The sequence below is a fragment of the Bradyrhizobium sp. genome (assembly GCF_022844465.1).
Lineage (GTDB): Bacteria > Pseudomonadota > Alphaproteobacteria > Rhizobiales > Xanthobacteraceae > Bradyrhizobium.
In genome coordinates this window covers 1-54,047 of sequence record NZ_JALHLP010000016.1, presented here as the reverse complement: position 1 = coordinate 54,047, position 54,047 = coordinate 1, and the positions used below count along the sequence as shown (strand labels likewise).

Annotated in this window: 63 protein-coding genes, 2 tRNA genes, 1 pseudogene and 1 riboswitch (1 of these 67 running past the window's edge); of the genes and pseudogenes, 40 read left to right on the top strand and 26 right to left on the bottom strand. The window is 63.4% G+C overall.

Annotated features, from left to right (window positions below; translation table 11 throughout):
- Together Q0D31_RS19770 and Q0D31_RS19765 are read right to left on the bottom strand one after the other, a co-directional pair.
- Positions 1-334, bottom strand: the 5' portion of a protein-coding gene (locus Q0D31_RS19770) for a hypothetical protein (protein ID WP_291854811.1). Its footprint begins 44 nt before the window's first position; only the first 334 of its 378 coding nucleotides appear in the window; it begins with the start codon at positions 332-334; its stop codon lies off the left edge, out of view.
- Positions 331-1,668 (bottom strand): MT-A70 family methyltransferase, encoded by a 1,338-nt coding sequence (locus Q0D31_RS19765; protein WP_291854808.1) that lies wholly within the window; start codon positions 1,666-1,668, stop codon positions 331-333. The genes Q0D31_RS19770 and Q0D31_RS19765 overlap by 4 nt, the downstream gene beginning before the upstream one ends.
- Here Q0D31_RS19765 and Q0D31_RS19760 point away from each other — a divergent pair.
- Complete coding sequence (locus Q0D31_RS19760; RefSeq protein ID WP_291854805.1) at positions 1,654-1,845, top strand: hypothetical protein; 192 nt, start codon at positions 1,654-1,656, stop codon at positions 1,843-1,845. The genes Q0D31_RS19765 and Q0D31_RS19760 overlap by 15 nt on opposite strands.
- A gap of 80 nt (positions 1,846-1,925) precedes the next feature.
- On the opposite strand, the gene Q0D31_RS19755 is transcribed toward Q0D31_RS19760, so the two are convergent.
- Genes Q0D31_RS19755 through Q0D31_RS19745 form a run of 3 tightly spaced genes read right to left on the bottom strand, consistent with a single transcriptional unit; the run spans position 1,926 to position 3,206 of the window.
- A complete protein-coding gene (locus tag Q0D31_RS19755; RefSeq protein ID WP_291854802.1) occupies positions 1,926-2,486 on the bottom strand; it encodes a hypothetical protein in 561 nt (186 codons plus the stop codon).
- A complete protein-coding gene (locus tag Q0D31_RS19750; RefSeq protein WP_291854799.1) occupies positions 2,486-3,004 on the bottom strand; it encodes a hypothetical protein in 519 nt (172 codons plus the stop codon). Before Q0D31_RS19750 ends, Q0D31_RS19755 begins: the two co-directional genes overlap by 1 nt.
- Positions 3,005-3,017: 13 nt before the next feature.
- Positions 3,018-3,206, bottom strand: a complete 189-nt coding sequence (locus Q0D31_RS19745) for a hypothetical protein (protein WP_291854796.1) — start codon at positions 3,204-3,206, stop codon at positions 3,018-3,020.
- A 209-nt stretch (positions 3,207-3,415) separates the two neighbouring features.
- Between Q0D31_RS19745 and Q0D31_RS19740 the strand changes: the two genes are divergently transcribed.
- Positions 3,416-3,649, top strand: a complete 234-nt coding sequence (locus tag Q0D31_RS19740; RefSeq protein ID WP_291854793.1) for a hypothetical protein — start codon at positions 3,416-3,418, stop codon at positions 3,647-3,649.
- Here the strand turns inward: Q0D31_RS19740 and Q0D31_RS19735 are convergent.
- Positions 3,643-3,882, bottom strand: coding sequence for a hypothetical protein (locus Q0D31_RS19735; RefSeq protein ID WP_291854790.1), 240 nt, complete (start codon positions 3,880-3,882; stop codon positions 3,643-3,645). The two genes, Q0D31_RS19740 and Q0D31_RS19735, sit on opposite strands and share 7 nt — an antisense overlap.
- Between Q0D31_RS19735 and Q0D31_RS19730 the strand changes: the two genes are divergently transcribed.
- From Q0D31_RS19730 to Q0D31_RS19680, 11 genes and pseudogenes are all read left to right on the top strand, one after another.
- Complete coding sequence (locus Q0D31_RS19730; RefSeq protein WP_291854787.1) at positions 3,881-4,348, top strand: helix-turn-helix transcriptional regulator; 468 nt, start codon at positions 3,881-3,883, stop codon at positions 4,346-4,348. The genes Q0D31_RS19735 and Q0D31_RS19730 overlap by 2 nt on opposite strands.
- A gap of 6 nt (positions 4,349-4,354) precedes the next feature.
- Positions 4,355-4,954, top strand: coding sequence for a hypothetical protein (locus tag Q0D31_RS19725; protein ID WP_291854783.1), 600 nt, complete (start codon positions 4,355-4,357; stop codon positions 4,952-4,954).
- A gap of 111 nt (positions 4,955-5,065) precedes the next feature.
- Entirely contained in the window at positions 5,066-5,242 is a 177-nt protein-coding gene (locus Q0D31_RS19720) for a hypothetical protein (RefSeq protein ID WP_291854780.1), read from the top strand.
- Complete coding sequence (locus Q0D31_RS19715; protein ID WP_291854777.1) at positions 5,242-5,760, top strand: hypothetical protein; 519 nt, start codon at positions 5,242-5,244, stop codon at positions 5,758-5,760. Before Q0D31_RS19720 ends, Q0D31_RS19715 begins: the two co-directional genes overlap by 1 nt.
- On the top strand, positions 5,757-6,065 hold the full coding sequence (locus Q0D31_RS19710; protein ID WP_291854774.1) for a hypothetical protein: 309 nt from the start codon (positions 5,757-5,759) through the stop codon (positions 6,063-6,065). The genes Q0D31_RS19715 and Q0D31_RS19710 overlap by 4 nt, the downstream gene beginning before the upstream one ends.
- Positions 6,062-6,247: a hypothetical protein gene (locus tag Q0D31_RS19705; RefSeq protein ID WP_291854772.1), complete on the top strand. Its 186-nt coding sequence runs from the start codon at positions 6,062-6,064 to the stop codon at positions 6,245-6,247. Before Q0D31_RS19710 ends, Q0D31_RS19705 begins: the two co-directional genes overlap by 4 nt.
- 4 nt (positions 6,248-6,251) lie before the next feature.
- A complete protein-coding gene (locus Q0D31_RS19700) occupies positions 6,252-6,536 on the top strand; it encodes a hypothetical protein (RefSeq protein ID WP_291854769.1) in 285 nt (94 codons plus the stop codon).
- 8 nt (positions 6,537-6,544) lie between these two features.
- Positions 6,545-6,952, top strand: a pseudogene (locus Q0D31_RS19695) (DNA cytosine methyltransferase); the annotation flags it as partial.
- 88 nt (positions 6,953-7,040) lie between these two features.
- Positions 7,041-7,526 carry a hypothetical protein gene (locus Q0D31_RS19690; protein ID WP_291854938.1) on the top strand — a complete coding sequence of 162 codons (486 nt, stop codon included), beginning with the start codon at positions 7,041-7,043 and terminating at the stop codon, positions 7,524-7,526.
- A gap of 46 nt (positions 7,527-7,572) precedes the next feature.
- Positions 7,573-7,752 (top strand): hypothetical protein, encoded by a 180-nt coding sequence (locus Q0D31_RS19685; RefSeq protein WP_291854766.1) that lies wholly within the window; start codon positions 7,573-7,575, stop codon positions 7,750-7,752.
- An 8-nt stretch (positions 7,753-7,760) separates the two neighbouring features.
- Entirely contained in the window at positions 7,761-8,855 is a 1,095-nt protein-coding gene (locus tag Q0D31_RS19680) for a tyrosine-type recombinase/integrase (RefSeq protein WP_291854762.1), read from the top strand.
- Between the two features lie 22 nt (positions 8,856-8,877).
- On the opposite strand, the gene Q0D31_RS19675 is transcribed toward Q0D31_RS19680, so the two are convergent.
- Positions 8,878-8,963: transfer RNA gene (locus Q0D31_RS19675), tRNA-Tyr, on the bottom strand.
- A gap of 232 nt (positions 8,964-9,195) precedes the next feature.
- Here Q0D31_RS19675 and rlmB point away from each other — a divergent pair.
- Positions 9,196-10,089, top strand: coding sequence for a 23S rRNA (guanosine(2251)-2'-O)-methyltransferase RlmB (gene rlmB / locus Q0D31_RS19670; RefSeq protein ID WP_291854758.1), 894 nt, complete (start codon positions 9,196-9,198; stop codon positions 10,087-10,089).
- Between the two features lie 8 nt (positions 10,090-10,097).
- Here rlmB and Q0D31_RS19665 read toward each other — a convergent pair whose 3' ends face one another.
- The 3 genes from Q0D31_RS19665 to Q0D31_RS19655 form a co-directional block, all read right to left on the bottom strand.
- On the bottom strand, positions 10,098-10,328 hold the full coding sequence (locus tag Q0D31_RS19665) for a hypothetical protein (protein WP_291854753.1): 231 nt from the start codon (positions 10,326-10,328) through the stop codon (positions 10,098-10,100).
- Positions 10,329-10,357: 29 nt separating this feature from the next.
- On the bottom strand, positions 10,358-10,858 hold the full coding sequence (locus Q0D31_RS19660; RefSeq protein ID WP_291854750.1) for a hypothetical protein: 501 nt from the start codon (positions 10,856-10,858) through the stop codon (positions 10,358-10,360).
- 99 nt (positions 10,859-10,957) lie between these two features.
- Positions 10,958-11,596, bottom strand: a complete 639-nt coding sequence (locus Q0D31_RS19655; RefSeq protein WP_291854747.1) for a hypothetical protein — start codon at positions 11,594-11,596, stop codon at positions 10,958-10,960.
- Between the two features lie 457 nt (positions 11,597-12,053).
- Between Q0D31_RS19655 and Q0D31_RS19650 the strand changes: the two genes are divergently transcribed.
- Positions 12,054-15,575, top strand: coding sequence for a PAS domain-containing hybrid sensor histidine kinase/response regulator (locus tag Q0D31_RS19650; protein ID WP_291854741.1), 3,522 nt, complete (start codon positions 12,054-12,056; stop codon positions 15,573-15,575).
- Between the two features lie 59 nt (positions 15,576-15,634).
- Here Q0D31_RS19650 and Q0D31_RS19645 read toward each other — a convergent pair whose 3' ends face one another.
- Positions 15,635-16,309 carry a response regulator transcription factor gene (locus Q0D31_RS19645; RefSeq protein ID WP_291854738.1) on the bottom strand — a complete coding sequence of 225 codons (675 nt, stop codon included), beginning with the start codon at positions 16,307-16,309 and terminating at the stop codon, positions 15,635-15,637.
- A gap of 374 nt (positions 16,310-16,683) precedes the next feature.
- On the opposite strand from Q0D31_RS19645, the gene Q0D31_RS19640 reads away from it, so the two are divergent.
- The 7 genes from Q0D31_RS19640 (at position 16,684) to Q0D31_RS19610 (ending at position 22,449) form a co-directional block, all read left to right on the top strand.
- Positions 16,684-16,965: a DUF4212 domain-containing protein gene (locus Q0D31_RS19640; RefSeq protein ID WP_291854734.1), complete on the top strand. Its 282-nt coding sequence runs from the start codon at positions 16,684-16,686 to the stop codon at positions 16,963-16,965.
- Positions 16,966-16,977: 12 nt separating this feature from the next.
- A complete protein-coding gene (locus tag Q0D31_RS19635; RefSeq protein ID WP_291854730.1) occupies positions 16,978-19,194 on the top strand; it encodes a sodium:solute symporter family protein in 2,217 nt (738 codons plus the stop codon).
- Positions 19,195-19,384: 190 nt separating this feature from the next.
- Positions 19,385-19,624, top strand: coding sequence for a hypothetical protein (locus Q0D31_RS19630; RefSeq protein WP_291854727.1), 240 nt, complete (start codon positions 19,385-19,387; stop codon positions 19,622-19,624).
- An 8-nt stretch (positions 19,625-19,632) separates the two neighbouring features.
- On the top strand, positions 19,633-19,989 hold the full coding sequence (locus Q0D31_RS19625; RefSeq protein ID WP_291854724.1) for a hypothetical protein: 357 nt from the start codon (positions 19,633-19,635) through the stop codon (positions 19,987-19,989).
- A gap of 118 nt (positions 19,990-20,107) precedes the next feature.
- Positions 20,108-20,476, top strand: a complete 369-nt coding sequence (locus Q0D31_RS19620; protein ID WP_291854721.1) for a hypothetical protein — start codon at positions 20,108-20,110, stop codon at positions 20,474-20,476.
- Positions 20,477-20,606: 130 nt separating this feature from the next.
- On the top strand, positions 20,607-21,932 hold the full coding sequence (soxC, locus tag Q0D31_RS19615; RefSeq protein ID WP_291854718.1) for a sulfite dehydrogenase: 1,326 nt from the start codon (positions 20,607-20,609) through the stop codon (positions 21,930-21,932).
- Entirely contained in the window at positions 21,919-22,449 is a 531-nt protein-coding gene (locus Q0D31_RS19610) for a cytochrome c (protein WP_291854713.1), read from the top strand. The genes soxC and Q0D31_RS19610 overlap by 14 nt, the downstream gene beginning before the upstream one ends.
- Before the next feature lie 223 nt (positions 22,450-22,672).
- Here the strand turns inward: Q0D31_RS19610 and Q0D31_RS19605 are convergent, their stop codons facing one another.
- The 3 genes from Q0D31_RS19605 to Q0D31_RS19595 all read right to left on the bottom strand — a co-directional run bounded on the left by Q0D31_RS19605 (position 22,673) and on the right by Q0D31_RS19595 (position 24,577).
- Complete coding sequence (locus Q0D31_RS19605) at positions 22,673-23,437, bottom strand: HD domain-containing protein (RefSeq protein ID WP_291854711.1); 765 nt, start codon at positions 23,435-23,437, stop codon at positions 22,673-22,675.
- Between the two features lie 109 nt (positions 23,438-23,546).
- Positions 23,547-24,263 carry an aspartate/glutamate racemase family protein gene (locus tag Q0D31_RS19600; protein ID WP_291854708.1) on the bottom strand — a complete coding sequence of 239 codons (717 nt, stop codon included), beginning with the start codon at positions 24,261-24,263 and terminating at the stop codon, positions 23,547-23,549.
- A 17-nt stretch (positions 24,264-24,280) separates the two neighbouring features.
- Entirely contained in the window at positions 24,281-24,577 is a 297-nt protein-coding gene (locus Q0D31_RS19595) for a hypothetical protein (RefSeq protein ID WP_291854703.1), read from the bottom strand.
- A gap of 158 nt (positions 24,578-24,735) precedes the next feature.
- Between Q0D31_RS19595 and Q0D31_RS19590 the strand changes: the two genes are divergently transcribed.
- The 4 genes from Q0D31_RS19590 (at position 24,736) to Q0D31_RS19575 (ending at position 26,140) form a co-directional block, all read left to right on the top strand.
- Entirely contained in the window at positions 24,736-24,933 is a 198-nt protein-coding gene (locus Q0D31_RS19590) for a hypothetical protein (protein WP_291854700.1), read from the top strand.
- 53 nt (positions 24,934-24,986) lie between these two features.
- Positions 24,987-25,223 carry a hypothetical protein gene (locus tag Q0D31_RS19585; protein WP_291854697.1) on the top strand — a complete coding sequence of 79 codons (237 nt, stop codon included), beginning with the start codon at positions 24,987-24,989 and terminating at the stop codon, positions 25,221-25,223.
- Positions 25,224-25,614: 391 nt separating this feature from the next.
- Positions 25,615-25,839 carry a hypothetical protein gene (locus Q0D31_RS19580; protein WP_291854694.1) on the top strand — a complete coding sequence of 75 codons (225 nt, stop codon included), beginning with the start codon at positions 25,615-25,617 and terminating at the stop codon, positions 25,837-25,839.
- 226 nt (positions 25,840-26,065) lie between these two features.
- Positions 26,066-26,140 (top strand) — tRNA-Thr (locus Q0D31_RS19575).
- 87 nt (positions 26,141-26,227) lie between these two features.
- Here Q0D31_RS19575 and Q0D31_RS19570 read toward each other — a convergent pair.
- Complete coding sequence (locus Q0D31_RS19570; RefSeq protein WP_291854691.1) at positions 26,228-29,002, bottom strand: EAL domain-containing protein; 2,775 nt, start codon at positions 29,000-29,002, stop codon at positions 26,228-26,230.
- A gap of 80 nt (positions 29,003-29,082) precedes the next feature.
- Entirely contained in the window at positions 29,083-30,102 is a 1,020-nt protein-coding gene (locus Q0D31_RS19565; RefSeq protein ID WP_291854689.1) for a FecR family protein, read from the bottom strand.
- A gap of 303 nt (positions 30,103-30,405) precedes the next feature.
- On the opposite strand from Q0D31_RS19565, the gene Q0D31_RS19560 reads away from it, so the two are divergent.
- Together Q0D31_RS19560 and Q0D31_RS19555 are read left to right on the top strand one after the other, a co-directional pair.
- Positions 30,406-32,082, top strand: coding sequence for a ShlB/FhaC/HecB family hemolysin secretion/activation protein (locus Q0D31_RS19560; protein ID WP_366518533.1), 1,677 nt, complete (start codon positions 30,406-30,408; stop codon positions 32,080-32,082).
- Positions 32,083-32,381: 299 nt separating this feature from the next.
- Positions 32,382-32,618 (top strand): hypothetical protein, encoded by a 237-nt coding sequence (locus Q0D31_RS19555; protein WP_291854681.1) that lies wholly within the window; start codon positions 32,382-32,384, stop codon positions 32,616-32,618.
- Between the two features lie 38 nt (positions 32,619-32,656).
- Here the strand turns inward: Q0D31_RS19555 and Q0D31_RS19550 are convergent, their stop codons facing one another.
- From Q0D31_RS19550 to Q0D31_RS19540, 3 genes are read right to left on the bottom strand one after another with little or no spacing between them, the layout of a single operon-like run.
- Positions 32,657-33,304, bottom strand: coding sequence for a hypothetical protein (locus Q0D31_RS19550; RefSeq protein ID WP_291854677.1), 648 nt, complete (start codon positions 33,302-33,304; stop codon positions 32,657-32,659).
- A gap of 4 nt (positions 33,305-33,308) precedes the next feature.
- Positions 33,309-34,301 carry a tripartite tricarboxylate transporter substrate-binding protein gene (locus Q0D31_RS19545; protein ID WP_291854674.1) on the bottom strand — a complete coding sequence of 331 codons (993 nt, stop codon included), beginning with the start codon at positions 34,299-34,301 and terminating at the stop codon, positions 33,309-33,311.
- A gap of 38 nt (positions 34,302-34,339) precedes the next feature.
- A complete protein-coding gene (locus Q0D31_RS19540) occupies positions 34,340-35,044 on the bottom strand; it encodes an isochorismatase family protein (RefSeq protein WP_291854671.1) in 705 nt (234 codons plus the stop codon).
- 161 nt (positions 35,045-35,205) lie between these two features.
- On the opposite strand from Q0D31_RS19540, the gene Q0D31_RS19535 reads away from it, so the two are divergent.
- The 3 genes from Q0D31_RS19535 to Q0D31_RS19525 all read left to right on the top strand — a co-directional run bounded on the left by Q0D31_RS19535 (position 35,206) and on the right by Q0D31_RS19525 (position 38,460).
- Entirely contained in the window at positions 35,206-36,186 is a 981-nt protein-coding gene (locus tag Q0D31_RS19535) for a tripartite tricarboxylate transporter substrate binding protein (RefSeq protein WP_291854667.1), read from the top strand.
- A 93-nt stretch (positions 36,187-36,279) separates the two neighbouring features.
- Entirely contained in the window at positions 36,280-37,380 is a 1,101-nt protein-coding gene (locus Q0D31_RS19530; protein ID WP_291854665.1) for an ornithine cyclodeaminase family protein, read from the top strand.
- A gap of 12 nt (positions 37,381-37,392) precedes the next feature.
- Positions 37,393-38,460 (top strand): tripartite tricarboxylate transporter substrate-binding protein, encoded by a 1,068-nt coding sequence (locus Q0D31_RS19525; RefSeq protein WP_291854662.1) that lies wholly within the window; start codon positions 37,393-37,395, stop codon positions 38,458-38,460.
- Positions 38,461-38,494: 34 nt separating this feature from the next.
- On the opposite strand, the gene Q0D31_RS19520 is transcribed toward Q0D31_RS19525, so the two are convergent.
- Positions 38,495-40,576: a TonB-dependent receptor gene (locus Q0D31_RS19520; RefSeq protein WP_291854658.1), complete on the bottom strand. Its 2,082-nt coding sequence runs from the start codon at positions 40,574-40,576 to the stop codon at positions 38,495-38,497.
- 324 nt (positions 40,577-40,900) lie between these two features.
- Positions 40,901-41,112, bottom strand: a riboswitch (cobalamin riboswitch).
- A 150-nt stretch (positions 41,113-41,262) separates the two neighbouring features.
- Here Q0D31_RS19520 and Q0D31_RS19515 point away from each other — a divergent pair.
- Complete coding sequence (locus Q0D31_RS19515; RefSeq protein WP_291854655.1) at positions 41,263-42,222, top strand: ABC transporter substrate-binding protein; 960 nt, start codon at positions 41,263-41,265, stop codon at positions 42,220-42,222.
- Between the two features lie 9 nt (positions 42,223-42,231).
- On the opposite strand, the gene cutA is transcribed toward Q0D31_RS19515, so the two are convergent.
- Positions 42,232-42,567 carry a divalent-cation tolerance protein CutA gene (cutA, locus tag Q0D31_RS19510; RefSeq protein ID WP_291854650.1) on the bottom strand — a complete coding sequence of 112 codons (336 nt, stop codon included), beginning with the start codon at positions 42,565-42,567 and terminating at the stop codon, positions 42,232-42,234.
- Positions 42,568-42,623: 56 nt separating this feature from the next.
- Between cutA and Q0D31_RS19505 the strand changes: the two genes are divergently transcribed.
- Positions 42,624-43,439, top strand: coding sequence for an NAD kinase (locus tag Q0D31_RS19505; protein ID WP_291854646.1), 816 nt, complete (start codon positions 42,624-42,626; stop codon positions 43,437-43,439).
- 67 nt (positions 43,440-43,506) lie between these two features.
- On the opposite strand, the gene Q0D31_RS19500 is transcribed toward Q0D31_RS19505, so the two are convergent.
- Positions 43,507-45,045 (bottom strand): MBL fold metallo-hydrolase, encoded by a 1,539-nt coding sequence (locus tag Q0D31_RS19500; protein WP_291854643.1) that lies wholly within the window; start codon positions 45,043-45,045, stop codon positions 43,507-43,509.
- A gap of 252 nt (positions 45,046-45,297) precedes the next feature.
- Here Q0D31_RS19500 and Q0D31_RS19495 point away from each other — a divergent pair, with 252 nt between their 5' ends.
- On the top strand, positions 45,298-45,837 hold the full coding sequence (locus Q0D31_RS19495) for a response regulator (RefSeq protein WP_291854640.1): 540 nt from the start codon (positions 45,298-45,300) through the stop codon (positions 45,835-45,837).
- A gap of 24 nt (positions 45,838-45,861) precedes the next feature.
- On the top strand, positions 45,862-46,434 hold the full coding sequence (locus Q0D31_RS19490; RefSeq protein WP_291854637.1) for an Hpt domain-containing protein: 573 nt from the start codon (positions 45,862-45,864) through the stop codon (positions 46,432-46,434).
- 41 nt (positions 46,435-46,475) lie between these two features.
- Here Q0D31_RS19490 and Q0D31_RS19485 read toward each other — a convergent pair whose 3' ends face one another.
- Both Q0D31_RS19485 and Q0D31_RS19480 read right to left on the bottom strand, forming a co-directional pair.
- Positions 46,476-47,804 (bottom strand): DUF2336 domain-containing protein, encoded by a 1,329-nt coding sequence (locus tag Q0D31_RS19485; RefSeq protein WP_291854634.1) that lies wholly within the window; start codon positions 47,802-47,804, stop codon positions 46,476-46,478.
- A gap of 137 nt (positions 47,805-47,941) precedes the next feature.
- Positions 47,942-48,976, bottom strand: coding sequence for a transglycosylase SLT domain-containing protein (locus Q0D31_RS19480; RefSeq protein ID WP_291854631.1), 1,035 nt, complete (start codon positions 48,974-48,976; stop codon positions 47,942-47,944).
- Positions 48,977-49,095: 119 nt separating this feature from the next.
- On the opposite strand from Q0D31_RS19480, the gene Q0D31_RS19475 reads away from it, so the two are divergent.
- Positions 49,096-49,590, top strand: coding sequence for a MaoC family dehydratase (locus Q0D31_RS19475; RefSeq protein ID WP_291854628.1), 495 nt, complete (start codon positions 49,096-49,098; stop codon positions 49,588-49,590).
- 11 nt (positions 49,591-49,601) lie between these two features.
- Positions 49,602-50,474: a CoA ester lyase gene (locus Q0D31_RS19470; RefSeq protein WP_291854625.1), complete on the top strand. Its 873-nt coding sequence runs from the start codon at positions 49,602-49,604 to the stop codon at positions 50,472-50,474.
- A 5-nt stretch (positions 50,475-50,479) separates the two neighbouring features.
- On the opposite strand, the gene hisI is transcribed toward Q0D31_RS19470, so the two are convergent.
- Together hisI and folE are read right to left on the bottom strand one after the other, a co-directional pair.
- On the bottom strand, positions 50,480-50,935 hold the full coding sequence (hisI, locus tag Q0D31_RS19465; RefSeq protein WP_291854622.1) for a phosphoribosyl-AMP cyclohydrolase: 456 nt from the start codon (positions 50,933-50,935) through the stop codon (positions 50,480-50,482).
- 20 nt (positions 50,936-50,955) lie between these two features.
- Positions 50,956-51,606 (bottom strand): GTP cyclohydrolase I FolE, encoded by a 651-nt coding sequence (gene folE / locus Q0D31_RS19460; protein WP_291854617.1) that lies wholly within the window; start codon positions 51,604-51,606, stop codon positions 50,956-50,958.
- Between the two features lie 312 nt (positions 51,607-51,918).
- On the opposite strand from folE, the gene Q0D31_RS19455 reads away from it, so the two are divergent.
- The 3 genes from Q0D31_RS19455 (at position 51,919) to Q0D31_RS19445 (ending at position 53,878) form a co-directional block, all read left to right on the top strand.
- Complete coding sequence (locus tag Q0D31_RS19455) at positions 51,919-52,362, top strand: iron-sulfur cluster assembly scaffold protein (RefSeq protein WP_291854614.1); 444 nt, start codon at positions 51,919-51,921, stop codon at positions 52,360-52,362.
- Positions 52,363-52,440: 78 nt separating this feature from the next.
- On the top strand, positions 52,441-53,202 hold the full coding sequence (locus Q0D31_RS19450) for a rhomboid family intramembrane serine protease (RefSeq protein WP_291854611.1): 762 nt from the start codon (positions 52,441-52,443) through the stop codon (positions 53,200-53,202).
- 244 nt (positions 53,203-53,446) lie between these two features.
- Positions 53,447-53,878, top strand: a complete 432-nt coding sequence (locus tag Q0D31_RS19445; RefSeq protein WP_291854608.1) for a CBS domain-containing protein — start codon at positions 53,447-53,449, stop codon at positions 53,876-53,878.
- Positions 53,879-54,047: the final 169 nt, after the last annotated feature.

Below are 54,047 nucleotides of genomic sequence, written 5' to 3'. Positions count from 1 at the left end.
CGGCATCGGCGATCCGATCGCGGCTGATGATGTCGAGCAGCGCACCGGCGACGAATTCCGGTGACGCCCCGCGGGCGCGGCCGGCGGCGCGCAGATAGTTGAGTGTGTCCGTGCCGAGCGCGACCGCGATCTCGGCCCATCCAACGGTCGGGCCCTTGCCGCGGTACGGCACGCGCGCGCCATCGCGCCGCGCCTTGCGGATCGCTTTGTGGACCGCCGCGGTGGTCAGCCCCGGCACCGCCAGCTCGGCGAGAATCGCTTTGTTGCCCAAGCCATCGCGCGCCAGCGCGACGATCGCGGCGCGGACTTCCGGCGTGACAAGGGTCCCGGTCATGCCGTCACCCGCCGCCGCAGGAATTCTGGAATTGTGAGGTCGTCGGCGGTGACCAATGGCACGCGCCAATCGCCGTCGCGCCGGCAACAAGCACCAACGAGCGGCGTGAGCGAGAACGGCACAGCCGGCGTATCGGATTGCGCCGGTTCGGCTTCATTGCCCCAGGCATCCCAGCCCGGCCGCGCCGGGCCGCGCCGGTTCAATTCGATCTTGGGCAGTGTCGGAAACGCGCGTTCGATCAGCTGTGCGAACGCTTCCGGCTTGGCCGAGTGCCGGCCCTGCCACGGCGCGGCGATCACCGAGCCACACAGCGCCGTCGCCGGCGCCGGAACATTGCCGCGCGTGCCGACCATCAGCAATTCGTGCTCGCCGGTAAACCAGAAGCCCGACCCGCGCCCGTGGCCGTTACGGGTCTTGTGCCAGATGACATGGGTTTTGTAGGCGAAGCCCCAATGGCTGATGACTTCGAGCGCCGCGGGGGTCATCGGCGCCGTCGCCCACAGGAACAGCACACAATCGGCGGCGGCGATGGTCGCGACCGGCCGCGCACAGATGTCGATGGTCTTGGAGGTCGGGTAGTGATTGTCGGCGGCGCGATCCATTCCGGTGTCCCGGCTGTAAGGCTCGAATTGCCATTCCGGATCGGCCAGGATCACGCCGTATTTTTTATCGGGTAGCGCCAATTGCTTTTCGCCGAGCGCGGCTTCGCGGCTGGCGCGGGCTTCCTGCTTAATGACGCTGCGCACGACATTGGTACGGCCGGCATCGGCCTCCGCGGCGATGCGGCGCTGCATTTCCGTGGTTAGCTTAGCGGCCTGCGCCGCCGCCGACACCGCCAGCCGGCCCTGATCGACGGCGCGCTGGAGTTCCGGAGCGCCGCGGTCATGCACGACCTTGGCGTGCCGCACCAGCCGCTCGGAAACGCTGAGCATCCGCGCCGCATCGGGCTGCGCCACCTTCGGCAAATTTGCCGAAGGTTCCAAATCGGTGCGCTCGCCTTGCCGCATGGTCGCCAGGCGATCCGCGACCATCGCGCGCTGGCTTTCGTTGAGGTGCCGCCGCCTGAGGTTCTTCGAGATCACGAAGCCGAGCGGGTCGCCGTCAACCGACGGCACGAACCGGATGAAATATTTCGTCCGGTCCGGGCCGTCGTCGTCTTCCAATAGACCGGCCGCCAGCGCCGCCCGGTAGCGGTTGCGGCCGTCGAGGATCGCGCCATCCAGCACGACGATGCGTTCGCGGAGATCGTTGGCCTTGAGATCGGCCGCAAGCTCCGCGAACTCAGCCCCCTCGATCAAGGGGAACAGATCGGCGTATGGATGGAACGGCAGCATCAGTTTTCCGACCGTCCAAACACCGCGGGGCGGTTGGCGCGCGGCAACAGCCGCGCCGACGGCGACGGACCGGCGGACGGCGGCGTTTTCGGTTTGCGTTTCGGCGCGGCGCTGCGCGGTGTCACGCGCGGCGATCGGCGTTTGCGCTTGCTGGCCATTGCTGTCCTCCCCGATTGAAAATCTGTCGCTGCCGCACGCCGAACACGACCAACGCTGAACTCAGGAACGCAGAACCATCATCGCCGCCATCGCGCTGGCTACGGCCGATGTCTCATCATGTTGTCGCCAAACAGCGCGACCCATTGCGCAATGAAGTCGGTATCCGGCGACAGCGTACCGGCGCAGATCGATTGCACGGCAGCCCGCACCCGCTGCTGCGCGAGATGGTCGGCGATCTCGACAAATTGCGCCGCGAAGTTGTGTGGTTGCAGCCAACACGCCCGCAAATGCCCGGTCAGCATGACATTCCGGTCGACATCCGGATCGATGGTGACAACCCAGATTTCGTGGGTCGCATTGTCGCGATAGAACCGGGTGATCACACCCGGCAGCGGGCGCAAATGAATCAGCACCACCGAATAGGAGTGCCAGCACGGATGCGCGCCGGGCGCTTCGACCACCCAATGCGCCAGCGCGCCGTCGTCATCGGCGGAAATTCCCTTGGCGCGCCGCAACGCCGCAAGGTCGACCAGCCAAGCTTTGCCGCGCGCTCCTTCCAGCACCGCCGGTGCGGCGATCGGGTGCTTGATCGGCGCGGCCAAATCAACATCGCCGATCAAGCGGCGGATGGCAGAGGCGCTGGTTCCGATCTGTGCCATCACGCCCACCGGACTCTCGGCCACCGCAGCGCCGACACCGCATGCGCGATCAGCCCAGCCAGCATCGCCGACGCGCCGATGGCGATGGCGAGATCGCGCAGCAACCCATGATCGGTCGGCGGCGGCGCGGCCCGATCGACCGCCGGCGGCAACGGCCGCGCGGCCACCGCCGCAGCGCGCGGCGACACCGCCACGGTGGCGATCGGCCGCGGCACGATGGCCGCCGCCGGCGTTACCAATCCAGAGGGCGCGGACGCCGGCGATCGCGTCGCCGCAAACGCATGCTCGAAATCCGACACCGCGCGCGCCGCCTGGCTAGGAGGATGTCTCACAGCGGCGCGCGCGGGCCGGGCCGCCCCCGTGGTCCGGCGGATGGCGGAACGGGATTTTTTAACCCTGGCCGGCGCGGCGGCGCGCAGGACTTTCTGCGGCGCGGCGGCGGCGCCGGGCGGCGCGGCGAAAGCCACGCCGCCGCCCGCCATGAGCGCCAGCAGCAGCAGCGCCGCCGATGCGGCCAACCAGCGGGCCGGCCTATTGCAGTTCGCGGATAAGCGCCAGCTTGCCCGCGTCCGACACCGCGCGGGCGCCGGCGAGCCAGTATCTGGCGATCCGGGTTTTGACGCCGGCCGCGGCGGCCCAATGCTCGGCCGTCTTGCGCGGCCAGATGCCGCGCGCGGCCCGGGCGTAGATTCCGGTGCACTCCAGTGCACCGCGGTGCACTCCAGTACACCGGATTGCGGTTGAGAAACCGGCCGCCCCCGATTCGATTCCACCCATGACCACGCCCTCACGCTACCGACAAAGAAACCCCCGCCCGACCTACCGCCCACTACCGTTTGGGCGCAAAAGTCGGGGTTGTTTTTTACAATTAATACACGTTGAACTCTTAGCCTGCCGGCCAAGAACACCACAACTGGCAAGGAGCAAGTATGGCGAGAACGGCCTTTGTCGACACCAGCAACGCCCCGGAGTTTTTCGCCCACGAACTGCACGATTGCGAATTGTTCGGCGCGGTCTGCCGGCTGGTGCCGGTGGCCTATCGCAAGAACGCCAGCGGGATGTTTGTCGCCGAGGCACCGTGCACGTTGGTATTGCCAACCACGATCGTTGCCGGCGCCGCACGGCTGATCCTCAAACGGCTGGAAGGCGGAGGTGCTCACTGAACCAGCCTCATGAGGGTTTTTCGCTCCCGCTGGAGCCGCGCGCCGGTGAAGGCACCGTTGGTTTCAACCTCGATGCGCGCCTGGAGATCGGCGGACATGCCACGCTTGCCTTGCAGAATCGAAGACAGGTGCCCCCGTGAGATACCAAGGCGGCGCGCGAACTCAGCATCGCTACCGACGTTTGCGTCGATCCACTCCGCCAATGGATGCTCCCGCTCTTCTGGCTGATTCATGATAGATGTTTGCCATCAGCAAACGGCATTTGCAACCGAAAAAGTTTGCTGTGGGCAAATCGCTTTTTCGCCCGCGCCGACCGACAATCACGGCATGTTAAAACGCCCGCGAAATCAGCCGAAAATCGCAAATCGCACGCGATCTTTTCGCGGACGGATGCCCCGCCGCCAGCCAGGACCGACCGAACAACTTCACATTGGATCTTGGCTCGCGGCACTCGAACTCAAGCAGATTGATGTCGCACAGCGCGCCAAGATTGGCCGCGCCTACCTCAACAATCTGATCAATCCCAAGACACCAGATAAGCCGCCGAACCCATCAGCGTTGGTGATGCTGCGCCTATCCCGCGTTATGGGCGTCAGCGTAAACGAATTATACGAAGAACCGCCGACCAGGGCCGAACTGGCTCGCCTGCGCCGATATCAACCCGCGACATTGGGGAGCCTGTTGGAAACGAGGAGCTAGAACCGCATGCGCGCCGCGCTCGCTTTCTTCATTCTCGCACTACCATCAGCCGGATACGCTCAAGAGGCCACCCTACTCTGCGCACTTGTTAAAGATGATCCCGCGCGGCTGGCTTGCTTCGATGCCCTCACGCGCAAGCCGGCGGCCGACCGTGGACCTACACAGGCGGCAGAATGGCATATTAGCGAGAGCCGCTCGCCATTGGACGACGGCCCGCAGGTCCACGCAGTACTTTTGTCGCGCGATGGACGGTCCTCGCTCGTCCTGCGCTGCCATGAGAATGCAACGGAGGTCGCATTCTCGGACAAAGAATTCCTGGGTACTGGACAAGCGATCCGCATGACCTACCGTATTGGGAAGAACCCACCTATCAATGGCAGCTGGCTGCCATCCCAGCAGGGCGTGGCTGCTTTTGCCCCCAATGCCGGCTCATTCCTTCGCGCCCTCCCCGACCACGAAATGTTGTTTCTACGCGCCACCGGCTGGCGTGGCCAGAGTCACGACGGCACCTTCGATTTAGGCAAGGTCTCCGAGGTCCGCGAACGTATCGCCATGGCTTGCAAATGGTCCGCAGCTCCAACCGGCAAGGCCAAGGCGCCAAAATAATCTCCCGCTTGAAAGGTGTTTTCTATCAGCAAACGTTTTCGCTTGACCGAAATGTTTGCTTATGGCAAACATCTGGTCGTGACCGACCTCAACCCGTAGCGACTGATCGTTATGCCCAAGCGTGAGCTGATCGACATCGCCGGCGAGGTCCGCGGCGAAACCGACAAGGCGATACGTCTTTTTGACGGCAAAACAATCGCCTGGTTGCCGAAATCGCAAGTTGAGGACAACCGCGACGGGACGTTCACGATGCCGGAGTGGTTGGCCAAGGATAAGGGTTTCATCTGATGCCGATGACCCCTCCGTCCGACCCGCTCGCCGAGCTGATCACCCTGATCGGCGGCGAACCGCAGCGTCCCCCACAGTCAGGAGTAATCATGAACAAGCACCAGCGCAGCCAACCGGCCGCCGCCCAAGCCAGCCAAGCCTTGGCCGAGGCCGCACTCCACGACAGCACCGCCGACATCAACGACATCGACACCATCGACGACCTGCGCGCGGAGATCGACGAACTCAGCGACCTGGTGGTGGCGCTCAAGCGCACCAATCAGCAACTCAATGCCGAGAACGACCGGCTGGTGGCGCTGCTCGAGCACGCCGGTGCCGAGCACGCCTGTCAAACCATCCAGCTGCGCGCCGAGCTGGAACGCGACCGCGCCGAGCGGCGCTATTACGAAAAGCTGCTCGACTATGCCCGCGCCACCACCCACGGCGTCGCCGAAGCGCTCGCCGATGCGCTGAGCCGGCACCAGCAAAGCGCGCAGCGCCAGATCGGCCAGCAGCGCGGCGCGGAGTCCGACCGATGACCGCGCTATCGCCGATCCAGGCCGGCGCGCTGCGCAGCGCGCTGGCCGAACCGCTGCACCGGCTGCGCGGCAACCGCTGGGTGCGGCAATCGCTGTTCGACACTGTGGGCGGCGCGCACCGCAGCAGCACCGTGCGTGCCTGTGTCCGCCGCGGCTGGCTCAAGACCACCGGCCGCGCGGTCGGCCGCATGCACCTGGTCGAGATCACGCCGGCAGGCCGCGCCGCGCTGTTGCACAGCCCGCCCAGCATCCGCGCCCAAAATCAGCGACCGGCGATCGCCGCGGCGGTGGAGCACAGTCCATGACGATGGCGAGCAACATTTTGACCAAGCGCCCGGCACCGCCGGTCACCGAGGATCGGATTTGGCGGGAGTTCCGCGCCAGCCAGATCCGCGCCCGCGAGCGCTATGCCAACCTCACGGCCGATCGGCGCGATGACATCGTCGTGACGACGGCGCAGGTGGCGGAGCGCCTATTGAGATATTAACACCATGACCAATGCACTTTGCACCCTGTGCGGTGCGCCGATGCCGGCCGGCGAGGAAATGTTCAAATTCCACGGCTATAGCGGGCCGTGCCCTAAGCCGCCCAAGGCGCGTGCGGCCGATACGGGGGTCGAGCGCCCCCCGACTGGGCCGCGCTCTATCGCGACACCGCCCACACGCCGGATTGATCGGTGGCAGAGCGCTCGCTTCGACGATCGGCAGATCGCCTATTGGGCGGACGATGGTGGTATCGCTTTAACTTCCACCGATGCACGGAAGACGGGTGATTAAGGATTGGCATGAATGTCCTCGACCTATTTTCAGGCATCGGCGGATTCAGCCTCGGCCTCGAACGAGCCGGGATGCGAACCGTTGGGTTCTGCGAAATCGACGACTACTGCCGCGAAGTCCTGGCCGAACGGTGGCCGGGAGTCCCATGCGCCATTGATGTCACCGCCCGAGAATTTATCCCAGGAGAGGCCGACATCGTGTGCGGAGGCTTCCCCTGTCAAGACATCAGCCACGCTGGGCAACGTGCCGGAATTACCGGAGAACGTTCGGGACTCTGGCGGCATCTCCTACGAGCCATTCGCGTGGTTCGACCCCGTTACGCAATCGTGGAGAACGTGGCAGCGTTGCTTGGTCGAGGGATGGGCAGCGTTCTCGGGGACTTGGCCGAGATCGGGCAGGATGCGGAATGGCATTGCATACCGGCGAGTGCCGTTGGTGCCCCTCACATCCGTGATCGGGTCTGGATCATTGTTGCCGACCCCTCGCGCGGAGGGGATGGACTCGATGGGCTCGGGCAAGCACTCGAAAGACAGCTTGCTGGTTCAGTCGCGTACTTGGCCGACACCTACCGCAGTGGACGGCCGGAGGGGCAACAAGCCGCCGCGGCCCTGGGACACGGGCATTCCGCTCGCGCAAGCGGTGGTGCTGTATCCGACGCCATCAGCGAGCGAGTACACGTCGAACCGTTCACCGTCGCCGAATGCAGCGGTGCGCTACTCGCTCACGGGGATGGCGCGGTACAACAAGTGGCCCACGCCGACAGCACGGGACTACCGATCGGGCGACCAGCCGAACAGCCGCAGAGCCCAGGCGAAGCGATCAGGCGAGTGGCACAGCCCGAACCTGAACGATATTGCGGCGCCTGGTGGGCAGTTGAACCCGACGTGGGTCGAGTGGCTCATGGGGTTCCCGCTCGGGTGGACCGACTTAAAGCGCTTGGCAATTCCGTCGTCCCGCAAATCCCGGAAATCATCGGGCGGGCAATCATGAGTGCCGAACGCCCATCATTAACTTCTACCAAACGGCCGGGTGACTGATGCCACGCACCGGCGCCACCATCACCCAGGCCGATGTTGCACGCGCTATCCGCGCCGCAAAGCAAGCCGGCGCCGCCGAGGTTGAGGTCACCACCCGCGACGGCGGCAAGATTTTGATCCGGCTGACGCCGCAAAGCACCGAGCCCCCCGTTGCACAGCGGCAGCCGGTGGTGCTGTGATGGACGCCATGCCGCGCCCACGCCCGCCATTTTTGCAGCGCGCCGTCACCCGCCACGGCCGGGTCGCCTGGTACGTCCGGCGCGACCGCGGGCCGCGCCTACGGCTGCGATCGGCCTATGGCTCGCCGGAATTTGAGCGCGAATATCAGGCGGCGATCGCCGGCACGCCGAAGCCCGCGCCGCGTGGCGAAAGCGCGGGCACCGTGGCCTGGTTGATCGCGCGCTACCGCGAGACCACCGCCTGGCGCGATCTGTCGATGGCGACCCGGAAACAACGCGAGAATATTTTTAAGGGCGTGCTCAAGACCGCCGGCCATGAATCGATGGCGCTGGCGGCGGCCGATATTATTGCCGGCCGCGATCGGCGCGCGGCGACGCCCTATCAGGCGCGGCATTTTCTGGATGCGCTGCGCGGGCTCTACCGCTGGGCGCACGCCGCCGGCCTGGTCAGGCAGGACCCGACGCTGGGCGTGGCGCCGCCCAAGACCAAAAAAGGCCCAGGCTTTCCGCGCTGGACGGAGGATGATGTCGCCGCTTATGAGCGGCGCTGGCCGATCGGCACCAAGGAAAGAGTCTGGTTTGATGTGCTGTGCTACACCGGCGGCCGGCGCGGCGATGCGGCGGTGATCGGCCGCCAGCATGTGCGCGATGGCGTCGCGACGTTTCGCACCGAAAAGAGCCGCGGCAAAGTCACAGTGACGATCCCGATCCTGCCGGTGCTGGCGCGCACGCTGGCCGCCGGGCCATGCGGCGACCTGACCTTCATCGTCGGCGCGCGCGGCAAGCCTTTGACCAAGGAGTCGTTCGGCAATGCTTTCAGCGAGGCGGCGCGCGCCGCCGGCATCGCCAAGTCCGCGCATGGCGTGCGCAAGATCGCCGCCATCCGCGCGGCGCTCAACGGTGCGACGCTGGCGCAGCTCAATGCACTGTTTGGCTGGACCGGAACGTCGATGGCGCTGCACTACACCCAGGAGGCCGACCGCATCCGGCTGGCCGGAGCGGCGGCGCATATGCTGGCGCCGCGCGACCAACAGAACGATTCTGGAACATCTATGCCCTCACCTCGCCGGAAGGTGCGGGCGTCAGAGCGAAAAGACCAATGATATCAATTAGATTTTTTGGTGCTGGTGGGAGAGGTAGGACTCGAACCTACGAAGGCGTAAGCCAGCGGATTTACAGTCCGCCCCCTTTGCCACTCGGGACACTCTCCCATTTTCCGCCACTTGCAACGCCGGCTTCAGATATTCGTTAAAGCGGCGGGAAGCAACAAATCGGGGGCGTTTTATGGGGAGGGCCCCGGTCCAAGTCAATCAAACAAGTCAACCAAACAAGTTTGGCCGCCCATGGGCTACCCGCGGGATGGGCCACCCGCGGGGCGATTTTGCTCTGACTTGCGGTGGCGCGGCATCGCCGCTAGGTCATCGAGCAGAAGGGGTACCCACAATGCGCGATCGACCGAAAAGCCGGCCAGAACCGGCGACGCGACCGGGTACCCATCGCGGTGCCCCATTCGACTCCAAACCGGTCTCCAAACCCAGTGCCAAACCCGGCGCAAAACCGGGATCCAAGCCCGGCACCACCCATGAGCAGCGCGACCGGCGCGCCCGCTTCGAACGCGCCCGGCGCGACAGCCTGCGGCCGGAGCATCGCACCGTGCTTTATGGCTGGCACACCGTCGTAGCCGCGCTGGCGAACCCGGCGCGCCGGATTCATCTGCTGCTGGCGACCGAAAACACCGCCCGCCGCCTCACCGAGGAAGGCGTCAAGGCGTCGCCGCAAGTGGTGCGACCCACGGCGATTGCCGAGCGGCTGACGCCGGACGCGGTACATCAGGGCCTTTACCTCGAAACCGACCCCCTGCCCGCGCCCGCGCTGGCCGATATCAGCGGCCCGGTGCTGGTGCTCGACCAGATCACCGATCCGCATAATGTCGGCGCGATCCTGCGCACCGCCGCCGGCTTTGACGTCGCCGCCGTCATCACCACCGCGCGCCATAGTCCCGAAGCGACCGGCGCACTGGCCAAGGCCGCCTCCGGCGCGCTCGAACATGTGCCGATCGTCACCGTGCAAAATCTCGCGCGCGCCATGAGTGAATTGCAGGAGCGCGGCTATCTGTTGGTCGGCCTCGACGCCGAGAGCGAGCGCGCGCTGGGCGATGTGCCGATGCGCGCACCGCTGGCGCTGGTGCTGGGCGCGGAGGGTAAGGGTCTGCGGCAATTGACGCGCGAAAGCTGCGACCATGTCGGCCGGATCGAGCTGCCGGGCAAGATCAAATCGCTCAATGTGTCGAATGCCGCGGCGCTCGCGCTCTATATCGCCGCCCAGCGGCTGGCCTGATCGGCGCGTTAGAGCCGATACGACGGCAGAGCGCGAAAATGCACCGGACCGACATACGGATAGTCCGGCAGCCGGCGCGGCCGCGCGATCGTCGGCTTGGTGTAAATACCCGGACCGGAATAGACCGGACCGCGATCGACAATATAGATCCGCCGCCGCTCGGATGAATCCGCCATCGTGACGGTCGCGATGACGATGGTGGCGGTGGCGGTCGCGATGGAAAATAGCTGTCGGAGCATCGTGGTCCCTCGGCTTTGCAATGCGTCGATTACGGTTGGTGGCGATAGTGGCGCTGGATCCGCCCGCGATGATCGCGGTGCAGCCGGTGATCCGGTATGACAATGGTCGGCGCGGTAATGATCGGCGGCGGTTCGGCCGGCGGATCGAGCGTGGCCGGCATTGCCGGCGACTGGGTGCCCCATTCGCGATAATAGCTTGGCGCCGGCGGCGGCAATTGCCGATCCGGCGGCGGCTCGACCTCGCGGCGGCCGTAGCCGGGACGCCCGCCACCCGACGGAAAATAGGGGCTGGCGCGATAGGGCGCCGGCCCGATCAGCGGACCGCTGACAATCGACTGCGGGACGTGCCCGGGACGCGACAAGCCCCAGTCGCCTTCCACGATCGTATAGGAGGCATCGTAGCCGTTGATCACCACCGGCACGCCGGGCCGGCCGGGAATAACCCGCACCGGCGCGCGATCCGCGCACGCCATCGACGCGCCGAGCACGCAGCCAATCAGACCGATCGCCAGCGATCGTTTGCAACCCATCGAGCGCCGCCTTTGTGAAAGCTTTGCGGCATCCTCCAATGGAAAGGTGAACCGGCCTTTCACCATAGCGGCCAATTGCGCGGTATCGTTAACCGAGTGTCACCGGTCCGGCGCGCGCCGCCGATCGGCGTTTCCGGCCAGCAGCGATTGCGCCGCCGCGGCGCCGTCCAGGCAATCGACCAGCCTGTCATGAATATTGATCAGCGAAACCCGCAGATAGTTGGTGATGGAGGGATAGTCCGGGGCGCGCAGCTTTTGGTGGATCGGCATCAGGTCGAAATAGCGCTTCGCAAATGGCACCGGGATGTCCTTGACCGGCTTGGGCGGATGCAGCCCGATCAGTTCGAGTTGCCGGGCGAGTTCACGGCGTTCGCCCTCCCAGGTCGGCGCATCAAATGGTTCCGGGATCGGATAACGATCGAATACCGACAACACGAGCCCCGCCAGCGCATCGATGCCGGCGCGTCGATCGGCGGCAATGTGCGGATTGAGGACCTTCTCAACCATTTCGCCGACCATCGCGAGGCCCAAGGGATAGGCCTGCCAGCGCGCACTCTCCATGGCGATCAGGAATTCCGGCTCACGCAGCAGCACCTTGGCATAGTGCCCGGCGCGGGCGCGGGAATATTCATACATGCCCTTTTGCACCAGAAAGGCCGCGTTCCGATCGATGAATTCGGCAAGCGCGCCCGCCTCCACAATGGCGGGGGAGCGCCGGAACAGATCGAAAAAACCCATCGCCGCTCCTTAAGCCAAAGATTAACGCCCCGCGCGCACCCCGCCGAGATGCCCTCGCACCGATCGCCCGTGCTAGGCTAGTGGAGTGGATTTGACATTCGCTACCCACCTGGCAGCAAGCACGCGATGCGAATGTCAAATCCAAAACTCCACTAGCAGCCTATACTTGCTAGTGGTCCTTTGATTCTAACATTCGTAAAATCGCGCGCGGAAATGGAATGCGAATGTTAGAATCGGACCACGAGCGCCCGGTTTCCGAAGTTCGTGATACCTCGCTGCGACCACCTATACGAACTTCGGAAACCACAGGGCATTAGTAACGCTACGATCCTAGTGCCGCTTTTCGATCTGAAGTTCCTAACCGAAATTGCCGCGGGTGGTATAGGAACTTCAGATCGGCGGCACTAGCATCAAACAACCTGGGAGGCCTTGCGTCCAAAGTGGCGCGGGATCGATCATGCTGCAAGGCTGGGTCGTCATTGCTGTCGCGCTCGGCTATATCGGCCTCTTGTTCGTGGTCGCAAGCTATGGCGATCGCGCGCGTCGATTTCGCCCCGAAGGCCGCACGCGGCACCTGATCTACCCGCTGTCGCTGGCGATCTACTGCACATCCTGGACCTTCTTCGGTTCGGTCGGCCTCGCCTCGCGCTCCGGGATCGAATTCCTGGCGATCTATATCGGGCCGATCGTGATGATCGGCCTTTGCTATCCGTTCATCATGCGCGTCGTGCGGCTTGCCAAGGCGCAGAACATCACCTCGATCGCCGACTTCACCGCCGCCCGCTACGGCAAATCGCAGGCGGTTGCTGCAACGGTCGCGCTGATCGCCATCATCAGCATCATCCCCTACATCGCGCTGCAACTCAAGGCCGTTTCAACCTCGCTGGGCACCATCATCGGCGACGTGCGACCCGACTTCGTGGCCAATCTGCCGCTGGTCGGCGACATCGCGCTGTTTGTCACCTTGTCGATGGCGGCTTTCGCCATCTTATTCGGCACCCGTCAGATCGACGCCACCGAACATCAGGACGGGCTGATCCTGGCGGTGGCGGCGGAATCGCTGGTCAAGCTCATCGCGTTTCTGGCGGTGGGCGTATTCGTCACGTTCTGGATGTTCGACGGGCCGGCGGCGCTCTTCTCCCAAGCGATGCAACACACCGATACCGCCGCGATCCTCAACCGCGACTATCCGTTCGGCACGATCGCCGCGATGACGCTGTTGTCATTGATTGCGATCCTGCTGCTGCCGCGCCAATTTCATGTCACCGTGGTCGAAAACCACAACGCGCGCGAGATCAAGCGCGCGGCATGGCTGTTCCCGCTGTATCTCGTGCTGATCAATCTGTTCGTGCTGCCGATCGCGCTCGCGGGCATGTTGACCTTTCCGACCGGCAGCGTCGACAGCGATATGTATGTGCTGGCGCTGCCGCTTGCCGCCAAATCGGAACTCCTGACGCTTATCGCCTTTGTCGGCGGGCTGTCCGCGGCGACCGCCATGGTGATCGTCGAGTCGATCGCCTTGGCGATCATGGTGTCGAACGACATCGTGATGCCGCTCTTGCTCAAGCGCCGCCAACGCATGATCACCGAGAGCGCCGATGTCGGCCGCATGCTGCTCACGGTGCGGCGCGTCGCCATCGTCGTCATTCTACTGCTGGCCTATCTGTACTACCGCTCGGCCGGCGCCGCGCAACTCGCTTCCATCGGTCTCTTGTCGTTCGCCGCCATCGCCCAGCTTGCGCCGGCGTTTTTCGGCGGCCTGTTTTGGCGGCGGGCAACCGCGCGCGGCGCAATGGCCGGCATGACCATCGGCATCGCGACCTGGGCCTATACCATGCTGCTGCCGAGCTTCGCCGACGCCGGCATCGTCAGTATCGCCGTGCTGAGCGATGGGCCTTGGGGCATGGCTTGGCTGCGGCCGCGGGCGCTGTTTGGACTGGAACTGCCGCCGCTGGTCCATGGCGTGGTTTGGAGCCTCGGCCTGAATGTGATCGCCTATGTCGGCTTCTCGCTGAGCCGCGCGCCTGCGCCCATCGAACGCTTGCAGGGCGATGTGTTCGTGCCCTCCGATCTGACCCCAATCGCCCCGAGCTTCCGCCTGTGGCGCCCGACCGTCACGGTCGAAGAGCTCAGCGCCACGGTCGCGCGCTATCTCGGCGAGGAGCGCACCAAGATATCCTTCGGCAGCTATGCCGTTACGCGCGGCATTCCGCTCGACCCCACGGCCGAAGCCGATTTCCAGTTGATCCGCTATGCCGAACACATGCTTGCCTCCGCCATCGGCACCTCCTCGTCGCGCCTGGTGCTGTCGCTGCTGCTGCGCAAACGCACGGTCTCGACCAAGGCCGCGCTGAAGCTGCTCGACGACACCAACACCGCGATCCACTACAATCGCGAAATCCTCCAGACCGCGCTCGATCACGTCCGCCAGGGCATTGCGATCTTCAACAAGGACCTGCACCTGATCTGCTGGAACCGGCAATTCGGCGACATTCTGGCATTGCCGCCGCAACTCACGCGAGTCGGGACTGCGCTCGACGAAATTCTTCGCTTCAATGCGCGGCGCAATTATCCCACCGCGGCCTCGGTGGAAGCGATCGTCCAGGGCCTGACAAAGCAATATGTTTCGTCGAGCCTGCCGTTCCTGGAGCGCGTTCCCGAAAGCGACCTGGTGATGGAAGTGCGCGCCAACCCCATGCCCGACGGCGGCATCGTCACGACCTTCACCGACATTACCGCCAGCGTGAAGGCGGCCGAAGAACTGGAACGCGCCAACGAGACGCTGGAACGGCGCGTGCGGGAACGCACCGAAGAACTGACCCACCTCAATACCGAACTCGCGCACGCCAAGGCCGGCGCCGAGCAGGCCAATATTTCAAAGACCCATTTTCTCGCCGCCGCCAGCCACGACATTCTGCAACCGCTCAACGCCGCGCGGCTCTATGTCACCAGCCTGATCGAACGTCAGGGCAGCGGCGAGACCTCCCAGCTCGTAGACAATATCGATGCCTCGCTCGACGCAGTCGAGGAAATCATCGGCGCGCTGCTCGACATTTCGCGCCTCGATACCGGAGCGATGAAACCGGAATTCGTCAACTTCCATATCGACGATATATTGCGTCAGCTCGAAGTCGAGTTCACGCCGCTCGCTCACGGCAAACGTCTGCAACTCGACTTTGTGCGCTGCTCGCTGACGGTGTGGTCGGACCGCCGGCTGCTGCGGCGGCTTTTGCAAAATCTAGTATCGAACGCCATCAAATATACGTCGGAAGGCCGCGTGCTGGTCGGCTGCCGGCGACACGGCAAAGTCTTGCGCATTGACGTCTACGATACCGGGCTTGGCATTCCGGCGTCCAAACGGCAAATCATCTTTCAAGAGTTTCATCGGCTCGACGAAGGCGCCAAGGTGGCGCGCGGGCTCGGGCTCGGGCTTTCGATTGTGGAGCGGATCGCGCGTGTGCTCGACCACAAGGTCGAGGTCGATTCCACCGTCGCGCGCGGCTCGCATTTTTCGATCGAGGTTCCGCTCGCCGCGCACGCAGCGGTTCGCGCACCATCGCGACCGGCGCTCGGGATCGATCGCGGACAGCTCAACGGCGTTGTGGCGGTATGCATCGACAACGACAGCGCCATTCTCAACGGCATGGAGCTGGTGCTCAGCGGCTGGGGCTGCCGGGTGCTCAAGGCGCCGGACCTTGCAACCGCGATCGCAGCCATCGTCGAGGCCGCCGTCACGCCGCGCATTCTCCTGGTCGACTACCACCTGGACGAAGGCAATGGCCTTGAAGCCATCCTGGCGCTGCGGCAGCGCTACCACGCCGACCTCGGCGCAATCTTGATTACCGCCGATCGCAGCCCGAGCATCCGCGACCAGGCCAGGGCGCACGATGTCCTGTTGCTTTACAAGCCGCTGAAACCCGCCGCGCTGCGCGCCTTGATTTCGCAAGCACTGATCAAACGCGCGGTTGCCGCCGAGTAATGTGTCAGCGGCATTCATCTGACTGCGTCAGAATTGCACGCCCATAATATTATTGCGAACTAAACGCGCGCCGCGGCGGTCATGAACGCGCCCTGTTCGATCTTGGAGGCGGCGATGACCGCCTGGGTGCGGCTTTCGACATTGAGCTTTTGCAGGATCGCCGAAACATGCGCCTTGACGGTCGCCTCGGAGACGCGCAGCTCATAGGCGATCTGCTTGTTGAGCAGCCCGCTCGACAACATCATCAAGACGCGAACCTGCTGCGGCGTCAGCGACACCAGCCGCGCCAGCAAATCCGCGCTGGCAGCATCGGCCCCCGCGCCGAGATCGACATCGGGCGGCGTCCAGACGCCGCCTGCAAGCACGCACATGATTGCGGCGCGGATTGCCTCGGTGCCCAAGGTTTTTGGAATGAACCCAGCGCCGCCAAAATCGATGCAGCGGCGGATCACCGCCGGGTCGTCATTGCCAGACACCATCACGACCGGCACGCTCGGATATTGCGCGCGCAAATACATCAGACCGGAAAATCCGCGCACGCCCGGCATCGCGAGATCGAGCAAAACAAGGTCGACCTCGCCGTCGTCTTCCAGCAGCTTGGTGACTTCGTCGAACGAGCCGGCCTCCGCAATCGTGACCCGGTCAAATAGTCCGTCGATCGCGGCACGCAGCGCGCCACGGAACAGCGGGTGATCGTCAGCAATCACCAGATGGTAATGTGCAGCACTATTCATTCACGGCGGCCCGGCCTGCGCCCTTCTCGGGTGACGTCCAACGCGCTCAATCTATAGCAATTTCATCGCGCGTGCAGCGCAACATCAAGACTCGGCTCTGACGCATCGCAGCAAAACTATTGCAGCGCACCATGGGCCGCGCATCGCCGGGGATATCGCCCAAAGTCGTATACGGAAGCCCGCGACGCTTTGTTAGCATAACCCGTTAGCGTGACTTGCCGACGTGTGCCTTTGCGACACTTGGTCCGGGCGGCAACGTCGCCAAAGAGCAGACGGTCGAACGACCGCAAGAACGGCGAGCGACCTAACTGAAATGCGGGCACCGCGCGGATGAGTTACCCGCGCCAACTGCTTGAACAGGGGAGAGGGCGACGATGGCTGAGTCCAAAGAAACTGAGACTAAAGAAGTCTTGCACTGGCGGAAGACCACCCGGCTGATGTTCACGCATCTCGGGGTCTGGCTGTTCTTCGGCTTCATCATCCATATGTTCGTCCACACCCTGAACCAGTACACCATCCCGGTTTTGGGCTTTCCGCTCGGCTTCTATATGGCCGCGCAAGGCTCGCTGATCGTGTTCGTGCTCATACTCTTCATCTTCGCAAAGCAGCAAAACAAGATCGATCGCGAATTCGGCTTCGCCGAAGACGAAGAGTAAGGGGGATCGAACATGGCAACTCAAACCACCGGCGCTTCAGAGTCCTTCTATAAGCAGCTTGGGCGGATGTACGGCCTGTACACCGGCGGCTTTGTTGGATTCATCTTGCTGCTTGCTATCCTCGAGCAGTTCGGCGTGCCGAACAGAGTGCTCGGTTATTTCTTCGTGTTTTTCACGCTTGCGGTCTACGCCATCATCGGCATCGCAACGCGAACGGCACAGATCTCCGAATATTATGTTGCCGGCCGGCGCGTACCAGCCTTCTACAACGGCATGGCGACCGCCGCCGACTGGATGTCGGCCGCGTCCTTCGTCGCCATGGCCGGCTCGCTATTCCTGCAGGGCTATGATGGCCTCGCCTGGGTGCTCGGCTGGACCGGTGGCTTTGTGCTGGTGTCGCTCCTGGTCGGGCCCTATCTGCGCAAGTTTGGCGCCTACACCGTGCCGGACTTCCTGTCATTCCGCTACGGCGGCAATGTCGCCCGCTTCCTGGGCGTGATTGTGCTGGTCTGCTGCTCCTTCACTTATGTGACGGCGCAGATCTTCGGCACCGGCATCATCGCCTCGCGCTTCTTGGGAATGCAGTTCGAGATCGCCGTGTTCGCCGGCCTCGTCGGCATCCTGGCCTGCGCAATGCTGGGCGGCATGCGGGCGGTGACCTGGACGCAGATCGCGCAATACATTGTGCTGATCGTCGCTTACCTGGTGCCGATCGTAATCCTGTCGACCATGAAATACGGGATTCCGATTCCAGAACTGACCTACGGCAAAGCGATCGCGGAGATCACGGCCCGCGAGCAAGAGCTGATAAAAACCGGCCTGGCGGTGCTGTGCACCGCCGCGGATTGCGGCCCCACCACCCTCAAGCCGCACATCCAACCGTTCATGAACTACACCCCGCTGAATTTCTTCGGGATCATCCTTTGCATGATGATCGGCACCGCTTCGCTGCCGCACATCCTGATGCGCTACTTCACGACCCCGTCGGTGAAGCAGGCCAGGGACTCGGTGGCGTGGTCGCTGCTGTTCATCTTCCTGCTCTACTTTTCGGCGCCGGCCTATGCGGCGTTCTCGAAGCTTGAGGTCTATACCAACGTCATCGGCAGCAACATCACCGCGCTCAAGCCATGGCTGTTCACATGGGGCGAACTCGGGCTGATCCAGGTCTGCGGCAGACCCGCCGCCAGCCTGCAAACTGCCATCGATGCCTGCAAAGCGATTGCTGGACATCAGGGAATCCTGCGGTTCCAGGACTTCACAATTGCGCAGGACGTGATCGTGCTGTCCACGCCGGAGATCGCCGGCCTTCCCTACGTGATCTCGGGCCTGGTCGCCGCTGGCGGCTTGGCGGCGGCGCTCTCGACCGCCGACGGACTGCTGCTGGCCATCGCCAACGCACTCAGTCACGACATCTACTTCAAAATGATCCAACCGCTACGGCAGGCGGTAAGAAGCCTGCTGGTCGCCGGCGTCGCGATCGCTATGGTACTCGGAATTTACTTGTTCCTGGCGATGCCAAGCCCACTCAATCTCAATGCGAGTTGGCTCCCAAGCGCGCTCCAATTGGGTCCCGTCCAGTGGCGCTGGTTATTGCTGTCTGGACTTGGGGCTATGTTGATCGTCGTGCTTCCGTTCTGGGGCAGGGCCAATGACGTCGAAAAGCGCCTGATCATTGCGCGTGTCCTGCTTCTGCTGGTGGCGGTCGCTTCCGCGTCGCTCGCCTCGACCAGGCCGTCGGACATTCTCGCAATGGTGGGCTGGGCGTTCTCGCTCGCCATGGCCGGCAATTTCCCGGCGCTGGTGATGGGCATCTGGTGGAAACGCACCACCACGGCAGGCGCGGTTTGCGGGATCATTGCCGGACTGAGCCTCTGCTTGTTCTACCTTATCACCACAAGATACTACCCGCAGGCAGGCGTGAAATATTTCGGCATGACCTCGCTTCTCAACCCGGAGACCGGCCGGCCGCTGGTTGAAGTCGCCAAGATCCTGGCCGATCCGAAATGGCTGGCGGACGTGCCTGCCAGCGCGGCGAACCCGATGGCCAACAGAGTCGGCTGGTTCGACCTCAACAACATCAACTGCGGATTGCTCGGAATGCCGCTCGGCTTCCTCGTGATCTACGTCGTCAGCCTGATGACCAAGGCGCCGTCGAAGGAAATGCAGGATTTCATCGACGAGATCCGCAAGCCGCGCGGCAAGACGGTGCTGGAGGAAAAGACCTCCTGACCGGCGCCGATAACGCAAACACAAACGGGGTCCTCAGGGACCCCGTTTTTGTGATACGATTAAACTCCCGCAGAGCCCGCGCGGCCGGCTGCATTCTGGCAACGCCATCGACGAGTGACGATCGGTGATATCTCCTCCTTTTTGGACCCTATGGTACTTCCAGCTCCCCAACTTCGTGTTGGCGGCGCTGATGTACACGCTGCTCGGTCGCGCATTGTTGGGCCTGATTGTCCAGCCGGACTCGTCGAACTATATCTGGCGCTTTTTCTGCCGGCTCACCGATCCGGTGGTTGCAGTGGTCGCCCTGGTTACGCCCCGCGCAACGGCGCCGGTTGTCATTTGGCTGTTCGGCGTGGTGTGGCTGTTCTGGCTGCGGGTCGGCTTGCTTTACCTGCTGCTTTTTCTCGGCGCGTTTCCGCGCGCAGCTTGAGCCAACCCATGGAACGGCACTGGTATTTTATCGGCATCGCCTTTTTCGGGATGATCAACGGGCTATTCAATCAGGTTTGGTTATTGTTTGCATTGATCCACGTGCAGATCCTGGCGCCGGCGCTGCTGTTCGGCAGTGTCGGGCTGACGCTCATGTTCTCCTCGCTGATGGTCTCGACCGCAACCGTCATTCTGGGCGGTATTCCGGCAGCCATCTACGAACGCTTCGCCGAATCCAGGTCCGATTCCGCCAAGGACGGCTCGGTCGCGGACGACTCCAGCGTGGTTTCGCTATGGATCTGGCTCGCCGGAACCGCGATCCTGACGCTTCCGGCCATCGGCAATTTCTTCCGGATCGGCCTTTAACCGACGCCTTGCGACGCAGCACAATCCTCCGCCACACGCGGTTGTGACCGCCATAGTCCAGCCGTAAGCTACAATGCTGTCAGGGAACACTTCCGGTCGACCGGGGAGCATCCTTGCCTTGGATCATATCCGCGCCATCGCCTTTGCCACCGTCATGCGCGCCTGCGGCTTCGGCTCGCTCGCAATCTTCTGCGTCATGATCGGCTTGTCGTTTCAGGCGCGCGTTGCGTTTCAGGCCGGCGGTTTCCTCACCGTGCTGATGACGCTGATCCTGATCTACAAGGCCTGGGAAGCGCCGAGACGGAGTCATCGCCGCACCGAATTGTGGCTTTACCTCCCCGAGGACCAGCGCCCGCCGGAAAATCAGGCACAATGGGCGGTCGCCACCGCCATGCGCGAGACCTACCTGACTTTCGCCCGCTGGACCTCGCTGGTCGCAATCGTCATGTGGCTCTTGGCGCTGCTGTTCTCGCTGCTCGGCCGCTGATTGCACCGACTGCACGAAATACTCTCTCGGCAATCTGGACATCGCTGACGGACGGGAGCAGAATTTCAAGGCTTGCTGGAATTCTCCGAACAGGGCGCACCAGACGCCCATTCGCCGAGGGAGGCATTTGATGAGCAAAGACAAGCATCAAAAGACATTGGATTCGCTGCCGCCGGTTGCCGGTAACGGGTTGCTCGATCGCCGCGCCCTGCTCGGGCAAGGCATCCTGATGGCCGGCGCCGCCGTCGCAGGCGTCGGCGCTTCTGCAACCGGCGCCGCCGCCGAACCGCTCAAGGACGACCCCTGGAGCACGACCATGGGCGGCCCCACGCCGCTGCGGCAGCAGCCGTCAAAATTCGAAAAGCATGTCGTGCGCGTGCTGAGCAATCTCAAACATGAGCCGCGCAACTCGCATGCGCGCACGCCGCATCACCTGATCAACGGCAGCATCACACCGTCGGCGCTCCACTTCACCATCAATCACTCCGGCATCCCGGACATCGACCCGGCGAAGCACCGCCTGGTGATCCACGGCATGGTGCGGCAGCCGAAGATCTTCTCGCTCGAAGACCTCGATCGCTACCCGATGGTCACCCGCACGGCATTCATCGAATGCGGCGGCAATTCCGCACCGATGTTTTCCTCCGAACCCATGCAGGTCACCGCTCAGGCCCTGCACGGGCTAGTGTCCAATTCGGAATGGACCGGCGTTATGCTCTCGACCCTGCTCGATGAAGTCGGGGTCGATCCGAAGGCCAGCTGGTTCCTGGCCGAAGGCGGCGATTCCTGCGCGCTGCACCGCAGCGTTCCGATTAAAAAGGGCTGGGACGACGCCATGATCGCGCTCTACCAGAATGGCGAGCGCGTGCGGCCCGGCACTGGCTATCCGATGCGGCTGTTGCTGCCCGGCTACCAGGGCAACATGAATGTGAAGTTCCTGCGCCGGATCAAGCTGATCGATCAGCCGGCGATGAGCTTCTACGAAGCCAAGACCTATTCGCAGGTGCTGCCGGGCGAGCGGCTCTGGAAATTCCACTTCCTGCAAGAAGTGAAGTCGTTCATCACCCATCCTTCGTTCGGTCACAGCTTGAAGGGCCCGGGCTATTACGACATTTCCGGCGTCGCCTATTCCGGCACCGGGCGCATTGCCCGCGTCATGGTGTCGGCCGATGGCGGCAAGAGCTGGGCCGAGGCGGCGCTCCAGGGGCCAACGAATCCGCAAGCCTTCACCCGGTTCCGCGCGCCTTGGCGCTGGGACGGGAAACCGGCAATCCTGCAAAGCCGCGCCTGGGACGAGGCCGGCAATGTGCAGCCGCTGCGCGCCGAAATCATCGCCAACCGCGGACAAAGCTCGCAGCCGGTCACCAATCCGAACGTGTTCATCAACCAGCACTACAACAGCATCACCAGCTGGGGCATCGACGGCAAAGGGGAGATCAAGCATGTCTACGCGTAAACTCTTGGTCGCTCTCGGCGCCACGCTGGCGCTCAGCGCAAGCACCGCCGTCGCGCAATCGCCCGGCCTCGGCAAGAACATCACCGAAGCCGACATCAAAGCGTGGGACATCGCCGTGCTGCCCGATGGCAGCAATCTGCCGCCCGGCAGCGGCACCGTCGCGCAAGGCGCGGCGATCTACAAACAGCAGTGCGCCCTGTGCCACGGCGAGGGCGGCGTAAAGCCGGCGCCCGGGTACGCGCCAATGGTCGGATTGCAAAAATGGGATCGCATGGATGCGCCCAAGACCATCACCTATTACGAATTCGCCACCACGATCTTCGACCAGGTCCGTCGCGGCATGCCATACATGTCGCCGCGGACGCTGAACGACGATCAGGTCTATGCCGTCACCGCCTATCTGCTCGCGATCAACAAGCTGATCGGCGAAGGCGACGTGATGGACGCGAAGTCGCTGCCGAAGGTAAAAATGCCGAACGCCGGCAAGTTCATCATCCGGTTCCCGGATCGCATCTGAGCGCGGCAACAACAAAATGCGAAATGGCCAGTGGAGCAATCCACCGGCCGTTCGGTTTGAGCGGGACCTCTCTCTGACCTCATCTTGAGGAGGCGCGAAGCGCCGTCTCGAAGGATGGCCGCGAGTCCGGAATTCGCCGCCATGGTTCGAGACGGCGCGCACGCAGCCAAGCGGCCGCAGCTGCGCCTATTATGGCGCGCCTCCTCACCATGAGGCTGAGAAATTACAAAAACCGCGTCGGCCGCATCAGGGTGCGCCACATATGGGCTGATGGGCTTGAATCCCAGCCCAGCCCTTCCTCGGGTTGGCGGAAATGACGGCCGACAATGTCGACGAAATCGTCAATCGAGACCTTGGCATTGGGATCGAACGAATAGATGTCGTTCACGCAGATCAGGCGCGCGGACATATACCATTTGTGTTCGCGGGCGCGCTTATAAGCCTCGTAGATATAAGGCTCCGGCTTGTAGTCCGCGCCGAACGCCTTGATATAGGCCTCCGGATATTTGTAGCCCACCGACTCGTCGGGGAAGAAGCGCAGCGCTTGATGCGCGCGCACCGCCCAGCTCACTTCCTCGTCGACATAAGGCTCGATCATCTGCGCACCCCAATAACCGTGGTCGGCGCGAATAAAGCCGGCGACCGCGATGTCGTGCAGCAAGCAGGCCAGTATGGTCTTTTCGGGCAGGCCAGCCTTGAGCGCATGGGTCGCGCTCTGCAACAGATGGTTCATGGAGGCAAAACGGCAGCGGAAATAATCGAGCAGCGTCGGCTTGGCCGGCATTTTCGGCAGCCGCGGATCGTCACCCATCAGCATGAATTTTCCGGGGTATTTCGCCGCCAGCGTCGCACCGCTGTCGTAATAGACTTTGCCGTCGCCGAGATTGAACAACAACGATTTGGTGACGACGCGCTCAAGCTCTTCTTCCATCCGGTGGTCGACCTCGTCGGCAAGGTCGGACAAGGTCTTGGGCTGGACGACATTCATGGGGCACCTTTGGCGTTGATGCGGGCATTGGCCGGTCGGCAGATCATTATCCTACACGGAGTATCCTACACGGAGTATCCTACACGGAGTCGCGCCCGGCAACGAGGCCTTACCCGCGCGGTTGCGAGCCGGCCTTCTGCCAGCGCACCCGGCTGTGCTTGAGCCCGAGACCGGCGATCAGCGCCGCCAGCCGGATCGGCGCGCCAATTCCTTCGACCACCGGCACGCCGAGCTGCTCGCTGAGCCATGCCGGCTTCATCTGCACCGGGCACTGGGTGATGCCCTGCGGGATAATGACATCGGCGCCATCCTTGTCGATCAGATCGCGCGCCGCCATCAGGAAGGATTCAATCATCCGGTCTTTGTTGGCGGCGATGTGCTGAACGTAAAAGCCCGACGCCCGGCGGCCCGCGATCCAGGACTCCATGCCGTAAGCGACGCATTGCGCGCGATGGCGCGCAATCGCGGAGGGGTGATAGCAGACCACCCCGAAGCGATCGCCTAGCAGCGCCGCGACATGTAGCGCCGCCTGCAACGGCGCAATCACCGGGATATCCACCGCCGAGCGTCCGCCGTCGACGCCAATGTCGAGCATGCCGAGCGGCACCACTGCGTCATAGCCCTCACGCTCGGCCTGGCGGAACGATTCGTGGAAGATCGGCGCCGCCGCCTGAATCTCGACCGGCGTCAAACCGTCGAACGGCCGCGCCGGCACCTTCAGGATTCCGACCTCGACATCGGCCGACGCGTAAGCGCGCGCGGCATCGGCGCGCAGCTCGAACTGATCCGGCGGGTAGTCTCCAATCACGAATGCGACGCGAACCATGCGGCGATACTCCGTCGCTATTTTTTCTTTTCCGCAGCCGCCTTGTCGTCGAGCGCCTTATCGCTGCCGATCTTGGCCGCTTGCAGCGCGTCCAATTGTTTCCGCAACGCCGCCAGCGCGGTCTTGAGCGCGCCGATCTCGCTTTCGGCCGCCTGCAACCGGCGCTGCGCCTCCGATGCGTCGCGCATCAGGATTCGCTGCAAAAAATTGACATTGGCTTGCAAGCATCCGGTGCGGCGATCGAGTCCCGCGGTCTTGGTGCAGTCTTCAATACCGGCGATGTCTTGCGCGGCGACCGCGTCGATCTGCGCCAAGCTGGCAAACCAGACCACGAATAAAGTGGCGAATATCCGAATCATGCGCATCGTTCCTGTCGTCATCCTGCCGTCGCAATGTTGTGCACAAATTACGCATGGTCCAGAGCGCGACTCAAGCTATGGTACTCCGCTCATCGGTCATCCAGGAGATGGTAATGCAGTCTGGTTCGATTGGATCATTTCCGAAGCGTTGCGCCTATTGCGACGAACCGTTCTGTTTCAGCGCCAATGAGGTGCAGGCCTTGCCGGTTGGGAACCAGCTTGTCTGCAACGAATTCTGCGCCCAGTCATTGCGCGAAGAAGCCGACTTGGCACTCCGGCAGACCGCGTCCATGACGCTCAAACCGGCCTGACGACCGCGATAATTCGTGCGACCCTATGGCCCGGTTATTCCGGAGCCATAACCTTGTTGCACCTTTGGCGAAAATGGCAGGAGCGCCGCAAGCTCGCCCGCGACGACGCCGATCGCCTGATGGAAGAGTTCGGCCCGGCGGCTTACGAGGTCGCCTGGACCATGGCGCAGGACGTCGACAGCGGCGCGCTGCTCGACAGCCGCCCGGACGGCCACTGGGACCGGGTGCGCAACATCATCGCGCGGCGCACCTTCCAGCCGTTCTGGCGCCACGACGACCACGCGCCATGATACACAATGCATGACGCGCGATGCGGCGTGGGCTGCCGCTCGCCGCGGACGATTGGCACAATCCTGACCCGTTTCTCCCAAGCGTCGATAGCCGTGTCGGGCGGTAGTCTGGTACGCCACGGCAATATTGCGGCGGCGCGCATGGCTGCCCTTCCGACAGCGGCATTTCATTATTCTATTTTTAATTACAGTGCTTTAGACTTCTTAGGGTTAACGCCGCGCGTCAACCAAAGTGCTATTCTACATCAAACTTGTCTTGCATTTGCCCCATTATCCGGGCATTGGCTGGGGCTCACCCCGGATTCATGGGTTTGTAAAACGAGTATGTGGCGCCGTTTGCCACTAACCCGCGGATCCACATTTGAACGAAGGATGGAGAACAATAGTGGGAATGAAGAAATTTGCAGCTTCCACTCATTGTGTCGGGGCATTGTTGGCGGGTTTGTTGCTTTCTCTGACATCGACGACTGCATCGGCGGATTATCGCTGCACGCAGCTTGAGGAATTGAATCGGCAGTATATGGGCGTATCGCTGACCAGCGAGCAACAGACGGTCAAGCGCAAGCTGGTGGCCTGGTATAATGCCAACTGCAAGACCCGGCGCGCGGCACGCTAAACTGCGTTGAATGAGGTGCATGATCCGAAACGGCAGGAAACCACTTCCGGATAAGATCACGCAGCAATAGGCCTCATGGTCCTATTCAAAGCCCTGGCAGCACCGCTGCCAGGGCTTTGTCTTTTGGGCACGATTTCGTTATCTATTGATGGGCAGAATTGGTCGGGAACCGGCGCCTTTGCGGCATCGGCGGCCGCCGGAATTTAAGCCGGAATTAAAGCGATTTGCCGGGTTAGCTCAGCGGTAGAGCAGCGGTTTTGTAAACCGTTGGTCGGGAGTTCAATCCTCTCACCCGGCACCACAATACGCACCAAGGCCCGGCGCATGCGCCGGGTCTTGTGCATCAGGTCTTGCGCTGAATGACGGTGCGCGCGGCAGCCGATCGGTTCTAAGCCGCGCTCGCCGTGCGTCCCGCGGCCGCACGGCCGGGCGCCAGACGCACGCCAGCCGCGAGGAATTTCTGTTCAAACTCCTCCGCCGGCATCGGACGGCCCAAATAGAATCCCTGGCCGTGTTCACAACCCATGCTCAGCAGCAGATCGGCGGTCGCGCAGTCCTCGATGCCTTCGGCAATCACCGACAGTCCCAACTGCTTGCCGAGACTGATGGTAGAGCCGACAATGGCCGCATCGTCCGAACCGGCGCGCAAATCGCGCACAAACGACCGATCAATCTTAAGACCGTCGAGATGGAATTTCTTCAGATAGCTCAGGCTGGCATAGCCGGTTCCGAAATCGTCAAACACAATATGGACGCCGAGTTCTTTCAGCTGACGGAAATTCTCGATTGCCCTTGTATCGTCCTCAAGCAGGATGTTCTCGGTCACCTCCAGCTCAAGCAAGGCGGGCGCGAACCCGGTTTCGGTCAAAATTCGCCTGACCGTGACTGCAAGATTACCCGATTGCAGTTGCGACGGCGCCAGGTTGACGCCGACGCGAACCGCATGACCTTTGAGCTGCCACAGCCGGCCTTGCATGCAGGCGGCCTCCAGCACCCAGACCGCGGTGTCGTTTGACATCGCGGACGCATTCACGACCGGCATGAACTCCGCCGGCGACACCATGCCACGATCGGGGTGCGCCCAGCGGATCAGCGCCTCCACGCCCACCACGCTGCCATCCCTGAGGTTGAATTGCGGCTGATACAGCAGTTTGAACTCCCGCCGTTCCACAGCCTTCTTCAACTCGGCCTCCAGGATCCGCCGCACCTCCAGCGCGTCTCTGATCGTGCGGTTGAAGAACACGTACTGGCCGCGGCATTTGGCCTTCGCCTGGTAGAGTGCGAGATCCGCATTGCCCAGCAGTTGGTCCACCGTCCCGCTATCGTCGGGATAGATCGAAACGCCGATACTGCCGGTAACATTGAGTTGCCGCTCGCCGACCGGAACCGGGGCCAAACGAAACACAATGCAGATATCCTCCGCCAGTTCTTTCGCGCGCAACGCCGCATCAGCGCCGCTGAGGACGATGGCGAACTCATCGCCACTTAGTCGGGCCGCCAATCCGGCGTCTCCGACCAAAGTCGCCAATTGCTTGGCGACGGCACAAAGCAATTGGTCGCCGCTGGCGTGGCCGAGCGTGTCGTTGACCTCCTTAAACTTGTCGAGGTCCAGCAACAGCAACGCAACCCCGCCTGAGCCCGCCTTGGCCCCGGCAAGCCTTGCCGCCAGATATTCATTCAGCGTGTGACGATTGGCGAGACCGGTCAGCGTATCGTATTCCGCCAAGTAGCGCATTCTGTCGGCTTCACGCCTGCGCGCCGATATATCGCGCATGACGACGCCGTACTGGAATCCATCGGTCCCGTGCCAGCCCGAGAAACAGGCATCGAGCGGGAACCGCTCGCCGTTCTTGCGGCGGCCTTCGATCTCCATCACCCGGCCGCCGGGCGCCTGGAGTTCGTCCTGCGGCAGATCGAGGATTGAAAATGCGACAGGCTTGCCAGCGCCACCGGCAGCGCAGATCTTGCTGAACGGCTGCCCGATCATCTCGTCCCGACGATAGCCAAAAATCGCCGTGGCGCCGGGATTCCACACCGTCACCACGCCGCTATGGTCGGCACAAACCAAGCCGTCGCCGACCGAAAGCGCGATCCGCTGAAAGCGCCGTTCCGCGACTATGTGCATCCAACCAAGAATGTCGATCTGTTCGAGCGCCAACGCAACCAAATAGACGGCGATGGCCGCATGGAACAGCGCGGTATCAAGAATGAGCGGCGTCCACGCCTGCAACAGCGTGGCGCCCAATTCAATGGCGCATGCCAGACCGACAAGGAGCACCACCCGTACGCCAGCGGATGTGCGACGCCACACCACCGCCATGAACGACACCAAGACGACAAGGCCGCCCAGCGCGGTCAAGAACGACGACGCCTGCAACGCACGTCCCTGCAGAATCGACTCCGCGGCCAATACTTGCAGCAACGGGCCGGACACGATCTGCCCATTTGGAACGTTGAACCGATCGCCGAGTTCGACGGCGGTTCCGCCGATAACAACCTTCTTATCCTTGAGGCCATTCAAGACCGCGGGATCGCCGCGCAAAACATCCACGAACGAGACCATCGGCACGGAATTGGCGCGGATTCCGAAATCGATATAAAATGGGGCCTCGTCTTTCTCATGCCTGCCGGCCAGCAACGCTGCTACGGAGGGCAGAAACTTTCCGTCGATCGTCTCGCCGAATAAGTAGCGACGCACCAAACCATTCGGTTCGATCAAGACATTTGCGACCGCCGACCACGCGTGCTTCTCGAATTTCGACAGTGGGCGATTGACATGAATTGTCTTGCCGTGCCCCACCCGTTGCTTGAATGCCGGCAGCACAACCGATCCGCCCGCCTTTTGAAGCGCATCGACCAACGCCTGATCGGAGGAGGAGTTCGACGGGCTGCTGAAATCGACGTCGAAAACGACATCGCTGATGCCGGCGCCCTCCAGCCTACCGACCAGCTGCGCATGGAGTTCGCGCGGCCAAGGCCAGACGCCAATTTTCTCAATTGAGGGCGAGTCGATCGCAACCAGAACGACGTTACCGCTAGCTTGGCGCGCCAGCCAGCCAAACCGCATGTCGGCCAAGGCGTTATGCAATGCGCTGTGCGCGCCGGTCAGAACAATGACCAGCAGGACGCCGAGCGCAAAAAGGTGCAGCCGATACCGTTTCACTTCCCCGTCCCATTGATATCCGCCGCCGCCCCCATCCGGTGGCGCTCCCGTGGAGCTGCCCCGGGCGGCCAAAATGTGCGTCAGTGGTGCTTGCCTTTACCCTTGGTCTGAGCCGCGATGGCGGCGGCATTGGCACTGGCGTTGGCAAGACCATTTCCAGGACCATTGCCGTTGCCGCCATTGCCGTTTCCTAAACCATTGGCATTGCCCGCCGGCACCAGCCCGCCGGTAGACCACACGGTGGCATGCTCGGTGCGCGCGGCCATATGGCTTCGCGCCGAAACATGGGCGATTTCGGCGCGCGCCAAGCCTTTGGTCACCTGCTGGAAGTCCAGCTTTACATCACCGATTGCCGAGCCGATGCGCAGCCCGCTGTTCGCATTGTTTGTGCTCGCTGTATCGCGCGGCGCCGCCTTGTCCGTGTGCGCCGCATCGCGCGGCGCGGTCAGCCCCCGCGCCGGGACCGGAACGGGCGCAACCGAGTTCGCCCTGGGCGTGCCCTGTTGGATCGGACCCAATGCGCCCGGCCCGCTCAACGACAGGCCACCTTGGCCTCGCGACGAAACCCGCGCCGCCTGCCCCGGCAATACCAACGCGTACTGGCCGGACCTGTGGTCCGCGACCTCGACGCTGCCGCCGATCACATCCACGGTCGACCCGGTCGCATTCACCGAGACGCGAAATTCGGTGCCTTTCACGACGGCAGCGAGATACGGCGTCTCGACCTCAAAATGCTCGACGTTGCGTTTTTCAACATTGAACAGGGCCGAGCCGGCCCGCTGAATAATGCTGGTCCGCCCGCCCTTTTGGGCAGCAGGAACGTCAATAACCGAGTTTGGCGCGACCAGTATGGTTTCATCGCCGCGCACCAGCAGGACCCGACCATTCCGGCCCGTACGGATGTTATCGCCTGGATTCAGCACGGCTCGGTCAGTGAGCGAAACCGGCTGGACCCCGGAGGTTGCGACCCAGACCTCGCCTGAAGACTTGGCGACACGCCAGCTCGAATCCTCTGCGACAGCTTCCAATCCGACGCAAAAACAAGCCAGGACTAGAGCCAAACCAACGCGAGCAGAAAAAACCTTCATCAGATCAGACATTTGGCACCTTGATCGATCGTGGGGTGCTTCTCGAATCGAGCAAGCACGCGCAATGGATCCGCCCGACCAAGATCGCACCAGAAAGTTTCAATTCCTTCTTGGGTGAAACGCAAAATCGCACTACGGGTTTAACGCGCTGTTAACCATAGCCCCTTCAACTCGTGAGTTGAGTCTGGTCGCATCTGGGGTCTGGCGCATAGCAAATTTAGCAAAGCGGACACTTTGAACCGGCACACGCAACCTGGACAACGGCGCAGGAAGGCGATCAGCAGCGCCGCACTCGCCTGTGCCCTGATCCTGCCCGTGGTGGCCCCTAGCACCGGCAGCACTCAGCCGCGACTAGACCCGCGGCAGACCGAGCGGAATTTCGACGCGTTCGAAGCCGCCCAAAAGCGCACCGGAAGAGCCCCAATACCGATCCCAGACACAGCCAGACCGCAGGTTAAGTACGATACCAAGCCGCTGTTCAAATTGACCGGCGCGTCGGTGACCGGCGCGCGCTCGATTTCCAGCGCCGCCATTGCCGCGACCTATCAACCCTATATCGGCAAGACCGTGTCCGAGACCGATCTAGCGGCTATCACCAGCAAGATCAGCGATTTGTACCGTGACGCGGGCTTTCATCTCAGCCGCGCTGTCATCCCGCCGCAGGAAGTCGAGAACGGCCGCATTCGGATCCAGGTGATCGAAGGCGCAATCGCGGAAATCGTTTTGAAGGGCGAGCGGGCGGAACAGTTTGGGGTTCGGCCGTTGCTCGCGGCCATTGCGGCGGAACATCCCTCGCGGCTCCAAACGCTCGAACGGCACTTGCTGCTGGTCAATGACATTCCCGGGGTCAGGATCGCCGATACCGCGCTTGTGGAGATTGGCGGCGCCACTGGGCGATTTCGCCTGACCATCCATCTTGAGACTTGGCGAGGTCATCTCGCGCTCGGCACCGATAACCGCGGCACGCGCAGCGTCGGCCCATGGCAGTCGTATTGGTCCTCGTCGCTGAATTCGGCAATCGTTGCCGGCGACACATTCGGCATCAACCTGTCGACCATTCCGAACACGCCACGCGAGCTTGGTTTCGGCCGCGTGATGTATGACGCACCGGTCGGCGCTAGCGGCGCCCGCTTGGGCGCCTCAGCCGCCTATAGTGAAATCCGGCCGGGCGACGAGCGCCGCCTCCTTAACACCAATACCAGGGTGGAATCCTACGAGATCAGGGGCAGCATCGTTCCGTGGCAGACGCGCGAAACTGCGCTCCGCCTGACCGCGGCGGCCAACCTCAACAATGTCACGGAACAAGATTCGCTGGGCGTGCAATACGACGACAAGATTCGCACCGTGAGCCTGGCTGCCGATCACCAGTTCAAGGACGCTCTAAACGGCACAAATTATTTGAACGTGACGCTGCGCCAGGGCCTCAACATCTTCGGCGCATCTAGGGCTGGCGACGCGCTGCTGTCCCGCGACGACGGCAGCGGCAATTTTTCGAAAGTCGAATTCTCGCACACCAGACTTCAAAAGCTTTCCGAGACATGGTCGCTGCGAATCTCAGCCTCCGGCCAGGCGGCCTCTAGGGCGCTGCTGGCATCGCAGGAATTCTATCTCGGCGGCGCTGCCTTTGGCCGCGGCTTCGATAACGGCACGGTCAGCGGCGACAACGGCCTTGCCGGCGTGCTGGAACTGCGATTCGACCAAAAATTGAACCACGATTTTTTCAAGAGCTATCAGCTTTACGGCTTCATCGATTCGGGCGTCGTATGGAATTTCCATGACGGTGCCGACGATGTCTATTCCCTGACCTCGGCTGGTGCCGGGGTTCGCATCTTCCTGGCGCATGAATTGTTGCTGGGCGCGGAGGTCGCCGTTCCACTGGCCATCCATGCCCCGACCGATGTGCGGCGCGGCCCGCGCGCAATTTTCTTCCTCAGCAAGGCATTCAAATTTTGCCCCGACAATGCCGACATGGCCTGTAGCCGGCCCCGTTGATCGGCGCCCGGTCCCCGCGCCCACCAGCCGGTGGCGCGAAATTTCCAAATTAAATCAAGGCCACATCGTCGCGCCCGGCGCCCGTGGCCCGTCGCTCCGTCCAACCAGCCCAGCGTCTTTCGCACGCGAAGGCAACCGGAAGTAGCGAAGTTGAACGGTCAAACGGCTCTTCATAGGCGGCTGAGGTGCCCAAACGGGCGCCGTTAGCGCCAACGCCGGGGATAACCACCCCACCCGCCCCTTGCGCCGGACCGCCAAAGCATGCTTCCACGCAGCCCAGCAAACCAGGGAGCAGAATCATGGCCACAGACGAAGGCGTCGAACTGGAGTCCGTGAAGTCCCCGCTGTCCGAGGCCGGCGACATCATGACGCTCTGGCAGGACGACGATGGCAGCGTCGGGCTGACCTTTGCATCAAACTTGAAGCCGGAAATTTGGAAAGCGATCTTGGCCGAGGCGGTGCATGAAATCGCCGACGAGCTTGCCGGTGGCGACGACGGACGCCGCAGCGGAATCATCGCGACGATTTTAAAATAAGCCCGCGCAGTGTCGCACTGCTGGCGCCAGCGGCAGTGCTACGCCGCTTGCAGCGCTATCGGCAGATCGGCAAAGATTTTATAAGACTGCGACTTCGGCTTCGCCTTGTCGGATTCGTTCAGATATTCGATCGAGCTTTTGCCGATCAAGGCGCGCGGCAGCACCATCACGCGCACAAAGCGCGTCGCGCGATCGGTAGCGCCTTGCGCAAACACGCCATCGGGCCCGCTCTCGAACCAGGCGCCACCCGGACCATAGCTGGTCGAGCGGCCATGGGTATCGATGCGAATGCCGCCTTCGAGCAGACAACGAATGCCGGGACCCTGGTGCCGGTGCAGATAGGCACAGCCGCCGGGCGGAAACGCGACGCTGTCGCCGCGCAACAGGAGTTCCCCCTGCGGCAGCGTTTCGAGCGTGGCAGAGAGCTTGAGCCGCGACACGCCGCCGATCGCGCCAGCGGCGGCGCCATCGGCCGCCACCTCGAACCGCCACGCAGCGACACCCTGCGGCCCCGGCGTGAGCGTCGCTGCGCCCTCCCCGGCCCAGGCATCGCCATCGGCGAATGTCTGCTCGCCGATGGTCGCCGCGCCATGCACAATGAAAACCATGCGCGGCAGCGCCGGCAAGCGCATGGCGTCAGCGCCGCTCGATAGAATATCTTCGTACAGCCTCAGGAACGTCGGCATCGCGCTAAAGTCTCGGCAGCTTTGCGCTGTCGATCACTTCGGACCACTTCTTGATTTCGGCGGCGAGCCGCGTGCGCAATTCCTCGGGCGAACTGGCCCGCGCCAGAATGCCGACCTCCTGGTAGCGCTTGATGACATCCGGCATTGCCAGAACCTCACGGATCGCCTTGTTGAGCGTGTCGATGATCGGCTGTGGCGTGCCGACCGGCGCGCCAAGACCGTTCCAGGACAGCACCTCGTAGCCTGGCACGCCCGCATCCGCGACCGGCGGCACGTCCGGCAGGAACGAGGCTTTGGTTGGCCCTGAGATCGCCAATGCCCGCAGCTTGCCATCGCTCAGGCCGGCGCGCATCGCCGCATAGAAATCGACCATCAGGTGAATGTCGTTGCGTAACAGGCCGATGGTGACATCGGGTGTGCTCTTATAAGGGATGAGCTGCATGTCGAGCTTGGCGCTCGAACGGAACAGTTCAGCGCCGAGATGCTGCGTGCTGCCAACCGCGATGGTGCCGATATTGAGCGTGCCGGGCGCGGCGCGCGCGGCCTTGAGCAGTTCGGGCAGCGTCTTGTAGGGCGACTCCGCATTGGCAGCGAACACCAATTCGAAATTGCCGAGCGCCGAGATCGGCATCAGTTCCTTCACCAGGTCGAACGGAAACTGCTTGTAGAGCGCTGCGCTGATTGCGGTGCCGTTGGTGATGAGGCCGAGCGTATAGCCATCGGGCGCGGCCGTGATCATCGCACGCGCCGCCGCGATGCCGCCGGGCCCCGGCATGTTCTCGACCACGAAACGCTGGCCGAGTTTGTCACCGAGCTTCTCAGCGGCGAGCCGCGAGGTCACGTCGGCGACACCGCCGGCCGCGAATGGCAGGATCACCCGCACCGGCCGGCTTGGATAGGCCTGCGCGCGCGCACCATGCCGCAGGCCGAGCGTGGCGGCAGCCGCCAGCACCGCAGTTGAGAAGCTCCGGCGCGTGATCGCGAACTTACTGGTCATTCGTCGTCTCCTTACCATCCATCCCGCATGGCGGCGGCTCAACTCGCCTTTTTCACCTTGAGGCCGTCGAGATGCGCAAGCACCTGATCGATATGCACGACATCGACATATTTGTGGTGCATGTCAAACAGATTGACCTTGTGCGACAGCAGGCTGCGATCGAAGCAGCATTCCTCGACCAGCACCACCTGGAAGCCGTGCGAATAGGCATCGACCGCGGTGGCGCGCACGCAGCCCGACGTGCTCTCGCCACACACGATCAATGTCTGGACGCCGAGCTGCGTCAGGTGGGCAATCAACGGCGTGCCGAAGAACACGCTGGCGCGCTGCTTGGTTATGATAACGTCGCCAGTTTGCGGCTTGAATTCCGGCCGGATCGCGTAGTCGTTCGGATTAACCGGCGGACGATTGCGCTTGGTCGCAGCGATGAAATTCGGGCGGCTTGCCGCGCGGGTATCGCCGGTCGAATAAAAGATCGGCAGCGAGGCTGCGCGCGCTGCCGCGAACAAGCGCTGGGTCGGCTCGATCGCGGCATAGGCATATTTGCCACAGGAATTTGGATGACTCTTGGCGAGTTCCGCCGGCGGCTTCGGCCCGCCGGCATAGACACATTCATAAAGATCGATCGCGAGCAGCGCCGCGCGCGGGCCGATTGCAATCTTGCGCTTGTAATGCGCGTAGACCTCAAGAATGTCGGGGGTGACGATGTCCTGCCAGCAGTGGTCTTCAAAATCGCTATTCATGATGAACCTGTTGCAAAGCGTCGAACGGCGGGCCCGAACCTAGCCGGGATGACGACGGAATGGAATTGAATTTGGGACCGCAAAGTGGCCACTGTTCAGGGCTGGGCAGATGGCGGGGCAAGCCGCTATGCTGCGATCGATTAACCCGTAGGGCTCAGGCAATGACAAAACTCACCAGGCGAACGATCGTGGCTGGCGCGGTGCTCGCGCCGTTTGCGGCGCGCGCGCAGGCACCGGCACAGTCCTGGCCATCGGGTCCGATCCGGCTGGTGGTACCGTTTCCGCCCGGCGGCTCGGTCGATGCGGTGGCGCGGCTGGCGCAGGCCGGGCTGCAGCAACGACTCGGTACGAATGTCATTATCGACAACCGGCCGGGCGCATCCGGTTCGACCGGCAGCGCACAGGCGGCAAAATCGCCGCCCGACGGCAACACCTGGCTCGTGGTGTTCGACACCCATGCCGTCAATCCGACGCTGCTGCCGAACTATCCGTTCGACAACGAGAAAGACCTCGACCCGGTCATGCTGATCGCGACCGCGCCCTATGTGGTCGCGAGCCACCCATCCCGCCCCTACAAGACACTCGCGGAACTGATCGCCGCCGCGAAAAAGGATCCGGGAAAAATAAGCTATGCTTCGGTCGGCAGCGGCAGCATCGGGCATCTTGCCATGGTTCTGCTCGGCAAGCAGGCCGGCGTCGAGCTGACGCATGTGCCTTACCGCGGCGGCGGGCCGGCGATGAACGACGCCGTTGCCGGCCACGTCGACCTGATCAACGGCAGCGCGGCACTCTTGGGCCCGCAAATTAGCGCCGGGCGCATCCGCCCGATTTTCCAGATGGGTCCGCAGCGCCTGCCCGGGCTGGCCGATGTCCCAACGGTTGGCGAAGGCGGCTTTGCCGGCGCCGCCGCCACCACCTGGTGGGGCCTCTACGCACCTGCCAAAACGCCACGACCGATTGTCGATCGTTTCCGCGCGGCGTTCATCGAAAGCCTGCGCGACGAACGCGTCGTCAAGCAATTGACCGAGAGCCAGCAGATGAATCTGATGTTCTCGACGCCGGAAGAGCTGCGCAAGTTCGAACTGGAGCAGGCACGCATCTGGGGCGCGGTGGTGCGCGAGAACGGCATCAAGGGCGACTGAAAACGCCGCAATTTATGCGCGACATTGACGGCGGAGCCGCAAATTGCCTATGAGCATCGCGGGCCGTTAATCGGCCCCAGAAAGTAACCGCGTGTGACCATCATCATCACCGACGACGACGTGAAGCGGCTATTGCCGATGGCCGACTGCATCGAGGCCATGAAGGTGGCGTTCCGCGATTTTGCCAACGGCGTCGCGGTCAACCGGCCGCGCATGCGCTACCTCGCGCAGCATCCCGACCCCGAGCGCAAATATCTCGCCAATGTCCATGTCGGCGCGGTGCCGTCCTATGGCATTGCCTGCGTGCGCGCCGGCTCGCAGATCATCAAGCCGCCGAGCGCCAAAGTCGACCGGCGGCTTTACGAAAACCCCAAGGCGTTCAACTGGGGCATCGTCATTCTCTACAGCATCGAAACCGCCGAGCCGCTGGCGCTGATGCACGAATTTCAATTGTCCGGCATACGGGTCGGCGCCACCACCGCCGTCGGCGTCGATGCGGTCGCGCGCAAGGACGCCGCGACGCTCGGTCTGTTCGGCACCGGCAAGCAGGCGCATGCCGCGCTCGAAGCCATCGCCTGTGTGCGCCCGATCGAACAGGTTAACGTCTACAGCCCGAGCGCCGCGCACCGCGCAGCGTTTGTGCGCGACATGGCGCGCGGCGGCCTCGCGGTGGTCGCGGTCGACGACGCCAGGGCGGCGGTTGCGGGCGCCGATATCGTGTGCTGCGCCACCACCTCGATGAACCCGGTATTTGACGGCGAATGGCTGGAGGATGGCCAAGTCGTCGTCTCGATCGCCAATTCCGACGTCACCAACAAACGCTCCGAGGTCGACCGGCGCACCTATGAACGCGCCACCGCGGTGATCGTCAACGATTGGGAGAGCGTGATCGACAACGACCAGACCGAACTGCTCGATCCGCTCAAGGACGGCGTGATTCGCGCGGACCAGATCCACGAACTCGGCGACCTCTTGATCGGCAAAACCACGGTCGCGCAGCCGCCGCGCGGCAGCGCCGACAAAGGCATTGTTTACTTCAAGAACAATTCCGGGCTCGCAATCCAGTTCGCGGCGGCCGGTGGACTCGTCTATAATAAGGCAATCGCGCAAGGCAATAACAAGACCATTCCCACCGAATGGCTTGGAAGCGACCTTTCGGCTTACTACGACGCCGGCTTCCGCCCGTCGCCGTGAACGGAGACTACAATGTTACGCATCTTTGTCGCCCTCGCCGCGCTCCTGGCCGCGACCGCCACGCCGGCCCGCGCCGACGAGATCGCCGATTTCTATCGCGGCAAGACCGTGCGGCTGGTGATCGGCTATGGCGCCGGCGGCGGCTACGACGTTTATGCCAAGCTCTTGGCGCGCTTCCTGGGCGAGCAGATTCCCGGCAAGCCCACCGTCATCGCGCAGAACATGCCGGGCGCCGGCAGCCGCAATGCCGCCAACTGGCTCTACAAGGTCGCGCCCAAGGACGGCACCGTGCTGGCCGTGCTCGGCCAGGCAACGCCGATCGATCAAGCGCTCGGCCAAGCCGGCATCCAGTTCGATGCGCGCCAATTCAACTGGATTGGCAACATGGTGGTGGTCAACAACATCATGATCGTATGGGCCGCGACCGGCGTGCGTAGTATCGACGATGCCAAGAAACGCCCGCTGGCAATCGGCGCGACCGGCGCAAGCTCGCCATCGGTGCTCTATCCGACCCTTGCAAACAATTTGTTTGGCACCCAATTCCGCATCGTCTCGGGCTATCCCGGCGGCGGCGACATCATGCTGGCGCTGGAGCGGCGCGAGGTCGATGGTCGCGGCAGCGACTCCTGGGCATCGCTGAAGGCCAACAACCCCAGTTGGATCAGCGAAGGCAAGGTCAACATCCTGTTCCAGATCGGTCCGCGCCGCGAGGCCGACCTGCCGGGGCCGCCGCTGTTGACCGAACTCGCGCAAAACGCCGAGCAGCGGCAGATTCTCGAAGTGCTGTCCGGCGACGTCGCGGTCGGCCGGCCGGTGCTCACCGCGCCGGATGTGCCGGCGGCGCGCGTGCGCGCCTTGCGCAAGGCGTTCGACGATACCATGAAAGACCCGGCGTTCCGCGAAGCCGCCGCCAAGGCCAATATGTATATGAACCCGCTGGGCGGCGAGGAATTACAGCAGATCGTCAACCGGATCCTCAGCCCGCCACCGGAAATCATCGACAAGGTCAAGGACGCAATCCGGCCGCGCAATCTTCAGGTGCTACCCGGCGTCAAGCTCGAAGGTGCGCCGAAGGAATAGGCGGCCGAGCGACCACGGCCCGGCCGCCGGCTTCTCAAAACGTCATGCCTGCTTTCACCATGAACGTGCGGCCCGGCAACGGATAAGCGCTGTAAGTACCAAGCGTGAAGGCGCTGGCGACCGCGTAATCGAAGTAGAGCGTGTTGAACAGGTTCTGCACCGACACCGACCAGAACAGCCGATCAATCTCGCCGCCGAGCCGCAGATCGACCACCGCCTTGCCAGGGATCGGCGGTTGGACATTGTTCTGGTCGTTGTCCATCCGCCGATTGCTGAAAACCCGCGCCACCGCGTCGAGCACAAGATATTTGCGATAGATATCCCACGACACTGCGACGCTGCCGGTCCAGGGCGACACCAGCGGCACGTCATTGCCGGCGAATGGGCCTTCGCGGAACGTCGCACGGGTATAGGCGAGACCGGCCTTGAACCGTAGCGCCTCGGACGCACGCCAGGTCAGGACGTTCTCCACGCCGACGCGCCGGGTCGGATCGAGATTGGTGTTGGTGAATGTCGCCGGGCTGAAATGCAGTTCGTCTTTCAGAGCCATGACATAGAGACTGGTCTGCCAGGTGAACGATCCGGCGCTGGCGCGGATACCGCCTTCGACATCGTGCGAGGTCTGGGTCTTGAGATTGAAGCTCGTGGCCACGCCGAACGGCGACATCGCGACGCGCTCATCGACATTGGGCAGACGGAAGCTGCGTGCCGCCCGCGCAAACAGCGCGACCTCGCGTGTGACGCGGTGCTCAAGGCCTATGTGCCAAGCATATTGCCATTCGCTGCGATCGAGCGGCAAGCCTTCGGGCCCCGCAAACGCGCCACCCGGCGCGGTCGGATCGAACCGGTCGCGCGCGCCGATGGCATTGCGCTGGACGCGCCCGCCGAATGCGACGTCGGTATCGGACCGGATGCCGATGGTCTCCTGCGCATAAAGCGCGGCGGTGGTCTGCTGGAGGTCGTAGCGATGGATCGGCGGATCGCCTAAATGCCGGCTGCGGTCGGAATCATAATTCGCATGTTGCAGGTCGAAGCCCGCGATCAGCTTGCCGGGCGCGCCGCCGACGGAATGCTGGCTCAACAAGCGCGGTGTCGCCGACAGCGCGGTCAGATTGGCCTTGAAGCCGGAATCGAAAGCCGAACCGAATGCGCTGAAGAAACCGGCTTCCTGGCGTTTGTTGCGCACGCCGCCGTCGACCACGATCTCCGTGCCCGGCCACAGCACGCGGCTGACGCCGAGGGTGGCGTTGAGGCCCTGCCGCTCCGCGAAGTCGAATGGCGAGGTCGCGCCGCGACGGTTGGTCGCGAGCTCGCTGGTGGTCAGCGTCACGCGGCGGCCGCCCGGCAACCCGAGATGCTGGTCGTCGCCGGACAGGTTGAAATAAGCGCCGCCGCCCTGCCCGTCCGACCAGCGGAAATCGCCGGCCGCATTATCCTGACGCAGCCGGTTGTTCTGGCGATAGCCGTCGGAGCGCAAACCATTGGCATGGACCGACGCCGCGAATGGCCCGCTCGACGTATTGGCTGCGAGATTGCCTTCCACCGTGTTGAACGAGCCAAAACCTGCCTGCACCCGCCCGGACGGCGGCAGGCCGACGGCATTCTTGGTCACGATATTGATGACGCCACCGACCGCGCCGTCGCCATAGAGCACCGCGCCGGAATTGCCGCGGGTGATCTCGATGCGTTCGATGCTGTGCTTGGGAATGGCGCTGAAGTCGACGCCGGCAAGATCGATATCGTTGAGCCGCCGACCGTTGATCAGCACCAGCGTATTGGAGGTGCCGGCCGCGCCAAAGCCGCGCATATCCACGGTCGCAGAATTCGCGCCACCGAACAGGCTGCGGACCTGGATGCCCGGCTCGCGCGCCACCACATCTTGCAGGGTTTGCCCGGGTGAGCGCTCAATCTCACGCGCGGTGATGACGGTTGATGACGCGCCGGTGATGATGGTTCCGGTTGCGATGCCCGAGCCATCATCGGTGGGCGCCGGCGTGTCCGCGCCAGCGCCGCTGCCCGGCGCAACGCCGCGCCGTGCGCCGCCGGTGCGACCGACCAGGCGGGTATTGGTGACGTTGATTTCCGGCAGCACGGTGGTCTCGTTGGGCTGCGCCATTGCAGGCCGATAATCCAACGTGACAATGCCCGCCGTAAGCGCCAGCGCGGCCACAATTCGTCTCGCCGATGCTCCCGCTCTTTTCCTTGCACCCATAGCAAATGTCCTTCGTTCGCGCCCCATCAAGGGCGCCGGTGACAGGACCGAAACGAAGGCGCAGGAACGTCGCCGGTGGACGGTCAGGATCCGGTCAATACCGGAGTCCGACCGTCAGGCCGTTTGCCGCTCATGCTTTGGATCGCGGGAGATACATCTCGCACGGCCTTCGCATCGGTTGTGGTGTCACCGCTGCGAACAGCCGCTCCGTGTGGTCCCTCCGACCACCGGTTGGGTGACTGCGCTGGCAGGTCTCCTGGCTCACGGGTCGTTGCCTGATCGTCCAGCCTTCCCAGTTTCCCAGTGGCTCACTCGGACGATAGGCTCGCCGCTTACAGTTGCGGGGGCAGCCACGGAATGAGACTGCGAATAGCAGTCTTGCCCGTGTTCCCTCTTGCCTCCCCGGCGCGAACCGGGGAACCAGCACAGCGATAACATTCCGCGTCTCGCCGGTTTCGTCAAGCCGGGAAGCGACGATCGCGACAATATCGTTGCCGCAAAACCACAGCCAATGAAAGTTCGATCGCGGCTTGACTTCCAAGACTAGCGATCGAACCATTGCCGACCAAGTTCGGCAGCGGGAGAACGCCATGATGCGGATAATTGCGGCGCTGTTTATCGGCGTGATTGCGGGCTCGCCCGCGCCGGCGGCCGATGTGGTCAATGTCGCCAATGTCTCGCGCACATTGTTCAGCCTGCCGTTCTGGGTCGCGCAGCAGCGCGGATTCCTGAAAGCGGAAGGCCTCGAAACCACCAGCAGCATCCTCGACAATGCCGAGAAGATCAACGCGGCGCTGCGCGCGGGCACAATGCAGATCGCGATGGGCACGCCGGAAGCGGTGATGATCGACGGCTATGCCGGCGGCACGCTGCGCCTGATTGCCGGCAACACCGGCAAGCTGCCGCACTTCATTATTGCGCGGCCGCATATCAAAACGCTCAAGGATCTGCGCGGCGCTAACTTCGGCATCCTGTCGGAAAAGGAAGGCTCGACTTATGTGGTGCAAGACATCGCCAAGGCGATCGGCCTGACGCCGGCCGACTACACAATGACGGTGGTCGGGGGCGCGCCGACTCGCTGGAAGCTTTTGCAAGCCGGCAAGATCGACGTCGGATTGCAGCCCTTCCCGCTGAGCTACATCGCCGAGGATGCCGGCTTCACCAATCTCGGCTCGGTGATCCCGTTCGTGCCGGAGTGGCAGTTCACCACCATCAATGCCGACATGGCCTGGGCAACCAAAAACCGCGACGTGGTGGTGCGCTTCCTGCGGGCGGTGCAACGCGGCCGCGACTTCATGCGCAGCAATCCGCAGGACACCGCCGAAATCGCCGCGCGGGAACTTCAGACCACGGTGGCGCTCGCATCCCGCGCCATGGGCGATGCCGACAAGCTCGCGATCCTCGATCCAAACTTGGCGCTGACCGAGCCCGGCCTGCGCAAGGTGTTCTCGACCCTGCAACTGGCCGGCGATATCGCGGCGGGCGAACGGTTCGACCTCGCGCGCTTTACCGATCTGAGCTTCTGGAGGGCCAGCCGGGAGAAGAAGTGAGGCTCACCTTTAACTCGCCGCCGCCTCGGTCTCCGCCATCAGCCATTCGAGATAGGGCTGGTCGACGCTTTCCAGCGGGATCACGATGATCGCCGGTACCGCATAAGAGTGCATTTCCTTGATCGCGGTCGCGGCCCGTTCGGACAATGCGGCACGGGTCTTAACGATCATCACCGCCTCCTCACCCCGTTCGATTTCGCCCTGCCACCAGTAGAACGACACCATGCCGGGCAATATGTTAACGCAGGCGCATAGCCGCCGTTCGACCAGCGCACGGCCGGCCTCCTCCGCCTCGACAATGGATGGATAGGTCGTATAGACGAACACTGCGCGGTCCGTGTTCATGCATCCCCTCCGCCAAAGGCGCTTAAAGAAGCCCGCAACCCCAATTCCGGCCCCCAATGAGCCCTAGATCAAGCCGTAAGCCAAGCCCCCGCCCGGCCGCAAAAGCCGCCTATGAGCGGATCGCCGTGGTGGCGAGCCCGGTCGCGGAAGCCAAGGAAGCCGAAAAGCAGCTGCGCCAGAAATATGGCATCGTCAAACCCGAGGACGCGGATGTGATTGTCGCGCTCGGCGGCGACGGATTGATGCTTGAGACTCTGCGCCGCTTCATGCGCTCGGGCCAGCCGATCTACGGCATGCATCGCGGCACTGTCGGATTCCTGATGAACGATTTCCGCGTCGACAAGCTGCACGAGCGGCTGGCCGCCGCGCAGCAGACCGTCATCCATCCCTTGCTGATGCGCGCGCGCGACGCGCGCGGCAAAACTCACGAACATCACGCGTTCAATGAAGTCTCGCTGTTCCGCCAATCTCACCAAGCCGCCAAGCTGCGCATCCTGGTGGACGGCAAGGAACGGCTGGCCGAACTGGTCGCGGACGGCGTGCTGTTGGCGACCCCGGCCGGCTCGACCGCCTACAACCTCTCCGCCCAGGGCCCGATCATTCCGATCGATGCGCCGCTGCTCGCGCTTACGCCGATCAGCCCGTTCCGGCCACGACGCTGGCACGGCGCACTATTGCCCGACCGCGCGAAGGTGCGTGTGGAGGTCGGCGGCGCCGACCGGCGGCCGGTCGCCGCCGTCGCCGATCACGACGAAGTGCGCGACGTGCGTTCGGTCGATATCCAGATGGATCACTCGATCGGGATGACCGTTCTGTTCGATCCCGGCCACAGCCTGGATGAGCGGATCCTGCGCGAGCAGTTTCAATATTGAATGGCAGTTTCGTCCCGGACGCGGCGCAGCATCATATGCCGCGCCACGTCCCGGACCCATACATCGCCTAATTCGCCGCCAGCGCGGCCTGGTTCTCCGCCTGTTTGGCGACGGTGCCGTGACCGCCGGCAATGGTCGCATCGGTGATGTTGTATTTGCGCAGCGCATTGCCGACCGCCACGGTGTTCGGGTTGCGCGCAATCGGCCCGCGCGGCGAGATCAGATCGGTCACCCAGACGATGTTCCCTTGCACCACATGCCCGATCAGCATGCCGTCGGAATGCGGATTCGGAATATTGTGCAGGTTGAGCTGGATGGTGCCGTCCTTGAGCGTCATGGTCTCGGCAACTTCGACGATGGTCGCCGGCCGTGGCTGCTTTTGCAACGCATCCGGCGAAACCGTCTGCGGCGCCTTCACCACCTGTTCGAAATAAGCCTTGACCGGCGCCGGCACGATCACGGTCGCGCCCTCCGCCACATAGGTCCGCATGCCGCCGGTGTGGTCCATGTGATGATGGGTCAGCACCAGATGGCTGATCGGCTTGCCGGGATATTTCTTCTTGGCAGCGTCGATCACCCAACGCGATTGGCCCTCGTTCACCGGCGCGTCGAAGATCACAATGCCGTCGCGCATGGCGACGATCAGATTATTGGCGGAACCGCCGACCACATGCTGCACATTGGGCGCAAGCTCGACCAGCTTGAAGCCGCCGCCGGGCGGGAAATAGACGTTGTCGCTGTCAAGCAGCCGGCCGAGGAACATGCGCCGCAGCACCCATTGATAGGGCACATCGGCGCTGGCCGAAGCGAGCGCGGCGGTCCGCAGCTTCTCGGGAACCTCAAACGTCGATGCGGCGATCGCCTGGTTCACCGCGACCTCTTGGTAGGTCAGTCTCTGCACGTCCCGGCCGCCGAGACGAAACGACAGCGTATGCGCGATCCGCGCGCCGCCGACCGATTTCCAATCGCCCAGCACCATGTCGTAATCGGAATCGCCGTAGATGTGGTCGGCGTCGCGGGTGCGCACCGCCGCCGGCAGCTTGCTGGCGCGGTCGAACAGAATGACGTAACGCGCCTGCCCATCGTTGAATGCGACCGCCGGATGCGACTGCTCGCCCAGCCGTTGATCGGCGATGGCGGAAACATCCTTCGGATTTTCCAGCGCCCGCAGCAGCAACACCGGCGAGGCGCGGCCGTGTTCGCGATGATGCGCGGCAAGCCGGAGGCCCGACATCGGCCGCGTGCCATCCTTATCGGTCACGACGCCGTAAGTCGGATGCACGATCTCGCTGAATTGCAGCCGTTCGACCACGACATATTTCATGTCGCGATCCCAATCGGCGCGGCTAATGCGATTGGCAAGATCGATGCTGAGCGCAATGGTCGAGTCGCCGATAAAGCGCGTCTCGCCGCCGGCCCGCACCGACTGGCCGGGCTCCCAATGTTGCGCAGTGGCCTTGATGGTGAGCGTCTTCAGGGCGCGCAACGCATCGACGCCGCCTTGCGCGGCAACCGCCTGCTGGACGAGTTCGGTCGGCGACTGCGCACTGGCCGGCTGGACCGCCGCCAACAGCAACAAGGCCGCGAATGGCACTGCATTTCTCATGGGTTCCTCCCTTGCTTGCGGACTGAATTGATCTCCCGGTGGTTCCCGGCCAGCCGCATTGGAAACGAGCCTAGCACTGCAAGGCTCGCCGCGCACCGGCCTTGCCTCGCCAACCAATCGCAACCCGGGGGTGGCACTAAGTGTTTGATTAGTAACGAGCTCCAGCCACCATGCTTAACCCTTCATTAACGACGCGTTCCTACCATGGGCCATCGTAAAGATCCGGCCGCGCCGGAGTCGTGGGTGTGACCCGTGCTCGGCATCGATTTCGGCAAACTGCGCATTTTGATCGTCGACGATAACCCGCATATGCGGCGCATTTTGCGTACGCTGTTGAACAGCCTGGGCGTGCGCGAAGTCTACGAGGCCGAAGACGGCGCCTCGGGGCTTGAGGCATTCAACCATTATGCGCCAGACGTTATCCTTGTCGATTGGGCGATGCCGATCCTTGACGGCCTTGAGCTCACGCAAATGATCCGGCAGCAGGACGGCAACGACAATCCGTTCGTCCCGATCGTCATGCTGACCAGCCATTCAGAGCGCAGCCGCGTCATGACGGCGCGCGATGCGGGCGTCACTGAATTCATGGTCAAGCCGGTGTCGCCGAAGTCGCTCTACCTGCGTCTTCTCAACATCGTCGCAAATCCGCGGCCGTTCATCAAAACCGCCGGCTATTTCGGTCCCGACCGGCGACGCAACACCCAGTCAAATTATGCCGGGACGGAACGCCGCCGCGGCGGCAAGGCGAATGCCGTCCGACAGTCCAAGCTTGGCGACAAGGTCAGTGTTTAGAACCGAAGGATCGGTGTCATTGCCATGAGCAAAAACAAACGCAATAAGCCATCGGTCGCCACTTACGGCGATTATGAAATGATCACGCCGCCCAATACTTTGCGGGAGGCGTTGATCAACCTGCCGGATGGCGACGACCCGGTGGCGCGCGCCGAAGCGGCGCTTTCGATGCTTTCAGACGACTATGCGTCCTGGATGGAGACGGAGTGCACCCGGCTCGACACGGCGCGGCGGAACATCAGGGCCAAAGGCATCGACAAAGCGCGGCGTGATGCGCTGTTTCATGCCGCCCATGACATCCGGGGCCAAGCGGCGACCTTGCGCTATCCGCTTGCCGCCGCCGGTGCCGATAGCCTGTGCCGCCTGGTCGAGCACACGCCCGACGTCAGCCGCATTCCGATCGCGTTGATCGACCAGCATGTCGACGCCATTCGCGCCATCGTCCGCGAATATGCCCGTCCCGACATTGCGCAAATTGCGGCCGCGCTGAACAAGCGCCTGCGTCTGGTGACCGACGAATTCCTGGCGCACGAAAACAAGAATCGGCCGGATGTTCTGGCCAACATCCTCGCCCCGGGCATCACGCCGACGGAATAGCCGCCAAACTTGCAGCCGCCGAAGGAACACGCAGGAAAAGTTTAAGCCGCAAGCCGTTCGCTAAAATAGCGATCGGACCGATCCTGCTCGGACACCGCCAATTCGGAATCGTTCTGCTCGGAGACGGCTTGTTCGGCGACGACCTGGTCCGAACCATCCGGCCCGCAGGCGACCTGCTGATCGTCGCTCCGGCCGAAGCCCGCATGTTCAAGATAGAGCGGCTGGACGCTATGGTCCGCCACCATTTCGTTGCAAAGCATGCGCGCCTCTTCACGCGCGGCCTCGGCGACAAAGCGGCGTAGCAGCAGCAGCAACGGCGCGACATCGCCGATTGAATCGTCGGCGCAGCGCGTCAGGACGCGCTCGACCATGCTCCGGCGCAACCGTGTCGCACCGTCGGCATCGCCAACGAACCCGCCCTCCCGCATGGAATCGACCGCCTCGCGGAACGCGGTATAGGTCGAGGCTGGCAGCCCGGCCCGATCGTACAGCGCACGAAAGCCGCTGCCGCGCCGATCGTGCAGCAACGCGCTCACGCGCCGCAGCGGCATCGCGGCAAGTTCCGCCAGCGCCTGCTCGAATAGCGCGACATTGCCCGACAGCAATGCCCGCAAGATCAGACCGGCGGTCAATTGGCCGCTCTTGCGCAGATGCTGGATCAGCAAGGGCACCTCGTTCGCGGGCGTAATCGCCGCGAGCGTCACCGTCGCCTTTTCGCACGCCTCCCTCGCGACACGCTGGGCGCGATCACCCCCAAGCCAGGCCTGCGCCACCGCGAATTCGGCCAGCGCTTCCGACAATTTCGCCAGCAGCAATTGGCGGGTCGCGACCGGCAAATCCTCACGCGCCAGCATGGCTTCGCGGATGGCCGCAAGATGGCCGTGGCGCTCGACCATGCGATCGAACGAGAAAGCGACGATCTCGGCGCTGCCATTCTCGATCAGCACCAGGCAGGCCTCGGCGGAACCAACCTCGGCGATAGCGGCGGCAACCGCGCACGGCAAGTCGGCGCGGCGCGCAATGGCGGATTGGGTATCGGATTGCCCGGTGGCGACCGCATCGACCAGATCGGCATCCATCAAGAGCGGCGAATGCTCAAGCACCCAGCTCGCGATCTCCGGCTGATCCGCCGCGAGCCCGAGGATCACCGGCGGCGGCGACTGATCGCTGAACGCCAGCGCCCGCGCCAAGGCCTCGCGCACCGATGGCTCGGGGTCGTCGAGCTGCATGATCAGCGCGCTCTCGCTCGCGGCGCGATCGCCGTCCGACAGATCGGAGTAGAGATAAACGCGGGCCAGTACAGCGGTCGCTTCGGCCCGCTCGGCAGGTCCGGCGGTGCGGAGCCAATGAAGGAAATGGCGAACGATCATACTCAAAGCCACCATTACGTACCGCCGCGCGGCACCGATTACGGCTCACTCTAGCCCGCGATGTTTAACAAAGCGTTCACCATAAATCTTCGGAATGATTGAAGGATCGTTAATCTCCGGGCCGCCGGAAGACCGGCTCAGGTCAGGCCGCCTCCGCTGAACAAGCGGCGCACGTCGGGACGCGAATCGCGGAACAGATCGAGCGGTTCGCCGTTGTTGACCGGCGAGACGACGCGCTGGGGCGGCGCGACATCGCGCTGAGGCGGCGCGCTCGCGGTCTCCGGTGCGGCGCCCGACGGCACCGGCACACTCCACAAGGCCGAAACCACCGGCGACACCGCGCCGCGGCTTTCGGCGTCCTGAAACATCGATCGAAATGCCGGCTCGGCGGCGCGTGCAACCGGTGGCGGCGCAGCCGCGACGGCGAACGCTTGCGCGGTTCCGGCGGTGTCGGGCGCTGGCGCAACCGCGCGCGATGGCGGCGCGTTCGACGCAATCATGCTCGCGCCCGGCACCACACTGGCGCGCGCCACCGCATAGCGGCGATTGAGTTCGGCATAGACCCCGGCGACACTGCGCGCACCGCCCTGCCGGTCATAGAAGATCGAGCGGTTGGCGCGCGCCGCGGCCGGAAACAGGCTTGCAGCATCGGCCTGCGGGCGATCGCGGGCGGCATTGATGAGTTGCGCCGCGCCGCCGGCGCCGAAGAAATGCGCCATATAGAGTTCGCCGTCGGTCGGCTGCCGCCCGATTCGCGGGCCAAGGATCTCGGCGTTGCGCTTGGTGAAGGCGCCCGCCATGGCGGCATTGGCCGACGAATCGCGGCGCAATTGCAGAATTTCTTCCCGCAGTCTGGGGTCCGCCACCTCAAAACGCCCGGACGCGTTACGCGAGATCGCATCGGAATACTGGCCGAAGCCCAAGGCCCGGCCGGCGCCCTTCATCATGCCGAGCCAGGTCTGTTCAATGAATTGGAACAGGCCGGTCGCGCTCGAGCTCCGGGACTGGATCTTGGGGTTGAAGTTCGACTCGACCTTGGCGGTGGCCAGCAGATATTCGAAACTCGTGCCGGTCGCCTGGGACGCCTGCTGGATCGCGCCGGCAACGCCCGGGCTCGGCTGACCTTGCGCGGTCTGCCGGGCGGCGACGGGAGGTTGCGGGACGACTGACATGCAGGCTCGATTGATGGGGGCTCGATTGGACGCCCAATCAACGCCCGTGGCGCCTGCCACGAGTCCTGCTAAATCTCGACCATTATGGTAAACGAGACCTTAACACCGACGAGGATGCCATGACCGCCAAGCCCGACCCCCTGGTTCGCCGCCACCCGCGCGGCGGCATCTATTTCGATGATTTCATAGTCGGCCACCTCTACGAGCATCCGCTGCGCCGCACCGTGACGCAGATGGACAACATGCTGTTCTCCAATATGACGCTCAACCCGCAGCCGCTGCATATCGACCGGCACTTCTGCGAAACCGAGACCGAATGGGGCCAGCCGTTGATGAACTCGCTGTTCACGCTCGGCCTGATGATCGGCATTCAGGTCGCCGACATGACGGTCGGCACTACCATCGCCAATCTCGGCATGACCGACGTGAAGTTTCCGCACCCGCTGTTCGAAGGCGACACCGTTCATGTCACCACCGAAGTCCTGGGCAAGCGCGAATCGAATTCGCGGCCCGGCGCCGGCATCGTCGAATTCCTGCACCGCGCTTATAATCAGAACGACAAACTGGTCGCCGAATGCCATCGCCAGGTATTCATGCGGCTGCGGCCGCGCTGATGACAATCCCGATGCGCTCCCTGCTGTTCGTGCCTGCCGACGGCGGCTCCAAGCTCGACAAGGCGTTTGCCAGCGGCGCCGACGCGATGATTATCGACCTTGAGGATTCGATCGCGCCGGAGCGCAAGGACGCCGCGCGCGCCAGCGCCGCGGCATTCCTCATGCAAGCGGTGGCGCGGCCCAAGCGCCCGCGCCTGTTGGTGCGCGTCAACGGCATCACCACCGGGCTGATCGACGCCGACCTCGACGCCATCGTGCCGGCTAAGCCCGACGCTATCTTGCTGCCCAAGGCGGAAGGCGGCGCTTCGGTGATTCATGCCGACGCCAAGCTGACAGCGCGCGAGGCGATCGCCGGCCTGGACGACGGCCATGTCAAGATTTTGGCGCAGGCGATCGAAACCGCCGCCGGCCTGTTTCTGGCCGGAACCTTTCACGGCGCGAGCGCCCGGCTGATCGGCCTGACCTGGGGGCCCGAGGACCTCTCCGCCGAACTCGGCGCCGAGGCCAACCGCGACCGCGACGGCTCACTCACCGCGCCCTATCAACTGGCGCGTTCGCTCTGCCTTTATGGCGCCGCCGCCGCGCAGACCCCGGCGATCGAGACGATCTATGCCGACTTCCGCAATCTCGATGACTTGCGCCGCGACACCGAGCTGGCGCGCCGCGACGGTTTTGTCGGGCGGCTGGCGATCCATCCGGCGCAGGTCGCGGCGATCAACGAGGTGTTCACGCCGAGCGCCGACGCGCTCGCCAAGGCGCGCGCCATCGTCGCGGCATTCGCAGCGGCGCCCGGATCCGGCGCGGTCGCGATCGACGGCGTGATGTATGACCGGCCGCATCTGGCCCGCGCCCAGCAGACGCTGGCGCGGGCGGGGGCGACGTAGCGGACTTACTTCTTACCGTACACCGTCTTCGGGTCGAACGCCTTATCGGCGTCGCGGAATGTCAGTGTCGCGGCGCCGGGCTTGCGCAATTCGACCGCGCGGTAGAAGCACGAACGCCGGCCAGTATGACAGGCGCCGGGGCCGCCCTGCTCGACCTTGATCCACACCGCGTCTTGGTCGCAGTCGACCCGCATTTCGATCACGCGCTGGCCGTGGCCGGAGCTTTCGCCCTTGCGCCAGAGCGTTTTGCGCGAGCGGCTGTAGTACCAAGCCTCGCCGCTGTCGACCGTGCGCCGCAGCGCCTCGGCATTCATATGCGCGACCATCAAAACATCGCCGGTGAGGGCGTCGGTCGCGACACAGGTCACGAGCCCGTCACCGTCGAATTTGGGGGCAAACGCCAAGCCCTCTTCAACCGCCTCGGTCGCGCCGCGCGGCGCAAATGTCGATGGCTCAGCCAAGCATTGCCTCACACAGCGGATTAGCGGTCGGACCCGCGCACCATGGTGATGAAACGCACCTGCTCGTCCGGATTGTCCCGGAAGCTGCCGAAGAACTGCGTGGTGATGGTCGAGGAGCCCGGCTTCTCGACGCCACGCACCGACATGCACATGTGCTCGGCTTCAAGCATCACGGCGACGCCGCGCGGATTGAGGATTTCCTCAATCGCGGTGGCGATCTGCCAAGTCATGTGCTCCTGGGTTTGCAGGCGATGGGCGTAGACGTCCACCAGCCGCGCCAGCTTGGACAGGCCGACCACCCGCTCCACCGGCTTATAGGCAATATGCGCGCGGCCCATGAACGGCATCATGTGATGTTCGCAATGGGAGCTGAAGTCGATATCGCGCACCAGCACCAGGTCGTCATAGGCGCCGATCTCGCTGAAGGTGCGATCGAGCACATCGGCGGGCACCTCGCGGTAACCGCGGTAGAGTTCCTCATAGGCGTCGACCACGCGCTTGGGGGTATCGAGCAGCCCTTCCCGATCCGGATGGTCGCCGGCAAATGCAATCAGCGTGCGCACCGCGGCTTGCGCTTCCTCGCGGGAGGGGCGCGGCGATGGCGCCGGCGGCGCCTGGCGGACATGATCGGCGGTGGCAGCCTTGCGCAAAGGCTCAACGACAGCGTCCATGACGGTCTCTCCGTTCGACCGGCCACGAATCGAGGCCGGGGGTGTCACCGGGCGGCCGCATCAGTATTAGGCACTTTCGGGCTTTTGACCCATGCGCCTGGACTGGACGCCGCATTCACAAAATACATAGCTTCCTAGCTCGCTTCGCTTCCCTGACAGCTTCGCTTCCTAGATAACCTCACCTTTGGCCCCGCGATTGGGCGGGACCGGAGCCAGAACGGTGGCTTCGCACCGGCCGACAAGCTCTCTATATATTGTATCACAAGCGCGGCGCAATCGGGCTGCCGGCGCCAGGAACCGCTGACCGCAGGCATGCTCAACGAAGTCTACAATCACCGAATCATCGAACTGGCCGGCAATATCCCCCGCCTCGGCCGGCTCGCCCAGCCCGACGCCAGCGCCACCGCCCATTCCAAACTGTGCGGCTCGACGGTGACGATCGACCTCAAAATGACCGGCGACCAGGTCACCGACTTCGCCCATGAGGTCAAGGCCTGCGCGCTCGGCCAAGCCTCCTCGTCAATCATGGCGCGCAACATTATCGGCGCCAAGGCCGCGGAATTGCGCAATCTGCGCGACGCGGTGCGCAAGATGCTCAAGGAAAACGGCGCCCCGCCCGCCACCGGCCGCTGGACCGATATCGCGGTGCTCGAACCGGTGCGCGATTACAAAGCGCGCCATGCCTCGACCCTGCTGACCTTCGACGCGGTGGTCGACGCCATCGGCCAGATCGAAGCCAAGCGCCGTGCCGGCTAAGCCCGCGCCGACGGTCACGCGCTTGTCGTCCTTTGCACAACCGCCTATGCCGGAACATCGGTTGCGAGAATCGCCATTGTGAACCCGCCCCGCGAACGCATGTTCAACGTGCCCGGCGTCGTCTTGGCGCTCGGGCTGCTGCTGCTTTGCATCCACCTCGTATTGGATTTTGTGCTGACCGATGCGCAGGCCGAGCAAGTGTTGCGGCTGTTTGCATTCTCGCCGCAGCGCTACGCCGCCAATGCGCCGGCCTGGCTACCGGCCTGGTGGGGCCCACAATTCTGGAGCGTGGTCAGCTACGCGTTCTTGCACGCCGATTTCAACCACCTGATTCTCAATCTGGTGTGGCTTTTGGCATTCGGCCCGCCGCTCGCGCGCCGGTTTGGATCGGCGCGCTTCCTCGCATTCTGCGCGGCGACCGCCGCGGCCGGCGCCGCCGCTCATTTCGTCACCCACATCGGCGCGCTCGCGCCGATGATCGGCGCCTCAGCGGCGGTCTCCGGCACCATGGCGGCCGCCATGCGCTTTGTATTTCAGCGCGGCGGCCCGCTTGGCCTGTTGGGCAGCGGCGAAACGGAATCCTACCATGTGCCGGCCGCGCCGCTCGTCGCGATCCTGCGCGATCCGCGCATTGTCGCGTTTCTCGCGGTATGGTTTGGCATCAACATCATCTTCGGCATGGGCGTGGTCGTGCTGCCCGGGTCGGAAGGAACCGTCGCCTGGCAGGCGCATATCGGCGGTTTCCTTGCCGGCCTTCTGGGATTTTCCTGGTTCGATCCGGTGCGCCCGGCGGAGCCGCCGCAACCGCCGATCGCGGCCGATCATCCCACACTGCACTGATTCGCTCTGCTGCTCCGTTTTCATCGTATTTTTGCCACGGTACCGGCACGTCAGGGCGATCCCCGCGTAAGCCTTGATTAAGACACGGATTTCTTTTGTCATTGCGGCATGTTGACGTGGCGTCAAAGAACAGCTGTCATTGTCGCACCTCATTGCTAACGTGATTGCTGAACGTCATTGTTAAACGTCATTGGCCGGCGCTCCGCGCGGGCGGAGATAGTGACCGGTCACAGGGAGACGACCCATGACCGTCAAGACAATACTGTCCACCAAAGGCAACAACGTCGTCACGATCGAGCCGACGGCCACGCTGGAACAGGCAATCGCAATGCTTGCGCAACACCGCATCGGCGCTCTGGTCGTTACCGGCGCCGAGCGTTGCGTCATCGGCATTCTGTCGGAACGCGATGTGGTCCGCGCGATGTGGACGCGCGGCGCCGCTGCGTTCAAAGAACCGCTGTCGCAAACCATGACGCGCGAAGTGGTCATCTGCGTCGAAACCGACGCCATCAACGACATCATGGAGCGGATGTCGGATGGCCGCTTCCGCCACATCCCTGTGGTGGCGCAAAACCGCCTGGTCGGCATCGTCTCGATCGGCGACGTGGTCAAGCAGCGGCTGAGCGAAATGCAAAGCGAGTCCGAAGCGCTGCGCGACTACATCCAGACCGCATAGCCGCCCCCCGCGTGTCGCTGACGCTCACGCGGGCTACCGCCTCAAAACCCGTAGATGGGGTAACGGGCCCTCGCCAAGCAAGCCGCTTGCTCGCTACAGCGCTGTGTGGGGCGCGCTCGCTCGCGGCTTGCATGGTGAGGCGGTCGTCCCTCAAACTGATGGTGTCAAA

Coding starts and splice junctions, on each gene's coding strand:
- Q0D31_RS19760 (WP_291854805.1), top strand. CDS start 1,654: ATGGAACGGCAGCATCAGTTTTCCGACCGTCCAAACACCGCGGGGCGG.
- Q0D31_RS19765 (WP_291854808.1), bottom strand. CDS start 1,668: ATGCTGCCGTTCCATCCATACGCCGATCTGTTCCCCTTGATCGAGGGG.
- Q0D31_RS19755 (WP_291854802.1), bottom strand. CDS start 2,486: ATGGCACAGATCGGAACCAGCGCCTCTGCCATCCGCCGCTTGATCGGC.
- Q0D31_RS19740 (WP_291854793.1), top strand. CDS start 3,416: ATGGCGAGAACGGCCTTTGTCGACACCAGCAACGCCCCGGAGTTTTTC.
- Q0D31_RS19730 (WP_291854787.1), top strand. CDS start 3,881: ATGATAGATGTTTGCCATCAGCAAACGGCATTTGCAACCGAAAAAGTT.
- Q0D31_RS19735 (WP_291854790.1), bottom strand. CDS start 3,882: ATGAATCAGCCAGAAGAGCGGGAGCATCCATTGGCGGAGTGGATCGAC.
- Q0D31_RS19725 (WP_291854783.1), top strand. CDS start 4,355: ATGCGCGCCGCGCTCGCTTTCTTCATTCTCGCACTACCATCAGCCGGA.
- Q0D31_RS19720 (WP_291854780.1), top strand. CDS start 5,066: ATGCCCAAGCGTGAGCTGATCGACATCGCCGGCGAGGTCCGCGGCGAA.
- Q0D31_RS19715 (WP_291854777.1), top strand. CDS start 5,242: ATGCCGATGACCCCTCCGTCCGACCCGCTCGCCGAGCTGATCACCCTG.
- Q0D31_RS19710 (WP_291854774.1), top strand. CDS start 5,757: ATGACCGCGCTATCGCCGATCCAGGCCGGCGCGCTGCGCAGCGCGCTG.
- Q0D31_RS19705 (WP_291854772.1), top strand. CDS start 6,062: ATGACGATGGCGAGCAACATTTTGACCAAGCGCCCGGCACCGCCGGTC.
- Q0D31_RS19700 (WP_291854769.1), top strand. CDS start 6,252: ATGACCAATGCACTTTGCACCCTGTGCGGTGCGCCGATGCCGGCCGGC.
- Q0D31_RS19690 (WP_291854938.1), top strand. CDS start 7,041: ATGGGCTCGGGCAAGCACTCGAAAGACAGCTTGCTGGTTCAGTCGCGT.
- Q0D31_RS19685 (WP_291854766.1), top strand. CDS start 7,573: ATGCCACGCACCGGCGCCACCATCACCCAGGCCGATGTTGCACGCGCT.
- Q0D31_RS19680 (WP_291854762.1), top strand. CDS start 7,761: ATGCCGCGCCCACGCCCGCCATTTTTGCAGCGCGCCGTCACCCGCCAC.
- rlmB (WP_291854758.1), top strand. CDS start 9,196: ATGCGCGATCGACCGAAAAGCCGGCCAGAACCGGCGACGCGACCGGGT.
- Q0D31_RS19665 (WP_291854753.1), bottom strand. CDS start 10,328: ATGCTCCGACAGCTATTTTCCATCGCGACCGCCACCGCCACCATCGTC.
- Q0D31_RS19660 (WP_291854750.1), bottom strand. CDS start 10,858: ATGGGTTGCAAACGATCGCTGGCGATCGGTCTGATTGGCTGCGTGCTC.
- Q0D31_RS19655 (WP_291854747.1), bottom strand. CDS start 11,596: ATGGGTTTTTTCGATCTGTTCCGGCGCTCCCCCGCCATTGTGGAGGCG.
- Q0D31_RS19650 (WP_291854741.1), top strand. CDS start 12,054: ATGCTGCAAGGCTGGGTCGTCATTGCTGTCGCGCTCGGCTATATCGGC.
- Q0D31_RS19645 (WP_291854738.1), bottom strand. CDS start 16,309: ATGAATAGTGCTGCACATTACCATCTGGTGATTGCTGACGATCACCCG.
- Q0D31_RS19640 (WP_291854734.1), top strand. CDS start 16,684: ATGGCTGAGTCCAAAGAAACTGAGACTAAAGAAGTCTTGCACTGGCGG.
- Q0D31_RS19635 (WP_291854730.1), top strand. CDS start 16,978: ATGGCAACTCAAACCACCGGCGCTTCAGAGTCCTTCTATAAGCAGCTT.
- Q0D31_RS19630 (WP_291854727.1), top strand. CDS start 19,385: ATGTACACGCTGCTCGGTCGCGCATTGTTGGGCCTGATTGTCCAGCCG.
- Q0D31_RS19625 (WP_291854724.1), top strand. CDS start 19,633: ATGGAACGGCACTGGTATTTTATCGGCATCGCCTTTTTCGGGATGATC.
- soxC (WP_291854718.1), top strand. CDS start 20,607: ATGAGCAAAGACAAGCATCAAAAGACATTGGATTCGCTGCCGCCGGTT.
- Q0D31_RS19610 (WP_291854713.1), top strand. CDS start 21,919: ATGTCTACGCGTAAACTCTTGGTCGCTCTCGGCGCCACGCTGGCGCTC.
- Q0D31_RS19605 (WP_291854711.1), bottom strand. CDS start 23,437: ATGAATGTCGTCCAGCCCAAGACCTTGTCCGACCTTGCCGACGAGGTC.
- Q0D31_RS19600 (WP_291854708.1), bottom strand. CDS start 24,263: ATGGTTCGCGTCGCATTCGTGATTGGAGACTACCCGCCGGATCAGTTC.
- Q0D31_RS19590 (WP_291854700.1), top strand. CDS start 24,736: ATGCAGTCTGGTTCGATTGGATCATTTCCGAAGCGTTGCGCCTATTGC.
- Q0D31_RS19580 (WP_291854694.1), top strand. CDS start 25,615: ATGAAGAAATTTGCAGCTTCCACTCATTGTGTCGGGGCATTGTTGGCG.
- Q0D31_RS19565 (WP_291854689.1), bottom strand. CDS start 30,102: ATGTCTGATCTGATGAAGGTTTTTTCTGCTCGCGTTGGTTTGGCTCTA.
- Q0D31_RS19555 (WP_291854681.1), top strand. CDS start 32,382: ATGGCCACAGACGAAGGCGTCGAACTGGAGTCCGTGAAGTCCCCGCTG.
- Q0D31_RS19550 (WP_291854677.1), bottom strand. CDS start 33,304: ATGCCGACGTTCCTGAGGCTGTACGAAGATATTCTATCGAGCGGCGCT.
- Q0D31_RS19545 (WP_291854674.1), bottom strand. CDS start 34,301: ATGACCAGTAAGTTCGCGATCACGCGCCGGAGCTTCTCAACTGCGGTG.
- Q0D31_RS19540 (WP_291854671.1), bottom strand. CDS start 35,044: ATGAATAGCGATTTTGAAGACCACTGCTGGCAGGACATCGTCACCCCC.
- Q0D31_RS19535 (WP_291854667.1), top strand. CDS start 35,206: ATGACAAAACTCACCAGGCGAACGATCGTGGCTGGCGCGGTGCTCGCG.
- Q0D31_RS19525 (WP_291854662.1), top strand. CDS start 37,393: ATGTTACGCATCTTTGTCGCCCTCGCCGCGCTCCTGGCCGCGACCGCC.
- Q0D31_RS19520 (WP_291854658.1), bottom strand. CDS start 40,576: ATGGCGCAGCCCAACGAGACCACCGTGCTGCCGGAAATCAACGTCACC.
- Q0D31_RS19515 (WP_291854655.1), top strand. CDS start 41,263: ATGATGCGGATAATTGCGGCGCTGTTTATCGGCGTGATTGCGGGCTCG.
- cutA (WP_291854650.1), bottom strand. CDS start 42,567: ATGAACACGGACCGCGCAGTGTTCGTCTATACGACCTATCCATCCATT.
- Q0D31_RS19505 (WP_291854646.1), top strand. CDS start 42,624: ATGAGCCCTAGATCAAGCCGTAAGCCAAGCCCCCGCCCGGCCGCAAAA.
- Q0D31_RS19500 (WP_291854643.1), bottom strand. CDS start 45,045: ATGAGAAATGCAGTGCCATTCGCGGCCTTGTTGCTGTTGGCGGCGGTC.
- Q0D31_RS19490 (WP_291854637.1), top strand. CDS start 45,862: ATGAGCAAAAACAAACGCAATAAGCCATCGGTCGCCACTTACGGCGAT.
- Q0D31_RS19485 (WP_291854634.1), bottom strand. CDS start 47,804: ATGATCGTTCGCCATTTCCTTCATTGGCTCCGCACCGCCGGACCTGCC.
- Q0D31_RS19480 (WP_291854631.1), bottom strand. CDS start 48,976: ATGTCAGTCGTCCCGCAACCTCCCGTCGCCGCCCGGCAGACCGCGCAA.
- Q0D31_RS19475 (WP_291854628.1), top strand. CDS start 49,096: ATGACCGCCAAGCCCGACCCCCTGGTTCGCCGCCACCCGCGCGGCGGC.
- Q0D31_RS19470 (WP_291854625.1), top strand. CDS start 49,602: ATGCGCTCCCTGCTGTTCGTGCCTGCCGACGGCGGCTCCAAGCTCGAC.
- folE (WP_291854617.1), bottom strand. CDS start 51,606: ATGGACGCTGTCGTTGAGCCTTTGCGCAAGGCTGCCACCGCCGATCAT.
- Q0D31_RS19455 (WP_291854614.1), top strand. CDS start 51,919: ATGCTCAACGAAGTCTACAATCACCGAATCATCGAACTGGCCGGCAAT.
- Q0D31_RS19445 (WP_291854608.1), top strand. CDS start 53,447: ATGACCGTCAAGACAATACTGTCCACCAAAGGCAACAACGTCGTCACG.